Origin of the sequence: Sulfuricaulis sp., from assembly GCF_041499725.1 — a bacterium.
Classification (GTDB): Bacteria; Pseudomonadota; Gammaproteobacteria; order Acidiferrobacterales; family Sulfurifustaceae; genus Sulfuricaulis.
Map to the genome: position 1 here is coordinate 57,672 of NZ_JBGQKW010000001.1, position 57,671 is coordinate 115,342.

Consider the following 57,671-nt stretch of genomic DNA (forward strand, 5'->3'; position numbering starts at 1 on the left):
AGTCGATTGTCGATAGCAAGAGCGATCCGCCAACATCCTTAGTTGCCGATAGCACCGGCTGATTCCAGGGTGATAGCCACTTACTTCCAGGGTAACGGTTGAATAGGGTCAAAGCTGGAATTGATTATCCGCGGGTTCTCAAATCTTTCCGGATATTGTAGTGTTTCGATCAGTTCCGTCATATGCACGCCCAATTCAGGCGATAATCGACAGGGCCTCCCCTCCCGAATCGCTTCTGCCATCTCGGCGGGCCCACGCAGAAAATCTACTGGTTTATTGCCCTTTGAACTGCGGAAGCTGGGCTTGCGCGCATAGGGATACTTTCTTTCGAACTTGAATGCGGTAATAGAAAAGGGTAAATGAAGCAGTTCCTCTATCCGCACCAACAAGTGTTTCGCGCGGCTGGCGATACCGGCAACCATTCTGTTAGGCGGCGTTTTTTTTATATAAACCGGTGATGCATCATTTCTGACATACTTGGTATAAAGCGTGCCTCTCTCTCCGATAATGACAATAGACTTATCCAAGGGCGCAACAATGCTGCAGGTGACCCGCGCCACCACGTCATTGTCATATTCGATACAGCCGACCGTAAAGTCAGGCCCCATCGAATCAACGATAACGCCTTTGTCGCGGATTCGGATTGAAGAATAAGACTGCACCCTTCTTGCCGGACCAAAAAAAGCCGCTAACCAGGACAATACATAGGCGGCGTGTTCGTAGGTGCAGCCTATTTCGAATTCATCCTTCGCCGGCCATGGCGCGCCTGAGGCACTTTTCCAACGGGTCGGGTCAAAGCGATGTATCATGCCATCATCGAAGCTGGCGTAGACCAGTCGAACGGGACCGACTGCATCTTCACGGAGGGCCTTCCACATCGTTTGGGCAGTCTCACCAAGCATGCTGCAGGGTGCGGTGGCCAGATAACGCTTTCTCTCCTTGGCCAGCTCCACCAACTCCGCTGCCTTGACAGACTCCATAGCCAACGGTTTCTCCGAATAGACATGCTTATCGGCCTCAAGGCAGGCTCTGGTGAGATCGTAATGTGCACGAGGGTTGGTGAGATTAAGCACCAGCTCCACCGCGGCATCACTCAATAAATCGTCCAGGTCTTTATATGCCTTTATATTGTAATACCGTGAAAATTTATCCAGCCGTTGCAGATTGTTGTCATACACTCCAACGATATTTATATTCCGGTAGTCTCCCAATGTCGCCATATAAAAATCCGCGACATAACCACAACCCACAATGGCCATCTTCACGGGCTGATTTGCGCGGTTATGATCTGATCGTTGAGAATCTGACATTTCAGGAAAACCTGCTTGCCGGAACCCACCCCAGCAAACGCTTAGCCTTTTCATTGGAATACCGGAATGGCTTGAACCGTGCTGCAAAGCCCTGTCGCAGGAACGCCTCGGGCAACCTGCCCTCCTCCCCTCCGGCGAGCCGAAACAACACCCTCAGCGAGCCCGCCATTGCCGCCAAGAGACGCCACGGCACGGGAATTCTCCACGATGGCAGCGTCCCCCTGCGCCGCAGGCCCGCGAGATATTCCCGCTGGCTCGGAAGATTGTCGTCGACAAGCTGGATGATCTCCCCGTCGGGAACATCCCGTTCGCAGGCATTGAGGATCGCCCTGGCCAGCCCCGCGACTTCCACCGTCGGCACATTTCCGCCATGATACGCAACGAGGCACAATGGACCCTTGATGACGCCGGCACGTGCGTTGATTAACTGTTCGCTATCGTATACGAGTCCGGGACGCAGAACGGCGCAGCGGGTTCCATGCTCGTCGGCGAACGCGGCAAAGAGCTTCTCCTGTTCCAGCTTCATTTTGGTGTAGGTTCCTATTCCGCTGCCATCGGAAATCTTGACATTCTCGTCGATCACCGCCATGGCCGGTATATGTGCATAGTCCAGCACGGCGATGCTGCTGATGCCGACCAGCCGCGAAATTCCAGCCTGTTTCATGGCATCGAGCAGATGGCGCGTGGCGATGACGGTCGAGCGGTACTGTTCATCGGCGCTGCCGGAAAGGCTGGCGGCCAGATGAATCACAGCGTCAATCCCCAACCTTTCCAGCTTCGATGCCTTCATGTCGCCTAGGTCGCATTGAAGCCATTCAAAGGACGACGTTTGATCCGTCTCGCTCGCTGGCCTGGATCGGGTTAGCGCGATTACGTCATGCCTCCGTGCGATTGCTTCCCGCACGACATAACCACCTATGAATCCGGATGCGCCAGTCACCAATATCTTCATTGCATCAGACCTGTCACTTCAGAAAATCTTTCATCTGGGTAAAGGCGCTAGTTATCAAATGACGTCATTTATATACAGAATGAACGATCGGGGGACCAGCCCAATATTGGAGCCAATCACAACATGCGGTCATCGCTCTCCCTCTTAGGAATATCAAAACAGAATAGCCGGCGGTAAAACTCGCCTGGTTCATCTTTGCTCCCGTATGTTTAGTCCAGTCCTCTACCCTATTGAGATATCAGGGCTTGTGCCATGTTTCTCTGATTCTACTTGTATTCAATCAGGCGTGCCGTCTTCCCGACCCTCCTGTTATAAAGGAACTTCACTTGCCCCATCGCCTCCGGAAACTTGCCCAGCACCAGAAATAGTGCACGCCACCAGTTTTCCCGCACGCCTCTTGTACCACGCAAAGCAAGGCGGACAATCTGCAGCGGATAGATTAGCAGCATCACCATGCCCAACGGCCCCAGCCAGATAACTAGGCCGACTGTTAATACGGGTATGCCTAGACCCCAGAACCAGGCGCTCCGTGATTCCCGGACACAATGCCGCTCCGGCGGCGCACCGTGTAGATGCACCCCCTCGGCAAAGGCATAGCCACCACGCAGCGCTCGTTTCCACCACTGCCCTAAGCGTGTCATGGCGGTATCATGTAACGCCATTTCAGCATCGAGCCGCCAGACCTTCCATCCAACTGCACGCAGGCGGACACACAATTCCGGTTCCTCTCCAGCAATCAGATCCGCGCGATAACCGCTTGCATTCTTGAATGCTCCAGCCCTCACCATGGCTATTCCACCACAGGCCTTTGACGCCCCTGCCGGTCTATCCCACTCAATATCGCAAAGCATGTTATAGATCGATCGTTCCGGATACCGTTCCCTGAGTCGGCCACACAACATTGCGACGTCATCATGCTCATCCAGAAATGCAGCTGCCGTTTCTAGCCAATCGCCTGCTATCTCACAATCCCCATCCACAAACTGGACATAGGCCAAGCTGGGCGCAAGTGCGAGCAACTTTTTGAACCCTTCATTTCGTGCTCGTGCTGCGGTAAAAGGCTTACTTAAATCCAGCTCAACAATCCCTAACCCCTTATCCAGCACCATGGCAACTGATCCATCTGTCGAACCGGAATCGACATAGACCACCCGATTCGCGTTCTTCTTGACAGATTCCAGGCACTTTCGCAGACGCTCCCCCTCATTGCGACCAATAATGACTACACCGATTCTCATGGTTGTTGCCCGGCACGTGGAATACTCCACACCCGGCCCGTCAGGATCGCCCGCAGATCACCCCAGAGCAGATCGAACATGAACCACTTCGGGTCATGTGCACGGACGCCCAGATGCAGTAGGCATCGCAACAGATACGTCGCGCGGCCCACCGCCCAGAGTGTGTCGGCCAGAACCAGCCCCGCAACACCGTAGTGCTTCACGAAAAACCGGCGTCGTGAATCGTACCAGTAACTGGCGCGTCGTTTGGTCGCAGTACGAATGCCGGTGGCGGCACCCTCAAGGTGCATCACCTGCGACTGGGGAACGTACCAGACCTCCCAGCCGGCCTGTTTGGCGCGCCAGCAGAAATCGGCTTCCTCGAAGTAAAGGAAATAGCCATCGTCCATCGGCCCCATCTGTTCAATGACCTCGCGGCGCATGATCAGACTCGCACCGGAAACCCAGTCGCACTGATGTGCCTCGGTGCCGGGAGAAGCCCAAACGACGTATCGGTGCAGCAGGCGGCTCAGCAAGCCCAGGCGGGCGCCGGCGTCCAGCTCGCTCAAGGGGGAGTGAATACGATGCGCCGAGCATTCAAATCCGCCATCCGCGTTCTCCAGCAGACTGCCGGCAATGCCGGCACGAGAATGGCCGTCCATAAATCCGACGAGCGCCTTGATCGCCCCCTTCCGCACGATGGTGTCTGGATTCAGGAGCATCACATAATCGACATGATCTGCGGATGCGAGAGCCGTTCGAATCCCGGCGTTGTTGCCATAGGCGAAACCACCATTGCGATCGAGGGGCATCACGCTCGCCCAGCCCGACCAACCATTGCGCTCAATGGCAGAGAACAGCTTATCCCTTGAACCGTCGCCCGAATCGTTGTCGACCACCACGACGCGGCCGCCTCCCAGATCTGCTACTTGCGTGGAAAGTGAGCGCAGAGAGTCGATGGTTAACTCTGCGGTACGGTAGTTTACGATGACGATCCAGGTACTGCCCATATTTATTGCATCTACAACATTCAATATATTAGCTATTTCAGATTAGCATCGATTATTTTATCAAGCATACGGCTTATACGCCTGCATTGTCCTTCAAGCCCAAACCGCACAGTTAATGCTACGCCGGTACTCATGACATCGAGTGTCCATACTGTGCTCATGAACCAAGACTTAAGGTCAAACGAGGCCATGCCAGTACAACCATCAAGACCGAAGCCGCGAGGAAAGTCAGATCAAGGCCGGGTTGCCATAATCCATTGCGGGACATCACAAACGCATTCACAGGGTACATTATCCAATAGGACGCGGCTAAGCCGATCACCAAGCCCATACTCTCTCCATAATGATATCCAATAAACATCCCAGCAAATTGGAAAATAATATGGATGGCAGTCAGCAGCGTTTGAGTAGCAACCTTGCCTATCGCCAGCAAAACACCGGTGTACGATCCCCACACACAACCGGCGAGCGAGCCCGCAGCAAGCAATTCGAGTATGGGGCCTGATCCATGATAACGCTCATCGTATAGTATCCCCATAAGCTGGCCGCCAAAAAAGACGAATAAAACCGCCACACTCCAGCTGGGAAGAATGAATGTCAGTCGAGCCTTATGCAGGGCGGCCATGAGTTTTTTTGGATTGGTGCGATAAACTTCCGAATAGGCAGGAAAAAATACAGTTCCCATCACCTTCAGCATGGCATTCCAGAGCAGGAGATTCATCATGCTCGCCAATGTAAATAAAGCCAGTTGGCGCATGTCAAGCAAGGCGCCGATCGCCAGACGTGAGCCTTCTGTAGACAAAAAAGTAAGAGCAGAACTTAACAGGATCCAACGCCCAAATCCTACCAGATGGTCAACCGCGTCGCGATCCCAGGCAAATTGATTTCTTATACCATGAAGCAACAGATGGCTAGCAAACATATTCAGGCAAGCGCCGATAAGACTACCCCAGACGAGCGCCCAAACTGATTGCTGAAGCCAGGCAAGATAAACGGTACAAAGCAGTCCAAGCACATAAGTGCCGATTTCAATTTGCGTCACTCGCGCCGCCTCCAGATTACGTTGCGCCGTGAACAATTTAGTTGAGTTGAAACCGCCGATGACTGCAGTCAAGCCAACAACGGGAAGCATGTATGCGAGCAGTGGCTCACCATACAATCCGGCTATGGGCAATGCCAGAACACAAAGACCGCCCCACATCAGAAAGCCTCGCACAATCTGGATGGTCCAGGTCGTGTTCAGAAAAGCTGGGTCATTTCCTCGGGCCTTCTGGACGATAGAGGGACCAATTCCCACATCGGTAAGCATATTCACGCCATAGATAATTATCTGAACAATTGCCATCAACCCAAATGCCTCGGGAAACAGCAAACGCGTAAGAATGAGATTTCCTCCCAGTCGCAGCGCCTGGGTTACGCCGTACCCGGCCAGGGTCCAGGAACCGGCCTGAAGAACGCGCTGCCTAAGGGTGGGTGAATTTACTGATGACATTGACATTTGCAAACCACATGATCGCGGCAGTTTAAAAAACCTGTTACTCTTGCACAATTAATGATTCGTGTGTTTCCTTAGCAAGGAATGCAATGAACGGCTACTCAAATCGACACCAATCCGTAACAAACCAGGCATGCCAGAACATCTCCGAACATTAATCGTTATTCTTGTCCTCGCAACGATGGTCTTTGCATTTGCACACCGGCCCGCTTGTACCATTTCAAAAACTGGCGATTATACACGAAGGCGAAATCTTTGGTTCGCTTTTACGCTTGCCGCCTTCCTGGCGCACAACTTCTGGGTGTACACACTTATCGCCATACCGTTGCTGATCTACGCCAACCTGCGCGAAACCAATCCACCCGCGCTGTTTTTTTTCATCTTGTTCGCTCTGCCTATGGCCACCGTCTCTATTCCTGGGATGGGCCTGATCAACTATTTCTTCGAACTTTCTCACGCCAGGATACTGGAATTGCTCATCCTGCTTCCCGCATTTTTTGTTCTGACCCGGCAACGCGGCGCCCTCGCCTTCGGCCGTACGTGGCCAGACATAGTGCTGGCTGTTTATCTATTACTCACCACTCTGCTCTACGTGCGTGACGCCAGCGTAACGGCCACCTTGCGTGGAGCCTTCTACCTGTTCATTGATATCTTCCTCCCTTATTTTGTCATCAGCCGCTCGCTGAAAGATCTGCAAGCCTTTCGCGATGCCCTGCTGAGCCTTGTGCTGGCGATCATGGTGGTTGCTCTGATCGCAATTTTCGAGGCCTCCCGGCACTGGTTGCTCTATTATCCTTTGCTTGGCGTGCTTGGACTGGGAGGAATGCTGAATTATCTGGAACGGACCGGAATGCTCAGGGCTGTCGTCACAGCAGGTCACTCCATCGCTCTGGGTTACCTAATGGTCGTAGGGATGGGGCTTTACTTGTTCTTGCAACGATCCATCCAAAAAAAACTCGTCCGCCGACTCGGCATAGCGTTGCTGGCGGCCGGTTTGATTGCCCCGTTATCACGCGGACCTTGGGTAGGCGCTGCCGTGCTAATGGCTGTCTTCATTGCCACCGGCCGTTACGCGCTTCCCCGCCTGATGGGCCTGTTGGCGGTGGCAGCGCTGGTTTTTTCCTTGGCTGCCGTGCTGCCGGGCGGCGAGAAGGTGATCAATTTATTACCCTTTATCGGAACGACGGAAAAAGGAAGTATCGACTACCGACAGCAGCTGATCACCAACTCAATGATCGTGATTGAGCGCAACCCCTGGTTCGGCTCGGTCAATTATCTCGAGGCGCCTGAGATGGAGGCCATGCGTCAGGGCCAGGGCATTATCGACATTGTCAATTCTTACATCCAGATAGCCTTGGAAACGGGATTCGTGGGTCTTGGGCTGTTTGTCAGTTTCTTCGCTTTGATACTCCTGGGTATTTACCGTGCCATGCGCTCGATTCGGGACAAAAATAGCGAGGAACGCCTGCTTGGCCGGGCATTGTTGGCCACTCTTCTCGCCATCCTGGTAATCATATTTACGGTGAGTAACATTGCGATCATTCCAATCGTGTACTGGTCCGTTGCCGGATTAGGGGTGGCATATGCAGAGATGGCACGAAAGCAAAAAAGGGAGGCAAGTTCAGGGCACGCTCATTCCTTAAAGAATTCTGGCTTCCCAAAGCGCGCGCCCAAAACCCAGTCATAAACTTCCCTTATTTGCCTGGCCTTGGCCGCCCAGGTAAATAAGCTATGCACACGTTCTCTGGCGGCAGACATCATAGGCGCGAGAGCCTGCCGATCACCTGCCAACATTTTCAATTTGCCGCTTAAGGAAGACACTATCTTTTCACGCCGCTCCATTGGCAGTTTGTATCCGGTATCGGAAGTTACCAGCTCAGCCGGGCCAGCGTAGTCAACGACTACGGGAACAAGGCCTAAAGCCATGGCTTCCAGCACGACACCCCCGCCAAATTCCCGAATGCTGGGAAAAGCAAAAACCTGCGAACGACACATGACTTCCTGAAGCTCTGAGTGCGCTACCCAACCATGCAGAGTAACTGCCGAGCCCAACCCTTCCTTTTTTATCGTCTCTTGCAAAATTGGCATCAACGGTCCGTCTCCAACAATGTCAAGGTGCAATCGTTTTTCCCGAAGGAGAGGTGCTGCAGCTTCCAGCAACATATCCGGCCCCTTGTAAGGAACCAGTCGACCGACAAAACAGGCATGTAATATGTTTGCATCTCCAGGACTGGCCATGCGAAAGAATTTTGTTGGGTCAATAGCATTCTCCGGCATATAAACACATTTCTCATGATACTTGGCAGGTACTTGTGCCAGCGTATCTTTGGATCCAATCAGTAGCGCGGATGCCGATTGCAAGGTACTGCCATGCCCGGGGAGAAGCTTGTAAGCGCCACGAACGTAAGACAACCACTCCTTTTCTTGGCGCCTTGCGGAATCAAACCCTTTAGGCCAAGGCACGCCCCCGTTTAATGGCCCAAGAACAAAAGGAATATTCGCTCGCCGGCACTTTCTGGCAATCGTGCTGGGAGTCGTTGGGCTGAGTGGCGTAATGCGATGAACAAGATCGAATTTACCGGAGCGGATGGCTTCGCCGAATCGTTTCCAAACCAAGGCCTCGAAGTAGTAGTACGAAATCACGCTGATGGCCGTGGTGGTAGTCCAGCCTTTTCCAGCGCCGCCGCGTAGAAGATTAGAGATACGCCATAAAGGTCTGGCAATCGCCTCGGAATCGATCGCGGTAAAATCATCGCCTTCAATCAAGCCAGCGCCTAGAATAGCCTGCCGGTTGCGGATATGAGTCACGATATGGACATCGGCTACTTCTCTAAGCGCATTAGCCAGTGACCAACCCACCAGCGGGACGCTCACCCAATCTGGATTGGCGGCTTCAGCAATGATCAATACACGAGGTCGGGACATCACTTTTTGAAGACTCCTTAGTCAGTTGTTAGCGCCGGCAGGCCTCGAGCCTTCCTTCTGATATCGCAGGTCATCTTTCAGTGGCTGGGTTGCGCCCTTTCCTGTAATTGACGCCATCAAACACATAGAGGAAGGTGGACGCTGGCGGTAGGCCCCGCTCATCGGCGCCGGTTTCGGCATTCAGACGGAAACGTCGGCCCAAGTTTGACGACGGTATGTCAAGCTTCTGGATTTTAACGTTATCGCTCAGCAGATTGTTCGCATCCGGGGCGCCTGTCATCCGGTAGAGCGTGACGGATCTCGCCTCGCTGAATGGAAGCTCGACGCTGACCGGGGTGTAACCATCGTCGCTACCGACGGGGTAATCCGGGACTTTGCGCGAGATCAAAAAAAGGCTGTAACGCTTTGCATTGCGTGTCGCGTAGACCGCTACCAGGGGTGCGTCCTTGATGGTTTGCCGGCGACTGAATGCCTTGAGATCCGCGCTCGGGACGTTCAAGGTTTCGGTGCGCAGCATATCGCCACTGGCTTCTTTGTTGAACAGTGCCAGCAGCTTCCACGATGGGTAGGCCTGCCCGCCGTGATACCACTTTGCGTGCGACTTCCACAGCATGCCGCTGTCAAACGTGAAGAAATTCTGTATGGCGAAGCCCCGGTAAGTCCGGGCCAGGAATGAATCCAGCGTTGCTGTGCCGGCCGCCAAGCTTTTCATGACCTGCTCCTGAGTACGCTCCTGCTCTTCGGTAACGCGGGCGTTGTTGAGCCCATTCAGCGCGTAGCCCGGGCCCGCTTCGTAGGTGCCAAGCCGCAACTTGCCCGCGCCTTTGGCTTTAAGGTCGAGCAGTTCTTTCGCATAGAGGTCCGCCACCGGAATGGCCGACTGGTTGACCTGGGCCAGGGTGTTGAACAGGCTGGCGGCATCGAGCTTGGGCGGGCCCTCCGCCTCGTCCCAGCCGCCGTTGTAGGCCGCAATGGTGAGAAAGTCCGACGCAGGGGAAACCGAAGCCGCATCGTGGCTGTAGCCCATGTTGCCCGCCCAACCTCCCAGCATGAAGACGAATTTGCGGTCGAGGTTAGCTGGCCGCCAATAAGGACTGCTCCGCATGATCGAGCGCACGTATTCCTGAAACAGGCCGTAGACCTGCCCGGGGCTGTAGCTCTTCTTCGACGCGGCGTCGGTCATGGGATTGAAAGTCCACGGTGTGAAGAGGCCGTTCCAGGTCTCGTTGCTCAATTCGAAATAGATCCTTTCGAACTCCTCAACCCAAGGTTTGGTCTGCCCCTGGCTGTAGCGCTTGTAGGCCCAGGGCTTGCTGGCGCGGGTATCGACTTTCGGGTCGTAAGGGGCGGCCATATACTCGATGAAGGCCAACCACTCATGGGGGTTCATGTGGAACTCAATTTGCAGCCAGGGCTGTACGCCGACTGTCCGCATCATCTTCAGGGTCTGAGGCAGTGTGTTTAATTTCCCCGTTCCGCTAATTACGCCACCGCTGTTGGTGAGCTGCTCTATGTCATAGGTGTGGATGCCGGTCTTGATCAGGCCGTGGGTGCGCAGGGCGGAAATGCCGGAGGACTTGATGGCCTCATATTCACGCGGGAGCAGGTCCAGAAAGGTCGTGTCTGCGCGGTAGACACGAAAATTGTCGACATAAAAGATAGCCGGGCCTGTAAATTCCAGCGCCATCGTGTTGGCGCGGGATCCACCCTGAATCACAGTGGGCGTGAAATGGGTGATGTATTTTTTCCATCCTGGACCGACGTCGAAGACAACAGGCTTGATTCTTTGCGGCGCGGTATCGTAAAAACCGGTCAATTTGAACTGTACTGTGCCGCTGCCCTCCTGGCGTAACCAGACCTCGACCGTATAGGTATCCTTCTCCAGTACGTCATACCAGAACTGGTCGGTGCCGCTGTGGTTGTAGATCGCTAGCGATTCCTTGGTGCCCGCCGCGAGTTGTAGCTTGAGGCAGGTTTCGCCAGGCTCCTCCACCGGCGTATTGGCGGCGTGCGGAACGAGCGACCATATTTTGCCGGGGTTTTCGTCGGGAAAGGTGTGTAGCAGCCCCGGCAGCAAATTGTTGTATTCAGATTCCGCTCCCCAGACGCGGTTGGATAGATCTCGATTGCGCGAAGGCGAATAGATTTTCTTGCTAATGATGACCATGTCACCAGCCTTGACGTTCTGGGCCGCCGATGCGGGCACGCCGGCCAGCTGGAGGTAATATCCGCTGTGATGGTTCGGTGGATAGTCGGAACGATAGACGACATAGCCGGCCAGATCAGGAGAAGCGACAGGTTCCCATTCCAGCGTCAATATTCCGTCGCTGCCTAGTTTGCCTCTGAGGCCATTCGGCGCGGATGGCGGCTTCGGACGGGAGAAAAGTGCTTTGACGGGATTGAAGGCGACAAGTGCATTTTGTGTCGTAGGAGCTTTGTCCAGCCTTTCTGGACTGTCAATTTCGAATGCCGGGGCAGTTGGAGACAAATTACCGTACTTGTCGATTGTGCGTATGGTGAAGTAATATTTGGCATGTGGCCGGTTCCAATTCTCCCAGCGAAAAAAGAAACGGGTTGTGCCGGGCGAGATGATCTGGCTGTTATCAACAGCACGGAACCATCCGCTGGCGTGCGAGCCACCGCTCATGACCCGGTCTTCACGCACCATTCTGAAACGACCGTTCTCGATGCGGTAAATATGCACCATGGCCTGATCAAGGAATCCCTCGCGCAAGCTGTCCCAATACGATATGGCGGCGGGATCGGCAACGATGCGGTTAGGCGAATCCTCGAGTGCGATGAGCTTGTCGCGGAAGACGATGGGTTCGAAGCCAGCCCCCACGTTCGTCAGCGAGTTGCCGAAACCGCCAATGGTGGCAGTGAACGGAAGCACGTTCGCGTTAACGACGTCGGTTGTTACCCTGAAGACGGCGGGCTTCCTGATGGCGTCGTCAGGCTGCACTTGGGCGGCGCCCGCGAGAAACATCGCGAATGCGAGTATTTGAGTCCGCCAACCTGCCGCTTTGCGTCCAAGCTTATATTTCGGCATAAAGGGTCTTTTACCCAGTTTTCCCACCTAACCAAAGTACAAATGAAGCAATCAATTTGCCTCATGCCGCGCAGGGCTTGGCGAATAAGAATAAATTGCGTGCAACCACGACTTATCCTTATTCGTTATGTAGTAAACACCATCAGAATACCAGAAAAGCTGGCGTCTGCTTGAAGCATAGACAGGCACAAATGAGAAATAGAGTATGCCAAATTTAAGACAATCATTAACAGCTGCTGTTACAAGACGTTACCCTTTTTTTAGTGGATGTGGATCGCTCGCTAATTCCAGATTTGTCAAACTCATGAGTGGCACTCAAGGCGGCAAGGCTTGGTGCCGAGTACCTGGTGGTGAGGTCCTTGCAGACCTCAATGACCATGTCGGAAGATCGGCGTTTTATGTTGGTGATTTAGATAGGAAAATCACCTGGGTATGCAAGAAAATTGTTCGCGATGGCGATACCGTACTTGACATAGGCGCCAATATTGGGATGGTAACTGTTTTGCTATCGGACTTGGTTGGGAAAAATGGGAATGTTCATAGCTTCGAGCCAAACCCATCGTTGTATGACGGATTAAAACAAACCATTAGTCGTAACAAAATTACTAATGTCACCCTCCATCCTATCGCCTTAGGTTCCAAGCAGGATACGCTGGAGTTAACTGTTCCAAATCAAAATAAAGGCGCTGCATCTTTGGTCCGGAATAAAGGATGGGCGAATTGTGACGTTGTCAACGTGCAGGTCGCTCCACTCGATGAAATATGTAAAAATGAGGGAATCAGCTCAATACGTCTCATCAAAATTGATGTTGAGGGCTTCGAAACTGAAGTGTTACGGGGTGCGCGACAATTGCTGTCCGCCACGCAACCCGATGCCATCCTTTTTGAGCTAAATGAGCGAACTGAACATCAAATTAAAGAAGAACCGCTCATCAGGCTGCTACATGATTGTGGGTATGATTTTTTTATCATTCCGAAATGTATTTTTCGCATGAAATTACATGTATTGAATGCCATATCTCAAGAAACGTCCTTAGGGCAAGACTTTTTAGCCGCGCCAAGAGGTCAGAAGTTCGAGGAAATTGCTCGGTTGGTAAAAGCAATTGTCTAACAATCACATCTCAAAGGGACGGGGTTAATCAACAGCCCCATATGCTACCTGTAGGATAGGCTCCAAGGATTGTATCTCGAAGGTCTTCACGTTCGGGATTTCCCCTTTGACCGCTTTCCAGAAGGTCCTCGGTTTTGTGACGGCCGTCGATGCCAGGGAGCGTCTTGCCAGCGGTCCCTTGGCGGGACAAATCGTGCGGACGTCCACCCCAAGAAGCTTCTCGTATTTCTTGAGCGTCGTCTTATCGTGCACCAGTAACAAGACCTTCCGCCCCAGATGCCGCCATAATATGAGGGAGCCGATCGCTGTTTCGAGTTCATTCCCATTACCGTGGAACTTCTTGATGACTTTATCAATAAGCTTTACCAGTTGCTCGTCTGTCATCGGGTATCCTTTCATTCAATTGATCGTTCAGCGGCGTGAGCATGACTCATGCCTATCGGAAGAGGGGTCATATATCAACCCCTGCATTAACGGTTCCTTAATAAGGTGTTGTAAATCAGTTCAATTGTCAGGTATCGTGTGAGGCCATGTATCCGTAGGCCCCCGTGTTACTCAAACTGGGGCGTTTGGTCTGAATCTTTTCGGCTCAGAACGAATGGCTGGCGGCGACCCATACCAGCCGATCACGCAGACCGCTCAAGCACTGCCGAAGCGGACATTCGCAGATCGCTGCGCGGACGATCTGATTTCCCGCCTCACTTTCTGTGCAGTTCAAGTCGCCCGGTAGTGGTACAGTTTGAAAGTGGCTCGTTTCCTGCGCCAGCCAAACAGACCAAGCAGGCGGCGCAGAATGGTCTGAAGGTGGTTTTGTACCTGAAGGATAAAGAGATTTACTATAGATATTGTGGGGACGGGCACAGACCCGTGCCCATGAGGCCCCGAAGAGGTGGTGCTAATGCGATGGATTATCCAATTGTTGCGAGCGGTAACATCGCGTTACCCGCTAAACACCCCACGCGCTTCGATACTGCGCCTGCTGCCGGAAATTCCAGAAGGCTTCGGTGAATTTGTCGGCAAAAATGGCATTCGCTACAAGCGATATTCGGTCGATGCCGATGAAGTTAGTCGCAGCCTGTTCTGGTTCGGCGATTTCGACCCTTGGGTCAATATAGCGCTTAAGAAGTTTTCTAGGCCTGGGTCTGTCGCCATTGATATCGGCGCCAATATTGGCGCGACCGCGCTTGTGTTAGCCCACGCCGTAGGTCCGACGGGTCGCGTGATATGCTTTGAGCCAATGCCGCCAACTTTAGAATGCTTGCGCCAAAACATTGCAATCAATGGACTCTCTTGGGTACAGGTCGAACCCGTTGCGCTGTCCGATGCGGATGGCAATCTTTCCATGGAATTACCAACCGGACATCCGGGCATGGCTCGCGTGTCTGCAGATGGGCATTTTAGCGTACCGACAATCACCTTTGATAAATGGCTCGGTCAGCACCCCAATCTTGACATATCGGTTTGCAAGATCGACGTGGAAGGTCACGAGCGTGAGGTTTTCGCCGGAATGAAACAAACGCTTTCAAAGAGATTGATACCGGCTTTCGTGTTTGAGCGACATGGCAGCACGGTGACGGATTCTGACCCGATATTACAAATGCTCACAACCTATGGATATCGAGTGCTGCGCCTTGAGAAATCATTTCGCCGCGTCGAATATACACCGATCCGTGAGCCGCGACGGGCAAGACCGACAGTTGATTTTGTGGCGGTCCTGTAATTAGCCGACGTTTCTCGTATCCTGCTCAGGTTTTCGCTTTCGCTTTAGCCGCCATTCGCGCCTCGCATTCTTTTTCTGTTTCGCGGACTAGCACAGAACCCATCAGCTCCGGGTTGATATGGCCATTCCAGGGCGGCACAACGCGCACGGCCGGCTCGTCTGCAGCGCCGGCCGCAAGCGCCAGGGCGTCGGCGGACGGCAGTAGAAATTTGCTGAGTCACTCACACGCACTGGCATGTCCTTTTTTAGCATCCGCCATGGCACGCTGGACGATCGCGCGCCAAGCAGCCGGTGAAACTTCTCTCCGCAACGCGACCAGGTAATCGTCTTCGGTCACGCGTGGTAAGCGCCCCGGGTCACCAGGGTTGCCAGAAATAAATCGCCCGCGTTCGTCACGCATCCGTTTCCCGGCCGTCTAAACGGGCAATCTGACATGCCCCCACATCAAGCCGCCTTGTTTCCGTGACCGTCTCCGGCTTCGCGCGCCCGCGCTCATCCTTGGCGAGCAGCCCGTGGCGCTTGACATCGGTAAATATTCGGAACTGTGGGTTGGCTTGTGTTTCAGTAAGTCACCACGTGATGTGAAAATCCTACAGAGCCGCACCGATGGGTCGAAAGCACTTGTCCACAAGATATCCCATACACTGACGTGCTGAGTGTCTGCCATTAGGGTAATGCAACCGACCGCTCATGGGAAAGGCGATCGGCCGGTTCTGGCCGTAAGGAGCCAGTTACCAGATTTGTCTGAACCGGCAAGCCAATTAGGGCAGGAAAATCGACTCTTTCCAGTGCCCAGATTCATCATTGCGGGCACGCCAACCCATTCAGGGTTGGTCGCCTTGGCGATGATCAATATATTGACACTCTTTCATTTCCCTCATCTCGCTGCCAGAAGATCGGCAATTGCCCGCGCGCTACGCTGATGGCCGAACGACTCAACGATCTTGAAACGTGATGCCTGACCCAACCGGACAGCAAATAAAGGGTCCCCGATCACACGCATGATAGCCACAGCGATGGCGTTTGCATCTCCTGGCTCAACGAGGATGCCGTCTGCACCATTTTCTATAAGTTCAGGTACGCCTCCCCCGTCGGTTGCGACCACTGGCACGCTCATAGCCATCGCTTCCATAAGCGCGACGCCCAGCGGCTCGGCCAAACTAGCCAGAACAAACACATGCGCCTGTTCTAGGTGCTCACTCACAATTTCCTCAGGAACCGCGCCGAGAAAAGCTACTCGTTCTGATACACCCGACTCAGCCGTCAGCGCGACCAACTTCCGCCTATAGCCGGTACCACCCACATCGTCTTCTCCAGCAATTGTTAATCGAACATTTACCCCCTGGTCAACAAGCAGCTTAATCGCTGAGATAAGGAAAGGAAATCCCTTGCTTGGGTTCAAACGACCACAGCTGAATACGCACAACTCGCCTTCCCCAGCGTACGGACGATAAGGAGCATGTCTGTTGAACTGAACCACGTCTACTCCCATAGGCGCTATTACCAGCCTCGACGGCAAAAACCCAACCAGTGTTCTAGTTACTTCGTCGTATAACTTGCGCGTGATGACAATGCAGAATCGCGCACGTGACCATTTCTGACGTTGATTTGGGCCATAGACGCTGAGTGGATTATGAAGTGTTAGGCTATACGTAGGGCCATGTAGCGCATTTGCTAACATGGCTATGTTCGCCGCATCCGCGCAGGAATGAACGTGCACATGTCGCCATCCCTGGCGCTGACTAACCCATACGAGCTTAGCCGCAAATGGGATGAGCAGCGTCAAACGCACTTTCCCTGCTAGCGTTGCATCTTGGACGCTGGTTATGATCTTGGCGCAGTTTATCCATGCACATACGCCAGCCCTGATCATGATGATAAACGCACGCAGAAAATCAAAAAATGAGAATGGAAAGAGATAAGTCGTTTCCGTCTGCGCGTCTTTCGCCCACGTAGGCGATACGACGCCAAGAGGCGGTCTTCGCGTCGATATTAGGCTTGTCTCGACGCCGAGCTCCTTCAAAGCCTTACGCTCGCGCCAAAAGAAGTTGTGCGTTTGCCCGGGAAACTCGGGCACTAGGTAGCCAATCTTGGTCCGGGATGCTGATCCGTAATTTGATTGGTGGCAACTGCTAACCCGATCAACGCTGTCCTCGCACATATTGTCATCCACCCGCTTTAATTCGGGACATAATCGCTTATATTGGGATTCAGCGTCTTCACGAAATTAATTAAGCGGTTGTCCGCATCCGCAAAACTCTCACCGGGCGCAAGCGGCGTTGTAATTCGTACGAGCGCGGCATCCGTTCTATTACGGGTCAACGCATCCCAGAACACAAACCACTTCAAAAGATACTCGTTGCTAATGCCGCGGTCATGCATCTGAAACCAGTAGTAAACCAGTTGCTTGTTTTCACCCAGTTGAATTTCAGCCCGATTGACCTGAAGCGGTTGCGAACCTGTCTCGACACCATCTACGATCCGCTGAGTAAGGGTCTTCATTTCCCACCCCCCGCCCGGCAGGCAGGCACGCGGCGAATGAATAGAGGCGCCCTTGCTTTGCGAGGCATAATAGGCGACATACAGGTTCACTGCCTGCTGCCGGTTATTAACATAATTCGCTAACAAGTAGTCTCCCAGATTGAGCGCGTCGACGAGAATCCTGTCCAAGGGCTGCGCTTTCCCATTCCAATCACTGAGAGTCATCGGAAAGTCTGAAAATTCTTTCCGAGTGATTTTTACGTCATCCCGTTTCGCAGGCAGGATGAAGAACGTTATTGCGACTATTGCCACGACAACGGCAGCCGCCCAATAAGCACGGCCCAATAGACGATAGCGGAGCTGCGCATCCTTGGGGGTAGGTTGGGGGAAATCCAGTCCGAACACCTGCCGCAAAGGACGGCTTTCCTTGCCAAGCCGGGCCAGCCCCCACATCTCCAAAACCAGAATCCCGGTACAGGCCATAAATACCGCCCAACCTTCAAAGTCGTGCAAAAAGCCTTCCGCCATGGATGATCCGAAATATTCGACGAGCACACCGATTATGCCGATGCGGAAACTATTCATGAAAATCGTGATGGGGATACTTGACAGGAAAACAACCATTTTCTTCCACAAGGCGGCTTTGTAAATATAGGCGCATACAAAACCAAGCGTCATCAACGGAAAAAGATAACGCAACCCATTACATGCCTCGACAACCTGCAATTTGTAGGTGCCAAGGTCAATAACATTACCTTCCAAATAAACGCTAATACTGAATAAACGGATTATCCATACGCCTATGCTTGAAGAAATCAACTGCAAGGACCGGGAAACGTCCTGAACGATGACATCCGGAAAGGGGATCATGAAAAACAGAATCAAAATCGGTGCCCAAATCTCTTTGAACCCACGCCACCCCATATAGGCGAAAACCAGACCAGCAAGCGTAATTACAAAACCATATTGCAAAATAACCGTGATGGCGCTGATATTGCCTATCGATATAATGCCGGCACCAGCAAGCGTGATAACCATCCCCACCCAAGATCCGCCAAAGGATATACGTCCCAGCACATCCTTCTTTTGCCAGATCAGAAATGCGGTGATGAAAGGGATCATCACGCCATGACTGTATTCCTCACGCGCGAACCAATACTGCACCATCCGGTTGAGTCCATGCTCGTAGAGCGCGAGCACAAACAACCCCGCCAGCACGGAAAATGAAAACCAGAATAAAGACGATTCTTTCCAGAACAGTTCTTTTGCGGGGTCTGCAGCAGGACTAGTCGCGGTCAATCTTTGGCCTTGGAGATCATGCATGAGTATATTTTCCACCTGACATCAGGGCAGGGCAAGTCATTGTGCACCAACCCTTGCTAAACTGTAAGGTCTTCCTCCCCATTGAAATAGCTCGCGCTCACCACGCTTCAGGCAGACGTTCATTATCGCGAATGTCCAGTGAACATTCGCGATAACTTCGCCACACCTCCCTCAGCGGGAGGGCCATAGCGTGCTACACGCGTCTTGATTCATTCGGGAGGTTGTATTCTGAAATATTAACCGTCTTGCGATCCCGCCAGAAAAGCATGGCGGCCGCCAAAAATCCGCCAGCACGTCCCATATACTTGCGCTGCGTTCCGGAACAAAGAACTGGTGATATTTATCAGTGATCCCGTAAGCCGTCACAAGAACAGTCAGGAGAATCACCCTGTTCCAATTCCTGATCTGCGGGTCCATGAACGACCGTGCAAGGAACACGCACAATATAGCGTAAAAGACGGCGTGCAAAAGCAGATCAGCCCCCGAGAAGAATGAAACGGCTGGAAGTGACGACTGAGAAGACAGGAAGAAAATCAGCAGCATCCAGCTTCCAGCCAGCAAACAGTAGCCACTGGAATGAGACATCGTTCTAGACCGTTGTAATACTTTCAGACTCATTCATACATAATATAAGCGACTCCTCCCATGCCGGTACTATCAGGCCACACATGCGTTGCAGCTTTTCAGTCGACAATTTCGAATTCAACGGTCGTTTGGCCGGCGTGGGGTATTCGGTCGTGGAAATAGGCTTCAACTCCGGCATGGCGTGAGATGCATGGCCGGACACGGCTTCAAGGATTTTCCTGGCGAAGCCATACCAAGATGTATGTCCGCCACAAACCACGTGATACAGGCCGCTGATGTCTGCAATCGAGGGGGGTCGGCTAACGGATGAATAGTGCTGCGACAGCATTTGAGACGTGACTTCGGCCAGCATGCGGCACCATGTAGGGGCACCGACCTGGTCGTCAACAATCTTCAATTCGCTTCTTTCGCGCGCAAGCCTGCGAATCGTCAAAAGAAAATTCCTGCCGCGGGCGCCATAGACCCAGCTTGTTCTTAATATTAGATGTGGCACCCCCGTTGCCTGGATGGCCCGCTCGCCAGCCAGCTTGGTCTGGCCATAGACATTCAGAGGATTCGGCGCATCGTCTTCGATGTAGGGAAGTTTTTTAGTGCCGTCAAAGACATAATCCGTGGAATAATAAATGATAGCCGCGTTCAGCCGCTTGGCTTCTTCCGCCATGATACCCGGCGCCACGCCATTAATGGCCATGGCCAGATTGGGTTCGGATTCCGCCTTGTCCACCGCGGTGTAGGCGCCAGCATTGACGATAAGATGAGGCCGGACCTCCCTGATCATCCTCCTGACTGAATCCGGATCGGCCAGATCCATCTCCTGGTGACCGACGGCGACAACATCGCCCAGTGGTGCGAGCGTGCGCTGCAGTTCCCATCCAACCTGCCCATTTTTGCCGGTGAGAAGGATCTTTCTCACTCAAATACCTCTGCCTCATTGATTGTTACGCCTGCAATATCCTTTGCGGAAAGTTGCGGATCTCCCTGAATCGGCCAGGTTATTCCAAGGCTGCCATCATTCCAAATGATCGTACGCTCAAATTGAGGCGCCCAATAATCGGTGGTCTTGTACAGAACCTCGGCATATTCAGATAACACGAGAAAGCCGTGCGCGAATCCCAGCGGAACCCATGCCATGCGCCTGTTTTGCGCCGACAGATTGAAACCAACCCATTTACCGAACGTCGGCGAACTCCGGCGGATGTCTACCGCCACATCAAATACTTCGCCCACAAGCACCCTGATCAACTTACCCTGCGGTTGTCTGATTTGGTAATGCAGGCCGCGCAATACATTCCTGACCGAGCGCGAGTGATTATCCTGCACAAAATCTCCCACAATGCCTGCCACCTGCATAAGCTTTTTATTGAAGCTCTCGTAAAAAAAACCGCGCGCATCAGCGAAAACTTTGGGTTCCACGATAAGCACGCCAGAAATGTTTGTCTGAATTACATTCATTAGAAGACCTGCTCCTGCAACACCCCAAGCAGATACTGGCCATAACCATTCTTGCTCATGCGGCCAGCCAGTTTTTCCAGTTGTTCAGCCGTTATGTAGCCCATGCGATAGGCAATCTCTTCCGGACAGGCTATCTTGAGCCCCTGTCGTTTCTCGATGGTCCCGATAAAGAGAGAAGCCTCAAGAAGGGATTCATGCGTGCCTGTATCCAACCAGGCTATGCCTCGCCCCATCACCATGACATCCAGCCGGCCTTGCTCGAGGTAAATTCTATTTACATCGGTAATTTCCAATTCTCCCCGGAGGGAGGGCCGCAGAGATTTGGCCATGCTCACTACTTGATTGTCATAAAAATACAAACCGGTCACCGCATAGCGGGATTTAGGCCTCTTGGGCTTTTCTTCGATGGACAGCGCCTTCTTTGACGGGTCGAATTCCACAACGCCGTAGCGTTCTGGATCGTGAACGGGATAAGCAAAGACGGTCGCGCCCGCCTGTTTGCTTCTGGCCTTCTGCAGGTCAACGGTCAATTCATGGCCGTAAAAAATATTATCGCCCAGTATCAGCGCGCACGCGTCATTGCCAATAAACTTCTCGCCGATAATGAAAGCCTGTGCGATGCCTTCTGGATTTGGCTGTATCGCATAGGAAATGCTCAGCCCCCATTCGTTGCCATCCCTCAGCAATTGTTCGAATCGGGGAATATCTTGCGGGGTCGAGATGACAAGTAAATCTTTGATCCCCGCCAGCATCAGCGTGGTCAGGGGATAGTAAATCATCGGCTTGTCATAGATCGGCAGCAGCTGCTTGGAAACCACGTGGGTCACCGGGTACAGCCGCGTTCCAGATCCTCCCGCCAGAATGATGCCTTTCATGACGTTCCTCGGTCACTGTAATTGATGTCCAGCCATTTCTGATATTCCCCGCTGGCAACATTCTTCACCCATTCCATGTTGTCAAGATACCATTGCACTGTTTTACGGATTCCCGTCTCAAATCTTTCCGCCGGTTTCCATCCCAGTTCACGCTCGATCTTGCGCGCATCGATGGCGTAACGCCGGTCATGTCCCGGACGATCTTTGATGAACGTGATGAGTGAAGCGTATGGAGTCACGCCGGAAGATGGCTTCAACTCATCGAGTATGGCGCAAATAGCGCGCACGACTTCGATGTTCGTTCTTTCACTGCAACCACCGATATTGTAGACCACTCCGGCTTTCCCTTTTGACAGAATAAGGCGAAGCGCGTTGCAATGATCGCCTACATACAGCCAGTCACGCACGTTGAGACCGTCGCCGTATACCGGCAACGGTTTCCTGTTCAGGGCATTCAGCACAATCAGGGGAATTAGTTTCTCTGGAAACTGATAAGGACCATAATTGTTCGAACAATTGGATGTCAGCGTGGGTAGGCCATAGGTGTGATAAAAAGCACGGACCAAATGATCCGATGCCGCCTTGGAAGCGGAGTATGGGCTGTTCGGTGCATAGGACGTGGTTTCGGTAAATGGGGGATCGTTGGGTCCGAGCGAACCGTATACCTCATCCGTCGAAATGTGCAAAAACCGGAATGCGGCCTTGTCCTCGCCATCAAGGCCTTCCCAATAAGCACGGGCCGCGGATAGCAATTGGAAAGTACCGTTTATATTGGTTTGGATGAAATCCCGGGGTCCGTGGATTGAACGGTCAACATGGCTTTCCGCCGCAAAGTTTATAATGGCGTAAGGCTTATAATGGTTCAGCAGTTTTTCCACCAACGCCAGATCGTTAATATCCCCTTTTACAAATGTATGTCGTGGGTCATTTTTCAGGCTGGACAGATTCCTGAGATTCCCGGCATAGGTGAGCTTGTCCAGATTAATCACCGGTGAATCGTGGTTCGCAATCCAGTCCAATATGAAATTGGACCCGATAAATCCTGCCCCACCGGTTACCAGTATCGGTTTCTTGCTCATTTTCTAACTACTTGTATAAATGTTTAACCAGACCGCCTGTGCATACTTGACGTTCTCGTGCCGGGAATTGTGGTTGAATTGCGGGCTGCGTCAGGGACTTACCATGCTCCCTAGGTTACGAAACGCCCTGAAATTATCTATTTTAATATTACTTATTATTCAATGTGTTATGCTGAGCAGCACATAGCCTGTTAGCGTCTTGCAACTTCATCTCATTTCAAAGTTTTGCCAAGGAGTAAAACTTGACTAATAAAGAACAGCTAAGCATATTAACATCTTTGCAGGTACTTAACCTCAAAAATACCTTAACCGTCAACGATAAAACTAGGTAAACCTGTGGGTGGTGCGCACGTTCAATCGGGCGTGACTTTACATATTACGTAGCCCACGCTCAATCAATGTACTGGAGGATGGTAAATGTCAACAACTACGATGCCTAAAATGGAAGCGAATCTTGAGCAGTCAATCAATCAGTACCTCGACAAGGTCCTGCCCAAGAAACTGGAAGAAATCGAAGCCAATAAAACGCCGAGCATGGCCATCATCGCCACCAAAGGCACGCTGGACTGGGCTTACCCCCCGTTCATCCTCGCCTCCACCGGCTCGGCGCTCGGCTGGGATGTTTCGATTTTCTTCACCTTCTACGGCCTGCTGCTCCTGAAGAAGGACATCGATGCAGAAGTCAGCCCGCTCGGTAATCCGGCCATGCCCATGAAAATGCCGTTTGGTCCGAAATGGTTCCAGAATTTTGTCTGGCCGATGCCGAATGTAGTCATGGCTGGCATCCCCGGATTCGAAAAAATGGCCACGGTACTGATGAAGAAAACTTTCAAGAACAAGGGCGTTGCAACAATAGGTGAGTTGCGCGACCTCTGTCTGGAAGCCGGCGTCAAGATGGTTGCCTGCCAGATGACCGTCGATGTCTTCGGGTTCAGCAAGGATGATTTTATTCCTGAGGTCAAGGATTACGTCGGCGCTACTTACTTCCTGCCCGTCGCGGCACAATCCAACGTCTGCCTGTTTATCTAAGGAAATTCTGAACAAGCATCCTCGCGTGGCGGAATCCATGAATCACCCGGAATTCTGGATTCCCCTTTCTCGGGAACGACGATAGGCTCAGTAGCTTCTTAATCCTTGGCCGGCACCTGTAAATCCACCGCGGTTTCGCTGCGGTGGTTTTTTTTGCGCTGTGCTTCACGCTGATGCCAAACCCAAGCCGTTTCAATAATTGTTTGCAAATCTTCATAACGCGGCTTCCAGCCCAACTCGCCGCGGATTTTTCCTGAATCGGCGACAAGCACAGCCGGATCCCCCGCCCTCCTGCCGGAAGCAACCGTGGGAATGGAGTGACCCGTCACCCGGCGGGCTGTTTCAATCACCTCGCGCACGGAATATCCCTTGCTGTTGCCTAGATTGTAGATCGCATTATTTCCGCCCGACGTCAGTCTTTGCAGCGCCAGCAAGTGCGCCCGTGTCAGATCGCTGACATGAACATAATCCCGCAAGCAAGTGCCATCAGAAGTCGGATAATCCGTCCCGAATACCTGAATGCCCTCCCTTTCGCCCAAGGCAGCCTGCAAAACGAGCGGAATAAGGTGCGTCTCCGGACCGTGTCGCTCGCCCAAATCTCCGGACACATCCGCGCCAGCAGCGTTAAAATAACGAAGCGAAACGTATTGCAAATCACCTGCACGCGCGCAGTCCGCCAGCAACTGCTCTACCGCGAGCTTTGACTCCCCGTACGGATTAGTCGGTCTGCACGGGTGCTCCTCGGTAATAGGCAGGCTCTCAGGTTCTCCATAGACGGCGGCGGTGGAAGAAAATATGAAGCGGCGTACCGCATGGCGGATCATTGCCTCCAGTAGCTCAATGGTGCGAGATATATTATTCCGGTAATAAGCCAGTGGGCTCTCAACCGATTCGCCAACCAGCGAATACGCCGCAAAATGCATGACAGCGTCGATTTTGTATTCTGAAAAGACACGGTCAAGCAAGGTGGAATCGCCCAGGTCTCCTTCGACAAAAACGCCACCGGGTACAAGATCGCGATGACCGCGCGAGAGATTATCCAGGACCACAACATTTTTATCTGCGCGAACCAGGTCTTTGACCATGTGCGACCCGATATAGCCTGCACCGCCGACAACAAGAATAGTTTCACCGGCCATGATGAGGTATCACGCTAGCATCGTATGGGTGTGTAGCCTGGATGGAATGAAGCGGAATCCAGGTTTTCTCGAAAGACTCCGGATTCCGGCGCTTCGCGCCTTCATCCAGGCTACAGAGTGAAGGAACATGGAAAGCACAACGCCTGGCATATGGAAAGTTATTTCCGGGACATGGTGCTAGAGGTATGCGAAGCGACTGCAGGGGCCATCAGCCCCGGCCGATCAACGAAGTAAGTTTAAGGCTCAACTTCCGGCCAAGGTCTGAAATAGCACCGCCTGTGCCGGCCGAGGAACTGTCATTGAACAGGACCGGTATCTTGCATTTACTCTGCACCTGATCTATCAACCGGTCCAGATCGTACGATCTGCGGGCAACTCCCTCGTCCAGATCCATCAGCAGTACATCCACGTTCTCCCGGTCCAGTTGTTCGATGAGTTCTTCATCGACGGCCACGGCCACCACCACCTGCAGTCCGGACCGCTCGAGCAACATTTTGAGATAATTTCGTTGCCGTTCCGAATCGGAGGCGATGGCAACACGCAGCTTTCGCCCAGAACCTCCGGAAACGGCACGACCCTTTTTGCCGACAGGCTGGTCCGGCGTCTGATTGTGCGCCTTGTCGATAGTCACGGGCACCTGCTGCCGCAGAGGCAGTATCCGGCTTTGCTGCTTGTCGCGAGCAACGTCTTCGATGAGTTGCGCGCCGATGCGAGACACCTGTTCGGCATAGCCATACACGAGTGCCGTGTCGCACAGCAGGTTGACCAACCGGGGTATACCGCCGCTGTAGCGGAACACCGCCTCGCAGGCCTCGTCATCGAACATATCGGGGTTTCCACCGGCGATACGCAACCGGTGCCGGATGTACTCGCGCGTCTCTTCGGAATTGAGCGATGTGAGGTTGTAGTCAACGGCGATGCGCTGCGCGAACTGCTCCAGGCGCGGATCTCGCAGGTTGTCACGCAACCCTGGCTGGCCCGCAAGTATCACCTGCAACACCAGATCCTTATCGCTATTGACATTAGAGAGCATGCGCAGTTCTTCCAGCGCTTGTGGGCTCATGTTCTGGGCCTCGTCTATGATCAGAATCGAGCGACGATTGGCCGCATACTGCTTTATCAGGAAATCCATGAAGGTCTTGTACATTTCAACCTTGTCCTTGCTGCTGCACTCAAGGTTAAATGCCATCAATATCCATTGAAGCAGTTCGCCGAACGAGGGATGCGTGTTGCTGATCAGCCCTACCACCATGTCGCGCTCCATCTGGTTGAGGAGCTGGCGGATCAGCGTGGTCTTACCGGTGCCGATATCGCCCGTGATAACGCTGAAGCTGGCCTGATTCATCAGACCGTATTCCAGTAGCGTCAGCGCCATCTGGTGTTTCTTGCTGAGATAAAGAAACTCCGGATCAGGCAAGAGAGAGAATGGCTTGCTCCGGAGTCCGTAAAAGGCTTCGTACATAAACTAGCTATTTCTCCTCCGCAAACGGTTGAATCCACTCATCGCCGCTGTGCGAAATAATTGTGCGGCATCCCGCAGGTGGGCAGACCACATCCAGGATGTGTCTCCTTCCTGCTGGACATTGGTCCAGGATTTATTTAAGACCGTGCCGATCAGATTGGTCCCCTGCAACAGGCCAATAGCCCGTTTCACGTCTTCTGCCTGGGTTTTCCCGTCCTCTATGACAAGCAGGGCAGCATCGACATAAGGAGAGAACGCCAGCGTATCCGCTACACCCAGTAATGGCGGCAGATCGAATAAAATGATGCGCGAGGGGTATCGCGTTTTCAGTTCTTCCACGAGCCGCGCCATTTTTGGTGAATTTAACATCTCCGCGGAATTGGCAAGCGGCTTACCGCCCGGCAATATCACCAGACCTGGAATTTCCTCCGGATGGATCAACAACTCGGACAGAGGTTTATCCGCCGTAAGGTAATCGCTCAATCCACTTTCAGCTTCAATCCCAAAATAGCTATGCACGCTGGGATGACGCAAATCCGCGTCAACCAGCAGAACTGTATAGTTAACTTCCATGGCAAGACTGATGGCGAGGTTAATAGCTGTCAGTGTCTTGCCTTCATTAAGGCCAGGACTTGTGACCGCAAGAGAATTCCAGCCTTTTTCGCGTAAACGCTGAAACACCTGTGTGCGCAGCATCTTGTATGCGTTGGTAAATTCGTTTTGCTCAAATCCGGAAATAATCCGTCGTTCCTGCAAAATACTCTTAGCCGTATTCACTGTACGAGTGTGCGTATATCTCACCGGCGCGGAAATATCAGCGCTGCCTGAACGGGGCGGTGACGCAGATGTTCCTCCCGATGTTTGACGTTCTAATCGCGCTTTTTCAAGCGCCTGTTTGATTCGTTCCATAAATATGGCTGGCCAATAATGAATTTTAGATTGAGTCAATAAGGATATTGGTTGATAACGATGACCATGCTAACCACCGATAACGGTATCTACTTTGCGCAGACCTTTGAACCACAGAACGTCCAGCGGGGTCCAGAAGAAATGAACCAGCAGCACAAGCAACACGAAGCCGCTTGCAACAAAAGCGATAATGATTTTCCTGGTGTTTCCGGCTTTCGCCAGATCTTCGCCGGTTGGCAAATACGGTATCACCGACAATGGCGGATACTCCAGTACACTTATTACGCCACGCACGCCACGTATCGAACTATCCATGCTTTCCGCCACAGTAGCAAACCCCAAGCTACTGCCAATGGATAACAAGAATCCTACAATGATAATTGCTGGACGATTTGGCTTAAGGGGTTTTTCCGGAAGCTGCGGTGGATCGATTAGCGAAAAACGTTCACCCTTGCGCTCTTTCTCAAGCTCTTGTCCCACCTGAGCAACATTTTGTTTCGCTGTCAGTTCCTGGTACCGCAACACAGAATTCTCATAATCCCTGTTCAGTACCAGGTATTTACGTTCAACATCCGGTGTCTGTTGCAATCGTTTTTCGTAGTCAGTGAGCTTTGTTTTTAGTTGCTCACGCTGGACTTTAAGGGACTGAACCTCGCTCTTGATTCCTGCAAGCTGGGCCTGCAGGGTCAGATAGGCGGGGTTATCGGGATTATTCTTGGCAGCTTCCGATTCGGGTGTAGGTGTAGGTTTATGTTTAAGACCTTCCTCCTGGGCCGCTACGGCCTTTGTCAGGCGAATGACATCCGGATGTTCTGCCGAATATTTTTCCCGAGCTGCTGCCAGCTCCGTGCGCAGCGCGGCAAGTTCCTTGGCTTGTTCCGTGGTCGAATTGACGGAACCGGTCTCTTTTTCCAAGCCTTCGATTTGACGACGCAAACGGACCACATCGGGATGGTCGGGCGAATATTTGGAAGTCGCACTAATATATTGCGAGCGTAACGTTTTCAATTGTGTTACAGGATCCAATATCTGTTGGCCACTCTCGCCCATCGTGGGAGTCAACGGATTCATCTGTCCCAACTGGCCTTCAAGATAAAACTTGCGGTCATCCATCGAACGTAATTGATTATCTACATCACGTAATTCGGTTTCCGTGCGTTCCCTCAACTGCGTGTTCAGCCCAGCGAGTTGCGGTAGGCGGTCCGCATTTTTTTCCTTGAAAGCAGCAAGCTGCGTTTCAAGCTCGGTAATGTGCTCTCTGAGCTTGTCCGCTTCCGTAGTGAGAAAGGTGTACGTTTCTGACGCCTTTTCCGCGCGATTTTTCAGGTTTTCATTGAGATAAAGCGTGGTCAGCTCACTAGCAACCTTTTGGGCCATTTCAGCGCCTTCACCATCAAACGACAAGGTAAAAGCAACCGTTGCCGCTGTCGGTCGGCCACTACGCGGATCGATGACATCCGCATTAATCATCAGGACATTAACGTCCTTGCGCATGCGTTCCAGAATTTCCTCGGTCGTTTCCTGCTTACGCTTGCCGTGATAAAGATCATACTTCTCGATGATCTGCATGAGATTGGCGCGCGTCATAACACGCTGATTGATCGTCTGAATACGCTGGGTAGCGTAGCTCGTGATTGTCGAACGAATAAGATCGGACGGGACTTCCTGTTCTTCAATTAATATTGTGGCCATCGAACGATAGACCGGCGGCCATGCCAAAGCGGCAATTATGCTGATGGCAAAAAATACTGTTGCTATGGACAGAATCGAAGTTCGCCTCCGGCGAAAGGCGTCAATGTAATCACTCAATTCTTTAGTATGTTCTTCCATCATTTTAATTAGTTGCCATTTGAAGTTAAAAAAATTGCACTAAAGCTATGTTTTACTTGACCCCATATTACACACTGATTTTCACTCAGGCGCATAACTAAACTATAGTATTTCTATTAACATTTTGTTTTTCATCGTGAAATAGACGTTTTCAGCGGTCGATATATCAATGTCAGATACACGGCATTTCCCGTTGCCGCTTTGTCTTCAGATTCACGTTTCACGCGTGAATAACCATAACTCATATTCAAACTCCATTCTTGTGACCACGCCCAATTGACGCCGGTTTCAGCATGATAATAAACATTATTATTGTTGGAAATATTGCTTTGATCATTGCTGATTTTGAGTGAATTCAAATTGATAAAGGCGGACAAACGGGAGGTTATTTCCCTATTCAACCCAAAGTCGAATGAATCCTGTAAGACCACTGAACCTGATCCGCTGGGAACAAGCGAGCGGCTCAAGGAAGCACTCATTCTTGTAAGTTCATATTTCTTCTCAAGACTCCCGCTGAACACGGAACTCGTTACCTGGCTGCGAGCATCCGATGTCACGCCGGTTTGTATAAGAACGACACCGAAAGGTGTTGAAAATCGCGTATAAACAGGCTGCCCGCCCTGAATCAATGTTTCTGTCCTGCGCGCGCCAGCCTGTAATGTGCCCTTCATGCTTTCAGAAAAATTCTGGGTAATTCCTACCTGAAAGGAGCGGGTGGTAGAATCATTGCCGGTGGCGGGAACATGAAATGATGAATAACTTCCTGTCACAAAAACCTGGCTGTTCTCGGACAACTGGTTGGATAACGTCGTGCTAGCAGTACTATAGCGATAATCGTATAAACCCACGCTCTGACCATTTACATATGATGTGTCGTTCAATTGATACATCAATTGAAGCTTTATATTTTCTGTCAGCATTCGCGTCCATGAGGGGCTAAAGCCATGCGATTCCCTGATAGTCTGAGTCTGTACCGCACCCGTGTCGGCGCTCGTCTGCTGGCCAGCTAATGGCGTGTCACGCGTGCTATTAGCATCCAACTGCCATGTATTGCGTTCTGAGTGATATGCCGATGAGAGGCTGAACGCATTGTCATTCCGGTCTAGCCCGCTATCGCCGGAATAACGTATGCGCGAGGCTTCTGCACTCCCGGTTACCTGCCATGCCTGCGTGTGCATCCCCAGGTCCAGCCTGGGGGTGATAACGTTACCATTTACGCTGTCATGCGGTTGCGTAGTCAGATTGATGTTATCGTTGTATATGAGGCCAAAAAGCGCTGATGGTTCTACCGTCCACTCGGCTGCCCCGCACACCAACGGCATGGATAGCGTTGCAGACAGACAAGCCGCCATGAAAACATAGACACCAAAATGATGACGAACAGGCATGCAGATGGACTAAATGAGGGTAATTACGGCTGATATGTAGGGTATTATGTACTTGCGCAGGAAAATCGAACCAACTCGCTCATATCCAAACAGGTAATCACTGGCATTTCTATTTCTGCACGTACAACAAGATCAATTTACGGTAATTGAAACGAATCCCTTCAGTCACACCGCCAGTTATCCCGTAGGCTGTGGGGAGTTTACTTGAAACTTAAAGTAAAATCTTGATATTGTGAAAGCGTCTAAATTGGTGCAATGCCGATAATTCCTGGATTTCCTATGATATACACATAGTTACAGAAGTTATAACTTATCCAGAAGTCGCCGTACCGGTCCAAAAGTCCGCCGATGAATTGAGCTAATCCCTTGTATCTCCAATGCATGCAAATGTGCAACCGTAGGATAGCCCTTGTGCTTTGAAAATCCATAGCCCGGGAAACGGCTGTCCAGTACGCACATCTCGGCATCGCGTGCGACCTTGGCCAAAATCGAGGCTGCTGAGATGGCCGGGACCGAGGCATCCCCCCGAATCACGGTGTGTACGGGACAACCAAGGTCAGGCGCCTGATTGCCGTCCACCAGTACCAGCTCTGGAGGCAGAGAAAGCGCCTCAACAGCACGTTTCATGGCGAGCAGACTGGCCCGCAATATATTGAGCCGGTCGATTTCTTCCACTTCCGCCCTGCCCAATGCCCAGCAAAGCGCACGTTCTCGTATCAGGTGAGCAAGTTCTTCGCGTCGGGTGGCGCTCAACACCTTGGAATCAGCCAAGCCCTCGATAGGTTTTGTCTCGTCGAGAATCACAGCCGCGGCAACCACAGGCCCCGCGAGCGGTCCTCGGCCCACCTCATCCACGCCGGCAATTAGCTTGTGTACAAAAAGTGCCAATTCCATGTAAGTGATCGGCGTGTCAGATGGTTTTCGAATGCTTTCGGGCTTTCAACAAATTAATCGCGGCGTCTGCCGCGCGCCTGTTCGCCTTGCGGCGCAGAGTATGGTGGATATCAGCCAACGCTTTCCGGACGGATTTGGCTTTGTCAGGATGCGAAATATACAGTTCGACAGCTTTTCCCAATGTCTCGGGTACAGCCTTACTCTGCATGAACTCCGGGACCAGCGCCCGTCCCGCCAGAATGTTCGGCAGGGCATACAAATTCACATGCAAAAACGGCCTGATCAATAAATAGGAAAGCCAGGACATTTTGTAGGTAACTACCATCGGCTTCTTGAGTAAGGCGGCTTCGAGCGTGGCGGTCCCGGAAGCGAGCAGCACAATGTCCGACGCCGCCATGGCTTCGCGCGAATGATGCGTCACGATGGTCAGGGGCAGAAACCAGGCACCGTGGCGGTACAAGGCGCGCTCGAAAACTTCCCGCGTCTCGGCACTCACGAATGGGGCGACAAAACACATGTCCGGATGCCGCCTGTGCAGCCACAGGGCGGTCTTAACGAACAGATCGGCGTGGCGCCTGAGTTCGCTGAGACGGCTTCCTGGCAATAAGGCTACTACCTTGCCCTTTGGCGGCAAGTGAAGCTGCCGGCGAAGAGCACCGACATCGTATTTTTCCTCAATCTGATCGGCCAGGGGATGACCCACGAAGCTGACCGGTACGTGATGCCGGCGATAAAAACTGGCCTCGAACGGGAACAGCGTCAGCATGTGATCCACGGCGCGTTTGATCCGGTGTATGCGGTATCTGCGCCAGGCCCAGACCGTGGGACTGACATAATGCATCGTGAGGATGCCGGCGGACTTGAGCTTCTCCTCCAGCACGAGATTGAAGTCCGGAACATCGATGCCAATGAAAAGATCCGGTGGGTTTTTCAGAAAATGATCGGCCAGCTTGTTCCGCAGGCCGTTGATTTCCGGATATTTTCCGACGGCCTCAAGGCCGATGATGGAAAGCTGCTCCATAGGGAAAAGGCTGCGGCAACCCAGCGCCATCATCTGTGCGCCGCCGATGCCTTCGAATGAAACGCCGGGCATTCGCTCCCGCAAGGCGCGAATCAGGCCGGCGCCGAGCATGTCGCCAGACGCCTCCCCCGCTACGATGCCGATTCGGATTCGGGATTTTATCGCCACGGACTAGCGTATGATGCCGCGTTCTGAATGCTTGATAAAATTCAGGAAATGCATGGCTTCGGTGCAGTCCTTGGTCATGGGTTCAAGCTGTTCGATGGCCTCGTTCAGCCTGAGACCGGACTTGTATAGGATTTTATAGGCCTTCCTCAAAATTTCGATCGAGTCGCTTGAGAATTTTCGGCGTTTCAGACCACGCACATTGAGTCCATGAGGCACGGCTGTATTGCCGGCGACCAGCAGATAGGGCGGGATGTCCTTGAACGTCACGGTTCCGATACCCGTCATGCAATGTGCGCCCACACGGCAAAACTGATGAATCAGCGAGAATCCACCAAATATGACATTGTCTTCCACCGTGACATGTCCCGCCAGGCTGGTGCCGTTAGCAAAAATGGTGCGGTTGCCTACGTGACAGTCATGTGCCACATGGCAGTAGGCCATGATGAAATTGTCGTCGCCCAGATGGGTTACCCCGCCGCTCGTGGCGGTGGCGCGGTTCAGCGTGCAGTACTCGCGGATAACGTTCCGGTCGCCAATTTCTAGACGGGTAGGTTCGCCCTGGTAACCCAGATGCTGCGGTGCTTCTCCAAGAGAGGAAAACTGGTATATCTTATTGTCTTTTCCGATGCGGGTAAGTCCATTGATGACCACGTGCGGACCGATCCAGGTTTCGTCACCGATCTCCACACCCGGACCGATGACGCTGAAGGGGCCGATATGAACGTTTTTCCCGATTTTCGCGCCCGGATCGACGATGGCCTGGGGATGGATCACTCAAATTCCCTTGTAAGTGCACATCAGTTCGGCAGTGCAGCAAAGCTCTTCACCCACGTAGGCCTCGCCCTCGAACATCCAGATACCCTTCATTTTTCGCTTTACCGCGACCTTGAACGTCAGCTGATCACCTGGCTCCACCGGGCGCTTGAAACGGGCCCTGTCGATGCCGACAAAGTAATAAACCGAACCGTCACCGGGCAAGGTGTCCATGCTCTTCATCGAAAGGATGGCACAAGCCTGGGCCATGGCTTCCACGATCAGTACGCCGGGCATGACGGGGTGGTGCGGGAAGTGTCCCTGAAAAAAAGGCTCATTGATCGTGACGTTCTTGAGGGCCGTCAGCGACTCATCCCGGGTGTAGTCCAGAACCCGATCGACCAGCAGAAAAGGATAGCGATGCGGCAGGTATTTGAGGACTTCGTGAATGTCCAGCGAATTCAATTTTTTTGCTCCTCGAAATGCTGTTGCAATCTTTCTTCCAGTTTGGCCAACCGCTGCACAATCTCGTCCAGATGATGCAACCTAGCAGCGTTGCGGCGCCATTTTTCCACCGGCTCGGCCTTGAGGCTGGAGGAATAAACGCCTGGCTGCGTGATCGAACTCGTCACCAGCGAACCGGCGGTGACATGCACGTCGTCGACAATCTCCAGATGCCCGGTGACGCCCGCCTGTCCACCCAGGGTGCAGCGCTTGCCGATGATCGTGCTGCCCGCAATCCCCACGCAGGCGGCGATGGCGGTGTTCTCGCCGATGCGCACATTGTGCGCAATCTGGATCTGATTATCCAGCTTCACGCCATCGCCGATGACCGTATCGTTCAGCGCGCCACGGTCAACCGTCGTGTTGGCGCCTACCTCAACCTTGTCGCCGATAACCACGCGGCCGAGCTGCGGCACCTTTTGCCATTGCTCGCCATCTTTGGCAAAACCAAAGCCGTCGCTTCCTATCACAGCGCCCGGGTGGAACAGACAATCATTGCCCGCCACACAGCGTTCGCCAATCACCACGTGCGCCACCAGCCTTGTCTTTGAGCCTATCATGGCGTGGGCGCCCACATAACATCCCGCACCGATATACACACCCTCTCCAATCATCGCGTCAGCCTCGACCACCGCATGCGGCCCGATCCACGCCGTCGCCGCCACCTTCGCGGCGGTGCTGACGACCGCCGTTGGATGCACGCCCGGCCTGAATCCTGGCGTCGGATGCAGCAAGTCCGCCACCTGCGCGAAACAGAGATGGGGATTGGCGACGATCAACGCGGATCCTGAATAGTGTGCCACGTCGGTTTCCGCCAGAATGACGGCTCCGGCTTTGGTGCCGGCAAGCTGAGACAGGTATTTTCGATCACTGATATAGGCGATATCGCGGGGACCGGCCGTCTGCAAGCTGGCAACGCCCTCGATGACGACATCCGCATCGCCCCGCACCTTCCCCTGAAAACGCCGCGCCAGCTCTGCCAGGTTAACGGTCATCTGCGCTTATTTTTTTCCCAGCTTCTTGAGGATCTTGTCGGTAACATCCACTTTCGGCCCGGCGTAAACCGCGCTTTCGAGTATCAGATCGTAATTTTCCTGCTTGGCGATTTCTGCAATCGTCTTTTGCACGATTTTCTGAAGTGCCGCCAATTCCTCGTTGCGTCGCAAGTTGTAATCTTCCCGGAATTCCTGGGTCGCCCGGCGCAAGTCACGCTTGAGTGTCGCGATCTCGAATTCCTTGGAGCGATGCTCGTTTTCCTTGAGCACCAGCGCATTCTTTTCCAGGTCTTGTTCCAGCTGCTTGAGCCGGTTCTGCATCTCGACGATCTGTTTGTCGCGTGGGGCAAATTCGGCTTCCAGCTTCTTAAGGGCGGCTTCGCCCTGCGGTGCCTCCTCGATAACCTTGACGGCATTGACATAACCGATCTTGAAATCGGCAGCGTTCGCCAACCCAGCCATGACAACGAAGCCAAGGGCAAACACTAATGACTTGAATACGAGAGTTCTGCTTCCCAAAAATGCCTCCTGATACTTATCGCAATGGCACGCCCAACGTGAACTGGAATGACTCGGTGTGGTCGCCCGGCTTGTCATTCAGAGGAATCGCGTAGCTGAAACTAAGCGGTCCGACCGGAGAATACCAATTAAACGCCAAACCGGAGGAATAGCGCAACTGATTCTGATCCACCGGCTGTACACCCGGACCGTAGACCATGCCGCCATCGGCAAAAACGCTCAGACGCATGGATTTGTTGTCGACGGACGAGCCGGGCAGCGGGAACAGAAGTTCCATGTTGACCAATACACGGCGGTTACCGCCGATAGGATCGTTTGGCGGCAAGCTATCCTTGGGCCCCAATGAACGCGATTTGTAGCCTCGGACCGTGCCACTGCCGCCGGCGAAGAAGTTCTTGTAAAAAGGCAATCCATCCATACCGCCATAACCATTGCCATAACCCAGCTCCGTCTTGGCCTTAAAGGTGTAGGTCTGGCTGAGCGGCCAATACCGCCCGATCGAGTAGGTGAGCTTGTAATATTCGATGTCAGAGCCAGGAATCGATATTTCGGCGGCAAAACGTTGCAAGGTTCCCGAGGTTGGCAAAAGCAGACTGTCGAGGGTGTCATGCGACCAGCCGAGCGTGATCTTCGGGGTGGTGTTCGAGGCACCATTCTGGGCGACAAAATCCTGGGCGACCTGGGCGCTGCTGGTGTTGGTATGCAGATCGATTTTCTCGATGTCAGCGCCAACATCGATCTTGTTGTCCTCGCTCAAGGGAATGCCGAAAAATACGCCCACGCCCTGGGTGTCGATGATATACGCCGCCGTATTCGCGGCGCTGGCATCGACCTTGCTGGAAAAAACGTTAAAACCGCGACTGATACCGTCCTGGGTATAGTACGGATTGACATAACGGATATTGAAGTTGGTCGTGGACCGCGAGTTGTCGAAGCTGAAACCGAGTTCCTTGCCGCTGCCGAACAGGTTGCTTTGCGTGATACTGGCGTTCAACAACAAGCCATCGGTGTCCGAATAACCGACACCCAGCAGCAGATTGCCGGTGGGACGTTCCTTGACGCTGACGTTGACGTCCACCTGATCGGCCACGCCCGGCACCGCCGGTGTCTCTACGTTGACGTCGTCGAAGAAACCAAGCCGCTGCAGACGCACGCGTGAACGCTGGATTTTCTCGGCGTTATACCACCCGCCTTCCATCTGGCGCATCTCACGGCGCAATACTTCATCGCGCGTGGCCACGTTGCCCGAGAAATTGACCCTGCGCACGTAGACACGCCGGCCCGGGTCCACAAAAAAGGTGAAGGATACCTGAGATTTATCCTTGTCCACGTCGGGGATCGCGTTGACGTTGGCGAAGGCATAGCCATCGTTGGCGAGACGGTCGGACATCTTCTTGGTGGATTCGGTGACCTCCTTGCGCGAGAAGACGTTGCCGGCCTTGATGCTGACCAGATCGCTCAAATCCTTTTCCGGCACCACGAAGGTACCGGCAAGCTTGAAGCCGGTGACGGTGTACTTCTTGCCCTCGGTGATATTGACCGTGATGTAAATCTTCTCCTTGTCCGGCGAGATCGAAACCTGCGTGGAGTCGATATTGAACTCCAGGAATCCCTGATCCTGGTAGAAATTGCGCAGCCGTTCCAAGTCGCCGGCAAGCTTCTGCTTGGAATATTTGTCACGGCTCGAGAAAAAGGCGTACCAGGACTTTGGGCCCAGGGTGAATAGTTTCAGCAGTTGTTTATCGGAAAAAAGATGATTGCCGACGAGGTTCATTTCACGAATGCGCGCCACTTCGCCTTCCGCCACTTCGATGTTGATGTCCACGCGATTGCGCTCCAACGGCGTCACCGTGGGACGAATGGTGACGGCGTAAAAACCGCGCGCGAAATACTGCTGCCGCAATTCCTGTTCGACGCGGTCAAGAAGCGATTTGTTGAACACCCGGCCTTCGGCAAGCCCGATTTCCTTCAGGCCTTTCTTGAGGTCCTCTTCGGACATCTCCTTGGTGCCGGCGATCTTGATGCCGGCAATCGACGGCCGTTCAATGACGTTTACGATCAGCACATTCTTGTCGTGATCGAGACGCACGTCGCGGAAAAAACCCGTCTTGAACAGGACGCGCACGGCTTCCTGGGATTTCTGCTCGGTCAGCGTATCGCCCACCTTGACCGGCAGATAATTGAAGACGGTACCCGCCGCGATACGTTGCAGGCCATCCACACGGATGTCCTTCACCACAAATGGCTCCATGGCCAGACCGACAGGCGCGCGCAAGAGGCATAAGAGCAGTGCCGCTGTTATTTTTTTCATTCGAAGCGATTTATCAGGTTGGCGTGCGGCAATCCGCTCATCGGAAAATTCGGGTCAAATCGTTATAAAAAGCCAGCATCATGAGGCCACCCAGCAAGGCCACTCCGACCTGCTGCCCCAGCATCATTGTCCGTTCCGAAAGCGGACTGCCTTTGATGAATTCGATAATGTAATACATCAGGTGACCGCCATCGAGTACCGGGATCGGCAATAAATTCAGCGCCCCGAGACTAATGCTGATGACGGCCAGAAACAGCACAAACTGCTCCACGCCCGCCTTGGCGGAGTAGCCAGCGTACTGGGCAATCGTGATGGGACCGCTGATATTGCGCGCCGATACCTCGAGCTTCAGCATGCGGTATAACATCTCGAACGTAAGCACCGACATCGACCAGGTATTACGCGCGCCCTCGGCCAGCGCCTCGACGACACCGAAGCGCACCTTGACGCGCATCGCGTCAGGGATGTCCGTGAACTGGGGGCGGATGTTGATACGCCCGATCGTCTGCCCGCCCTGTTCCACGGAATCCGGGGTGACTTCAAAATCGTGTCGCACGCCTTCCCTTTCCACCGTGACGTGGACTGCCTTGCCCGGGCTCTTGCTGATCACCTCCACCAGCTGTTCCCACGATGGCACCGGATCGCCATTGACCTCCACCAGACGGTCGCCGATTTTCATCCCGGCGCGCGCGGCCGGACCCGGTTCCATGGCGCCAATCACCGGCAAAGGTTCGGGCAGAAAACCGATCAATCCGATACCCCGTTCCAGCAGCGATGCGTTGACTTCCTGTACCGGGAGGTTCGATAAATCCAGTTGCAGCGATTCGACCTTTCCCTGCGCGTCACGCACTTCAACATTCACGCGCGCGCGGTCGAGCGCGCGTTGAAACAGATATAACCGGTGCTGATCCCAGCTTTGCACTTCCTTGCCGTCAATACTCAGAATCACGTCACCGGCGTGGAATCCGGCTTGCTGGGCAATCGAACTTTCCATCACCTTGCCGACGACCGGCTTGATGCCATCCACCCCGATCATATACACCGCCCAATAGGCCAGGATGGCGAACAGAAAATTGAACAGCGGGCCGGCCACCACGACCGCCATGCGTATCCACACTTTCTGGCGATTGAACGCACGATGCAGTTCCTGGGGCGGAACCTCGCCCTCGGTTTCATCCAGCATCTTCACGTAGCCGCCAAGCGGAAATGCCCCGATAGCAAGCTCCATGCGGTCCTCGCCCACGCGCCGGGACCACAGTGGTTTTCCGAAACCGATGGAAAAACGCAGTACCTTCACGCCCAGTCGCCGGGCGACCCAAAAATGACCGAACTCATGCACCGCGATCAGGACGCCCAGCGCCACCACAAACGCGCCGATGTAATAAAGCATATCCGTCATGTCACTCCCTGTTCCACGCGCGATTCCCGGCCGGAAATGAAACGGCTGGCCGTTTCGCGGGCGCGCATGTCGTCCGCGAGCACCGCGCCCAACTGGGTATCTCGGCTCGCTGGCAGGAGTGAAAGCGTATGTTCGATCACGCGCGGTATATCGGTAAATCCGATACGCCGGTCGAGAAACGCCTGAACCGCCACTTCGTTGGACGCATTCAGAATCACCGGCATGGTTCCACCGGCGCGCGCGGCATCATAGGCCAGTTGCAGGCATGGGAAACGCTTGAGGTCGGGAGATTCGAAGTCCAGACGTGCCAGCTCAAAGAGGTTGAGGCTTTTTACACCGGATTCGATGCGCTCCGGCCAGGCCAACGCATGCGCGATCGGTGTACGCATGTCCGGGTTGCCAAGTTGCGCCAGCACCGAACCATCCACGTACTCGACCAGCGAATGAATCACGCTTTGCGGATGAATCACGATTTCGACCTGGTCAGGTGTCATGCCGAAAAGCCAGCACGCCTCGATCAGCTCCAGGCCCTTGTTCATCAGCGTGGCTGAATCCACGGAAATCTTGCGCCCCATGACCCAGTTCGGATGCGCGCAAGCCTGTTCCGGCGTGACGGAAACCAGCGCTTCCGCCGACGCCGTGCGAAAAGGTCCGCCGGAGCAAGTGAGAAAAATGCGTCGCACGCCTGCGGGTACGTCACCGGTGCGGTATCCGGCCGGCATGCACTGGAAAATGGCGTTGTGCTCGCTGTCCACCGGCAGCAGTTCCGCGCCGCTGGCATGCGCCTCTTCAATAAAAACGCGCCCGGACATCACCAACGGTTCCTTGTTCGCGAGCAACACCCGTTTCCCCGCTCGTACCGCCGCCAGTGTCGGCAACAATCCGGCGGCACCGACAATCGCCGCCACCACGATGTGCGCGCGCGGATGCGTGGCCACGGTATTCAGTCCCTCCGTCCCCGACAATACCTCGACCGCAAGCCCTGCCCGCTGGATTTTATCCTTGAGGCGGGTGGCAGCGTGGGTATCGAGCATGACGGCCTTCTGCGGAAGAAACTGCCGGCACTGTTCGAAAAGACGTTCTACCTGCGTGTTCGCCGTCAGCGCCAGGATACGGAAGCGTCCGGGATGCCGCGTAAGCACATCGAGCGTATTGACGCCGATGGAACCGGTGGATCCCAAAATCGTCACGCCGCGCATGCCCCGATCCGCCCGTTCATCAAGGGATTTTTTTGTGTCGCTGATCATGTATTTAAGACTTCAACAAAATCATTCCACCCAATACAAATATCGGCGCGGCGGCGCTCAGGGCATCAATGCGATCCAGCATACCCCCATGCCCTGGCAGCAGTGACCCGCTGTCCTTGATTCCGGCGACGCGCTTGAGTTTGCTCTCCGTCAGATCGCCCACCACTGAAAACAACACTGTTATCACGGTCAGCCCGATCCATCTTACAAGCTGCTCCGAGTCGAATTTCCATAGCATTGTCCCACAAAGCCAGGCCAGCAGCACGGCGCCCATGACCCCGCCGGCGACACCTTCCACCGTTTTTCCGGGGCTGATGTGCGGTGCCAATTTGGTTTTACCCAACAATGAGCCGGTGAAATAGGCCGCCGTATCGGCCGTCCAGACCAGCACAAACAGAAACAACAAAGCGCGTGGCCGTTCCTCATCCACCGCCATCAAATAAACCGACGCGACCCAGAGAGGAACGAGCACCAGGAAACCACCGGCCATTCGACCGGCAAATGCCGCGAACATTCCTTTACGGGCATCCCGGCGACTGATGAGTTCGACCAGCGCCCACAGCCACCACAGGGAGGCGGCCGCGAAAAAGGAGATGATCAAGGATATCTGCGACAGGACTCCGTACAGACCCGCCGCACCGAGCAGCAGGATAAAAAAAACATAAGTCGCCTTGGACAAATGCCGCTGCAATCCGGACAATCCTGCCCATTCCCAGGCGGCCATCGCGATAATGATCCCGAACAAGACGGATATCCACGATAGCGGCAGATAAAATAGCGCGGCGACCAGGAACGGAACGAGAACAGCGGCGGTCAAGATCCGCTGTTTAAGCATGGCGCGCGGTTTCGATCTGCTCGCCTGTCAGACCGAAACGGCGCTGGCGTCCGGCATAGGAGACAAGCGCCTGCTCGAATTGCGCGCGATCGAAATCCGGCCACAGGATCGGAGTGAAATACATCTCGGTATAAGCCAGCTGCCACAGCAGGAAGTTGCTGATGCGCTGCTCGCCGCCGGTGCGGATGAACAGGTCCGGCTCGGGAACGCCGGCCAAGCTGAGAAAAGGCTCGAGACTTTTTTCCGTAATCGTGTCCGGGTCAAGCTCGCCGCGAGCGGCACGGCGGGCGAGTTCGGCGCAGGCCTGCGCGATGTCCCAGCGCCCACCATAATTGGCGGCAATGGTCAGCGTCAGTGCCGTGTTCTTCTGCGTCAGCGTTTCGGACTGCCGGATGCGCGAGGTAATTTTTTCGCCGAAGCGTTCAGTGTCGCCAATGACACGGAAGCGGACATTGTTCTTGTGCAGCTTCCGGATTTCATTATCGAGCGCGCTCAGAAAAAGTTCCTTGAGCAACTGGACTTCCTGCACCGGGCGGCGCCAGTTCTCGCTGCTGAAGGCAAACAGGGTGAGGTACTTCACACCCTTCTCGGCGCACGCCGTCACCATGTCGCGCACGCGCTCGACACCCTTGCGGTGACCGGCGACACGCGGCAGTCCGCGGCCCTTGGCCCAACGGCCATTGCCATCCATGATGACGGCCACATGCACCGGAACAGCGGATTGTCCTGCCAGAACCGTAGCCGTATCTGAGTTGCCAGTTTTATCCATATAAATTAATTTTCACCGCCAAGGACGCCAAGAACACAAAAAATAACCAAATATTGACTCTCATATACTTGGCGTTCATGGCGGTTTAAAAACATTTTAAAATATTGTGACATCACCTGTCCGGCTCACACCTGCATGACGTCCTTTTCCTTGGCGGCGACGAGCTTGTCCACTTCGGTGATAAAACGATCAGTGAATTTTTGCACCGCCTCTTCCGAGCGTTTATCGTCGTCCTCCGTGATCAGTTTCTTTTTCAGCGCATCCTTCAGATGCTGGTTGGCATCGCGGCGGACATTGCGGATCGCCACCTTGGCGTTCTCGCCTTCGGCGCGCACGTGCTTGGAAAGCTCCTTGCGCCGTTCCTCGGTGAGTGACGGCAACGGCACGCGGATCACGCCGCCGGCCGACATCGGATTGAGCCCCAGATCGGATTCGCGGATCGCCTTTTCGATGGCCGCCGCCTGGCTCTTATCGAAGGGCGTCACCGTGAGGGTGCGCGCGTCCGATGCCGAAACGTTGGCAACCTGGTTGAGCGGCGCCTTGTTCCCGTAGTAATCGATGCGCACGGTTTCGAGCAAACCGGGGTGAGCCCGGCCGGTGCGGATCTTGCCCAGATCATTCTTGAGCGTGTCCACCGACTTCGCCATCCGCGTTTCCGCGTCCTTCTTGATTTTGTCCACCGACTCCGCCATGGCTAGCCTCCTTTTCCGTCCTCAGGTTCGTAAACGCGGCATCCCTGCCGCACTGCTCACGAGTGTGCCGATATTTTCCCCCAGGCAGACCCGCATCAGGTTCCCGGGCTTGTGTATGCTAAACACGCGTACCGTCAGGTTCTGGTCGCGACACATCACGATGGAAGCGGCGTCCATCACGCCCAGCCGCTTCTCCAGCACCTCGTCGTAGCTGATCGTCTCATAACGCTTGGCGTCGGCGTGCTTCACCGGATCGCGGTCATAGACGCCATCGACTTTCGTCGCTTTGAGCACCACGTCCGCGCCGATTTCGGCCCCGCGCAAGGTCGCCGCGGTGTCAGTGGTGAAAAACGGATTGCCGGTGCCGGCGGCGAAGATGACGACGCGCCCCTGCTCGAGATGTCGGATCGCGCGCCGACGGACGTAGGGTTCAACGACCTGATCGACGCGCAGCGCCGATTGCACGCGCACCGGCACGTCCTGTTTCTCCAGGGCGTCCTGCAACGCCAGCGAGTTCATGACAGTGGCGAGCATGCCCATGTAATCGGCGGAGGCCCGGTCCATGCCCTGGGCGGACGGCGCGATGCCGCGAAAAATGTTGCCGCCCCCGATCACAATGGCGAGCTGCACGCCGATAGCGGCCACCGATTTGATCTCGGCGGCGATGCGCGCGAGCACATCGCGGTTGATGCCGTAGGCATCGGCACCCATCAGCGCCTCGCCGGAAAGCTTGAGCAAAACGCGGCGGTAGGCGGGAACCCCGGATGCGCTCTCCAAGGCTCAGCCTCCTTTGACTGTTGCCATGACTTCGGCGGCGAAGTCACCCGATTTCTTTTCCATCCCTTCGCCGACTTCGTAGCGGCTAAAACGGATGACGCTGGCGCCTTTCGACTTGAGCAGCTTTTCGACGGTTGTGTCCGGGTCCTTCACGAAAGGCTGCCCCAGCAAAGAGATCTCGTTGAGATACTTGTTCACCCGGCCCATGACCATTTTTTCGATGATCTCGGGCGGTTTGCCGCTGGTCTTCGCCTGCTCGGCAAAGATTTCCTTTTCCTTGGCGATCGCCGCGGCCGGCACCTGGTCTTTGGAAACGCACTCGGGGCGGCTCGCCGCGATGTGCATGGCGATATCCCTGGCGAGGCTTTCATCGCCGCCTTCCACTTCCACCAGCACGCCGATCTTGCGGCCGTGGATATAGCTGCCGAGATGGCCCTTGGTCGCGGTCATGCGCTCGAAGCGACGGATGTTGATGTTCTCGCCGAGTTTCATCACCAGGCCTTCGCGCGATTGACCGACGGTTTGCGTGGCGCCGTCCGTGAACGGCAACTGGTACAGCGCATCGACATTGGCGGGCTGCTTGCCGGCCGCGCGGGCCGCGGCCGCGGTGGCGAACGCCGCGAAATCATCGCCCTTGGCGACAAAATCGGTCTCGCAGTTTACCTCGACCATGGCAGCCGTCTTGCGGTCCGGAGCCACGTAAATACCGATCGAACCCTCGGCCGCGATGCGACCGGATTTCTTCTCCACCTTGGCACCGGCACGCTTGCGCAGCAAATCGGTGGCGGCTTCCATATCGCCGCTGGTTTCGGTCAGTGCCACCTTGCATTCCATCATGCCGAGCCCGGTGCGCTCGCGCAGTTCTTTCACTTGTTGTGCGGAAATGCTCATCACGTAATCCCCATTCAGCTGCACGACGGTTTTACCGCCACCATAAAATCAAGGGGGCTATGCCCCCTTGATGTTCTCGCTTTTATTCGCCGCCGCCCTGATCGGACGCCTCTTTCTTCCCTCGCTCGCCGCTTTTCGGCTTGGCGCGGATCGTGCGCTTGGGCTTGTCGGCCGGCTTCACGGCGTCGGCGATCACGACAGCCGCTTCGGGGTCGGCGGTCGCTTCATCGTGCGCCGCCATCGGTTTCTTTTTGGCGATCACCTTGATCTTCGCGGGCTCTTCCTTGACCTCGATGAACTCGTCATCGCCCGAAACGATCGTTGCCTGACGCTGTTCCTGCCCGGCGAGGATGGCGTCCGCCGCCGAATGCGCGTAGAGCTGGATCGCGCGGATGGCGTCGTCATTGCCCGGAATGACGTAGTCCACGCCATCGGGCTTGCAATTGGAATCCACCACGCCGACGACCGGAATGTTCAGCTTGTTGGCTTCGGATACCGCGATATATTCGTGGCCGACGTCGATGACAAAAATCGCATCCGGAAGGCCGGACATCTCCTTGATACCACCGAGGCTCTTCTCGAGCTTGACGCGCTCGCGGTCGAGCGTCAGCAGTTCCTTCTTGGAAAGCTTCTTGCTGCTCGTATCGTCCGCCAGAACCGACTCGAGCATCTTCAGCCGCTCGATCGATTTTTTGACCGTGCGGTAATTGGTCAGCATCCCGCCCAACCAGCGGTGATTCACGTACGGACTGCCGCAACGCGCGGCGGCCTCGCTGACGATATCCGTCGCCTGACGCTTGGTGCCGACGAACAGGACTGTGCCGCCGTTGGCGATAAGCTTGGTCAGATAAGCCATCGCCTCGTTGAACAGCGGCAGGGTTTTTTCCAGGTTGATGATGTGGATACGGTTGCGCTCACCGAAAATATAGGGGCGCATTTTGGGGTGCCAGTACCGCGTTTGGTGGCCGAAATGCACGCCGGCCTCCAGCATCTGGCGCATGGATATATTGCTCATGATTTCTCCTTCGGGTTTTTCCGCCGCGGACCCCATGTATCAATCCAGCCGCTTTTAAAGTGGCCGGACACCCGGATGCATGTGCCGGTGCCGCGTGTGGGTTTAGGTTGAACTACATAACTGCGGGCGGCTTTATACCATAGCGCGGGGATTACGACAATGTTTTCATGGGTTTGGACAAAAAACATGCGTGAAAGGGCTTTTTAAAATGACTCTATTCCCTGACAATACGGCGGAAGCCATTATCCCAGCCATGCCCGTCACCATCAAAACCCCCGAGGAAGTCGAAAAGATGCGTATCGCCGGCCGGCTGGCCGCCGAGGTGCTGCGCATGATCCGGCCGCACGTCCAGCCGGGCGTCACCACCGGCGAACTCGACCGGATCTGCCACGATTACATCGTCAACGTGCAGCAGGCCATTCCGGCGCCGCTCAACTACAAGGGCTTCCCCCGCTCCATCTGCACCTCGGTGAACCATCAGGTATGCCATGGCATTCCGGGCGACAAGAAGCTCAAAAAAGGCGACATCGTCAACATCGACATCACCGTCATCAAGGACGGCTATCACGGCGACACCAGCAAAATGTTTTATCTCGGCGAACCGTCCATACAGGCGAAACGGCTGGTGCAGATCACGCACGAATGCATGCTCAAGGGCATAGCCATGGTTCGGCCGGGAACACGGCTCGGCGACATCGGCCACGCGATCCAGCAACACGCCGAGACACACGGCTTTTCAGTCGTGCGCGAATACTGCGGTCACGGGATTGGACGCGAATTCCACGAAGACCCGCAGGTGCTGCACTACGGCCAGCCGGGAACCGGGATGGAGCTTGCGCCCGGCATGACCTTCACCATCGAGCCCATGATCAACGCCGGCAAGAGAGAAGTGAAACTGCTTCCCGACAACTGGACGGTGGTCACGCGCGATCATTCGCTCTCCGCGCAGTGGGAACACACCGTGTTGGTGACGAACAAGGGTCACGAGGTTCTCACGCTCGTTCCCGGCGACGACCCATGAACTTTTCCGAACCATCCGCGAGGCACTGATCTCCACCGTGCCCATCGCCAAGGACAGTCTGTTCAACGGCCAGGAATTCGACCAATCACTGGCCGGCGCCAATAATCCTCTGCCACTGTTTCGCGCCGCGCTGCAGGCCGGACGCGAAACCCTCAGACAACGGTTCTACGACAACAGCGGAGCCGCCGCGCTCGTTACCGCCCACGCCTGGCTGATCGACCAGCTCATGACGCGCGCCTGGCGCAGGCACCTGTCACTGCTGCCGGCCGGAATTCCGGTCGCCCTGGTGGCCGTGGGCGGTTACGGTCGCGGCGAACTGCATCCCGCGTCCGACATCGACGTCATGATACTTCTCGACAAGAACGATCCCGCCAAAACACGCTCCTTTATCGAAGCGCTCGTGCGCTTTTTCTGGGACATGGGCCTCGAGGTCGGGCACAGCGTGCGCACCCTCAAGGACTGCGTACGCGAAGCAAAAAACGATCTGACGGTGGTCACGAACCTCATGGAGGCGCGTTGGCTCGACGGCGACGAGAAACTTTTCGAGAAAATGCGCCGGGTAACCCATGCCTCCAAGATCTGGTCGAGCCGCAAATTCTTCGCCGCCAAACGGCAGGAACAGATTGCGCGCCATCATCATTTCCACGACACCGCTTACAACCTGGAACCGCACATCAAGGACGGTCCCGGTGGACTGCGCGACATCCAGATGATCTCGTGGGTCACGCAGCGGCAATTCGATACCTCCTCGCTGCACGACTTGGTGGGACACGGCTACCTGAGCGAGGAGGAATACCGTACGCTCATTCGCGAGCGCAATTTCCTGTGGCACGTGCGCGCCGGGCTGCATTACCTGGCCGGGCGGCGCGAAGACCGGTTGTTGTTCGATCACCAGCGGGCGCTGGCCATGGAATTCGGCTATACCGACCGGCCCGGCTTCCTCGCCGTCGAGCAGTTCATGAAACGCTATTACCGCACGATCAAGGAGCTCTCGCTGCTGAGCGAAATCCTGTTGCAGCACTTCGACGAGGTCATTCTGGCGCGCGGCCACACGAAAACCAAACCGATCAACCGCCGTTTCCAGTCGCATTACGGATTCGTCGAGGTCACGCACCCGCGGGTGTTCGAGCGCGCACCCTTCGCCATGCTGGAGATATTCCTGATCCTGCAGCAACATCCGGCACTCAAGGGTGTGCGTGCCGGAACGATTCGGCTGATTCGCGCCAACCTGCAACGCATCGACAGCTCGTTTCGCAAGGATCTTGCCTGCCGCAGCCTGTTCATGGAAATCATGCGTCAGCCGCGCGGCATCACCCACGAGCTGCGGCGCATGAATGCCTACGGCGTGCTCGGCGCCTACCTCCCGGCCTTCGGGCGCGTCGTCGGACAGATGCAGCATGACCTGTTCCACGTCTACACGGTCGATGCACATTCGCTCATGGTCGTGCGCAATCTGCGACGCTTCACCGTGCCGGAATTCCGCGGCGAGTTTCCGCTCGCCAGCGAGATCATCCAGAAGCTCGTCAAGCCCGAACGCCTGTATCTCGGCGGTCTGTTCCACGACATCGCCAAAGGACGCGGCGGAGACCATTCACAACTGGGCGAAAAAGAGGCCGAGGCTTTCTGCCGCCTGCACAACCTGAGCGAGTACGACACCCGCTTCATCTGCTGGCTGGTGCGCCACCATCTCGTGATGTCGAGCACCGCCCAGCGCGAGGACATCTCCGACCCCGACGTTGTGATGCATTTTGTGCAACTGGTCGGCGATCAGGAACATCTCGACAACCTGTATCTGCTCACGGTGGCGGACATGCGCGGCACCAGCCCCGCCGTGTGGAACGCCTGGAAAGGACGACTGCTGTCGCAGCTCTACAGCGCCACCACGCGGCTGCTGCGTCGCGGCATCGCCCAGCCGATCGATCTGCAGGAGCACATCGCCGATCTGCGCCGGTCAGCGCTGGAAAAGCTGGGCCCGGCCGGACTTTCCGAGGTACAGGTCAACCGTTTCTGGCAGGACCTGGACGGAGAATATTTCCTGCCCTACGACGCCGAGAGTCTAGCGTGGCACGCGCAGGTTATTGCCGGGGCGCATGCCACCGATTTGCCGATCGTGGCCACGCGTTACACACCCGAGCTCGGCGGCAGCGAGTTCCTGATCTACACACCGGACCGCGATGACCTGTTCGTCGTCATGACCGCGGGTTTCGACCGCCTCAATCTATCCATCATGGACGCGCGCATTCACACGTTGCACAACGGTTTCGCGCTGGATACCTTCGTGGTACTGGACCACTCCGATCAGCCGGTGAGCGACCCGCGCGCGCTCGCACAATTGCAGAAGACGATGCGCGACCAGATACTGAACCCTCAACCGGGGCGCGATCCGCAATCGGCCAGCCTGCCACGCCAATTGAAGCACTTCCCGATCGAGACGCGCGTGGTCTTCGGACCTTCGCCGAAGGGACAACTGACCATCATGGAAGTCACGGCGCAGGATCGTCCGGGATTGCTGTATCAGGTGGCGCTGGCTCTAAAGCAGTGCCGCGTGAACCTGGTGGCGGCCAAGGTCGCCACCTACGGCGAGCGCGCCGAGGACATTTTCTTCGTCAACAGCCGCGATCGTCACCAGCTGCTCGATTCCGAACAAGCCAAATGTCTGGAGTCAGAAATTGTCCGGCGTCTTGGACCCACGCCTTCGAAGACCAGCACACAATCCGTCGAGTTCTGACCCGGCGCACCGGGAACAAAATCAGGGATTCTTTATATATCGTCGTTCCGGTCGTGGATCTGGACCCGCGAGCCGGACAATTTCCCGCGCGTAAACGTATTTTTATGGTTTTTTAACACTCCCACACTGAATCTCCACGAGATTTCCATCCGACTTTCCCTATAGTTCGCGCCGTGGTCTTTCCTGAGCGGAGGTTCGTGTTATGGATTTCGTTTACGTGGCGATCATCGTCGGTTTCTTCGTGCTCACCATCGGGCTGGTCTACGCCTTCGATCGGCTGTTGAGGAGGGGCGCATGACCTGGACCTATCTGCTGAGCCTGATCCTGGCGGTCGCCGTCTTCGTCTATTTAGTCGTCGCGCTATTCTTCCCGGAGAAATTCTGATGACTGCTAACGGCTATTTGCAGCTCGCGCTGTATCTGGGCGTGTTGCTGCTGTTGGTGAAACCACTCGGCGCCTACATGGCCAACGTGTACGAGGGCCGTGTGGCGTTCCTGAATCGCTTCGGCGCACCGTTCGAGAACCTGCTGTACCGGCTGTGCGGCGTGAAACCGACGCAAGAAATGCGCTGGACACAGTACGCGCTGGCCATGCTCGTGTTCAACCTGCTCGGCGCGCTCGCAGTCTACGCGCTGCAGCGGCTGCAGGCCTACCTGCCGCTGAACCCGCAGGCGTTGCCCGCCGTAACGGAGGATTCTTCCTTCAACACGGCCGTGAGCTTCGCCACCAACACCAATTGGCAGGGTTACGGCGGCGAGACCACCATGAGCTATCTCACCCAAATGCTGGCGCTCACGATGCAGAACTTCGTCTCCGCGGCGACCGGCATGGCGGTACTCGTCGCGCTGATCCGCGGGTTTGCGCGGAAAACCGCCGACACTATCGGCAATTTCTGGGTCGATCTCACGCGCAGTACCTTATATATCCTTCTACCGCTGTCGCTCATTCTGGCGCTGGTGCTTGTCGGCCAGGGCATGGTGCAAACCTTCTCGGCCTACAAAACGGTGCCGCTGGTGGAATCGGTGGAGTACGACAACCCGAAGCTCGACGCCGCCGGCCAGCCGGTCAAGGATGAAAAGGGAAATCCTGTCACCGAAAAGGCGACGCAGAAGGAACAGGTGATCGCGGTCGGCCCGGCGGCCTCGCAGATCGCCATCAAGCAACTCGGCACCAACGGTGGCGGCTTCTTCAATGTGAACTCGGCCCATCCGTTGGAAAATCCGACGCCGCTTTCGAATTTCCTCGAGGTCCTGGCCATTCTTCTGATCCCCGCAGCGCTGACCTACACCTTCGGCCGCATGGTCGGCGACACGCGCCAGGGCTGGGCGGTGCTGGCCGCGATGACCGTGATTTTCGTCGCCATGCTCGCACTCTGCGTCGGCTCGGAGCAATCCGGCATTCCGGCGTTGTCGAAACTGGGCGTCGATCAGACCGCGAGCAGCCTGCAGGCCGGAGGCAACATGGAGGGCAAGGAGACGCGCTTCGGTATCGTGAATTCCGCGCTCTGGGCCACCGCGACCACCGTCGCCTCGAACGGCTCGGTGAACGCGATGCACGACTCGTTCACGCCGCTCGGCGGACTCGTGCCGATGTGGAATATGCAGCTGGGCGAGGTGGTCTTTGGCGGCGTCGGCTCGGGCCTTTACGGCATGCTGATCTTCGCCATCGTCGCGGTGTTCGTGGCCGGGCTGATGATCGGCCGCACGCCGGAATACCTCGGCAAGAAGATCCAGGCCTTCGAGATGAAGATGGCGGCGGTGGCGCTGTTGCTCGTGCCGCTCGTGATTCTCGTGGGCACGGCGATCGCGGTCATGGTCGATCCCGGCAAAGCCGGCGTGGCCAACCCCGGAGCGCACGGCTTTTCGGAGATTCTCTACGCCTTCTCGTCCGCGGCCAACAACAACGGCAGCGCGTTCGCGGGGCTCTCGGCGAACACGCCGTTTTACAACAGCGCGCTTGGGCTCGCCATGCTGCTCGGTCGCTACTGGCTGGCGGTGCCGGTGCTCGCCATCGCCGGGGCGCTCGCGGCCAAGAAAAAGATTCCGGTAAGCGCCGGCACGCTCCCCACCCACACACCGCTCTTCGTCGGGTTGCTGGTTGGCGTCGTCGTGATCGTCGGCGCGCTCGCCTTCTTCCCGGTGCTGGCGCTCGGTCCGATCGTCGAGCACCTGGTCATGATCGGCGTTCACTAGGCTACGCCTCAGCGAAATCTTTAAGGAGACATACAGATGACTACACAAGTTAAGGCGATGCCCGCACTGCGCCGGTCCCTGGTCACCGGAGATATCTTCCGGCAGGCCTTGGTCGACGCCTGCCTCAAGCTGCTGCCTCAGCACCAGTGGAAGAATCCGGTGATGTTCGTCGTGTACCTCGGCAGCATCCTCACGACCATTCTGTATTTCCAGGCCCTGGGCGGTCACGGCGAGGCGCCGGCCGGTTTCATCCTGGCCATCACGTTCTGGCTGTGGTTCACCGTGCTATTCGCCAACTTCGCCGAGGCCATCGCCGAAGGCCGCAGCAAGGCGCAGGCCGCGGCATTGCGCGCCGTTAAGCGCGACGTCGTTGCCAAGAAACTCGCCAAACCGAAGCACGGCACCGCGTTTACCCAAGTCAGCTCTGCGCAACTGCGCAAGGGCGACATCTTTCTGGTCGAGGCCGGAGATATCATCCCCGCAGACGGCGAGGTCATCGAAGGAGTCGCCTCGGTCAATGAAGCGGCGATCACGGGCGAGTCCGCGCCAGTGATCCGTGAGGCGGGCGGAGATTTCTCCTCGGTCACCGGCGGTACCCAAGTGCTGTCCGACTGGCTGGTAGTACGGGTGACCGTCGATCCGGGCGAGACCTTTCTCGACCGTATGATCGCGATGGTCGAAAGCGCGCGGCGCCAGAAAACGCCGAACGAGATCGCCCTCCTCATCCTGCTGGTGGGCTTTACCCTTATTTTCCTGAAAACCACCGCCACCCTGCTGCCGTTCTCACTCTACAGCGTCGAGGTCGCCAAGGTCGGGACGCCAGTCACCATCACCGTGCTAGTCGCGCTGCTGGTGTGCCTGATTCCGACGACGATCGGCGGCCTGCTCTCGGCGATCGGCCTCGCCGGCATCGGACGCATGCTGCGCGCGAATGTCATCGCGACCTCGGGTCGCGCGGTCGAAGCGGCCGGTGACGTGGACGTACTGCTGCTCGACAAGACCGGCACAATCACGCTGGGTAACCGCCAGGCGACCAATTTCCTGCCGGCGCATGGTGTCACCGAACACGACCTGGGAGACGCCGCGCAACTTTCCTCGCTCGCGGATGAGACGCCCGAAGGACGCAGCATCGTGGTGCTCGCCAAACAGAAGTTCGGGTTGCGCGAGCGGGACGTCCACGGGCTCGGCGCAACCTTTATTCACTTCAGTGCCAAGACCCGCATGAGCGGCGTCGACCTGGAGGGACATCAGATCCGCAAGGGCGCGGCCGATGCCATCCGTGCCTGGGTGGATTCCCAAGGCGGACGCTTCCCGTCAGAGGTCAACACGCTGGTCGACGAAGTGGCGCGCCGCGGCAGCACGCCGCTCGTGGTGGCGAAGGATACCAAGGTGCTCGGTGTCATCGAGCTGAAGGACATCGTCAAGGGCGGAATCAAGGAGCGCTTCGCACAATTGCGCCGCATGGGCATCAAGACGGTGATGATCACCGGCGACAACAAACTCACCGCCGCCGCCATCGCCGCCGAGGCGGGCGTGGATGATTTTCTGGCGGAGGCGACGCCCGAGGCGAAGCTCAAGCTGATCCGCGAGTATCAAACGCAGGGGCGGCTCGTGGCAATGACCGGCGACGGCACCAACGACGCCCCGGCGCTGGCGCAGTCGGACGTCGCAGTGGCGATGAACACCGGCACCCAGGCCGCCAAGGAGGCCGGGAACATGGTCGACCTCGACTCCAATCCCACGAAACTGATCGAAGTCGTGGAAACCGGTAAGCAGCTGCTCATGACGCGCGGTTCGCTAACGACGTTTTCGATCGCCAATGACGTCTCCAAATACTTTGCCATCATCCCGGCGGCGTTCGCGACGACCTACCCGCAGCTCGACGCCCTTAACATCATGCATCTCGCCACGCCGGCAAGCGCGATTCTCTCGGCGGTGATTTTCAACGCGCTCATCATCATCGCGCTGATCCCGCTCGCGCTCAAAGGCGTGCGCTACCGGCCGGTCGGCGCCGCCCGGCTGCTGCGCGACAACCTTCTGATCTATGGTCTCGGCGGTATCATCGCGCCCTTCATCGGCATCAAACTAATCGATATGGTCCTCGTCGGGCTGAGCCTGGCGTAACAAGGGCGAACCGGGGTTTTATTGGAGAACTTATCATGTTGAATCACCTGAAATCTGGTCTTACGATGTTGGTCTACCTGACCGTCATCACCGGCGTTGTCTATCCGCTGGTGGTAACAGTCGCCTCCCAAACACTGTTTTCGCATCAAGCCAACGGCAGTCTGGTCATGCGCGACAGCAAGCCGGTTGGCTCCGAGCTCATCGGGCAGTCTTTCAGCAGCCCGAAATATTTCTGGAGCCGGCCGTCGGCGACCGGGCCGTATCCTTATAACGCGGGCTCCTCCAGCGGCTCCAACCAGGGGCCGACCAACCCGGCGCTCACCGATGCCGTCACGGCGCGGATCAAGGCCCTGCGCGACGCCGACCCCGACAATACCGCACCAGTGCCTGCCGACCTCGTCACAGCGTCAGCTAGCGGTCTTGACCCAGACATCAGCCCGGCGGCGGCGTATTATCAGGCGAACCGGATTGCGCGCACGCGTCGCCTCGATGCTGACCGCGTGCACGTGCTAATCGCAGAACACACGCGGGACCGCCAGTTCGGGATTCTCGGCGAACCGCGGGTAAACGTGCTTAAACTCAACCTGGCACTTGATCAACTTCGCTGAGTTTCCGATGATCGAAGATCGTCCCAATCCCGATCAACTGCTCGAACGCGTACAGCGCGAAGAACAGAAAGCGCGCCGTGGCAAACTCAAGTTGTTCTTCGGCGCCTGCGCCGGCGTCGGCAAGACCTTCGCCATGCTGTCCGCCGCCCACATGCTCAAGCAGCAGGCCATGGACGTGGTGGTCGGGCTCGTCGAGACCCATGGGCGTAGCGATACGGCGGAAATGCTTGAGGGCCTGGAGATCCTGCCGCCGAAGAAAATCGAATACCGCGGCAAACAACTCACCGAATTCGATCTCGACGCCGCGCTGGCGCGCAGGCCTGCGGTGCTTATCGTCGACGAACTGGCCCATACCAACGTCGCGGGCAGCCGTCACGCCAAGCGCTGGCAGGACGTGCAGGAGTTGCTCGATGCCGGCATCGACGTCCTCACCACGGTCAACGTCCAGCATCTGGAAAGTCTGAACGACATCGTCGGGCAGATCACGGGAATACGGGTGTGGGAGACGATTCCCGACACCGTCTTCGATCACGCCGACGAAGTGACCGTCGTCGACCTGCCGGCCGATGAATTGTTGCAGCGCCTCAAGGAAGGCAAGGTCTACATCCCGGACCAGGCCGAGCAGGCAATCCAGAACTTCTTCCGCAAGGGCAATCTGATCGCGTTGCGCGAGCTTGCGCTGCGCCGCACTGCGGATCGGGTCGACGCCCAGATGCGCGAGTACCGCGAGGACAAGTCGATTCGCGGCATGTGGCAGGCGAAGGAACGCCTGCTGGTCTGCGTGGGGCCCGGGCCCGATGCCGAGAAGTTGATCCGGAGCGCCGCGCGGCTGGCTGGAAATCTTCACGCCGATTGGATCGCGGCCTATGTCGAAACACCGCGTCTTCAGCGACTGCCCAAAGAGACCCGCGACCGGATTCTGAAGATTCTGCGTCTTGCCCAGGAGTTGGGGGCGGAGACGACTACCATGACGGGTGAGGACGCCGCCTCGACTCTGTTCAGCTATGCCCGCAGCCGCAACGTCTCAAAACTCGTCGTCGGCAAGACGTCACGCCCAGGGTGGCGCCGCCGCTTTTCCATTCCATTGGCCGAAGAGCTGTCACTGATGGCCAGCGACATCGATGTCTACGTCGTCGGCCATGAGCCGGCAGGCAGGGCCACGCCCACTGAGGAGACAGTCGATTTTCGCAGCTCCGCGTTGAGCGAGAAGCGCCAGTCGCGGAGATGGGGTTACCTCGTCGCTGTAGCGATCTGCGCGCTCGGTACCGCCGTCGCGACACCCCTCGCGAACTACCTCGAACTCACCAATATCATCATGCTTTATCTGCTGAGCGTGATGCTCATCGCGTTCCAGTTCGGCCGCGGGCCGGCGATCCTGAGTTCCGTGCTCTCCGTGGCCGCGTTCGATTTCTTTTTCGTTCCGCCGCGATTCTCCTTTGCCGTTTCTGATACTCAATATCTTCTTACGTTCGCGGTGATGTTGGCGGTAGCGCTGGTAATCAGCCAACTAACGGCGAACATGCGCTACCAGGCGCGCGTCGCGACGCTGCGTGAGCGACGTGCCAAGGCGCTCTACGAAATGGCGCGCGAGCTGGGTGCCGCGCTGCAGCCGGAGCAAATCCTGGAGATCGCCAACCGGCATCTGCAAGGCGTCTTTCTGGCGGAAACGGCCATCCTGCTTCCGGACCTGTCGGAGAAGATCGCGCTGCCTCAGCCCCGGGAGAGCGAGCCGCCACACGGCATGGCGTTGGATACGGCGATCGCGCAATGGGTCTTCGATCATCAGCAACCAGCCGGATTAGGAACCAACACGCTGTCCGGCAGCTCCACCTACTATATCCCGCTGAAGGCACCGATCCGTCCGCGCGGCGTGTTGGCGTTGGCACCGAGCAATCCGCGCTTGATCTTCGTGCCCGAGCAGCACCGTCTCCTGGAGACATTTGCATCGCAAATTGCCCTGGCGCTGGAACGCGTGCACTTCGTGGACGTCGCGCAGGGCGCGCTCCTGAAGATCGAGTCGGAACGCTTGCGCAATTCACTCCTGACCGCCATCTCGCACGATCTGCGCACGCCGCTGACCGCGCTAGTGGGGCTAGCGAGCACCTTGGAAGCCGACACCCATCTGTCGGAACACAGCCGCCACGAGCTCGCCGAAGCCATGCACGAACAAGCCGTGCGCATGAGCGACCTGGTCAACAATCTCCTCGACATGGCCCGGCTCCAGTCCGGCGACGTGCAGCTTAACCGCCAATGGCATGTCCTGGAGGAGATCGTCGGCAGCGCACTTCGATCCCTGCGACATGCCATCGCGAACCACGACATCAAGGTGTCGCTGGAGACCTCGCTCCCACTGATCTACGTGGACAGCGTGTTGATCGAGCGGGTGCTGTGCAACCTGATCGAAAACGCGACGAAATACACGCCGCCGGGCAGCCAGATCCGCATCGGCGCCGAAACCCTGGATCGCGAGCTCTGGGTCACGGTCACCGATAACGGTCCGGGCCTGCCCCCGGACATCATCGAGACCGTCTTCGACAAATTCACGCGCGGGCAGAAGGAGTCGGCCACACCGGGCGTGGGACTCGGGCTCGCCATCTGCAAGGCGATTGTGCAGGCGCACCGGGGTAGAATCTGGGCCGAAAATACCGACGAGAGCGGCGCCCGCTTCACGTTCACCTTGCCGTTGCTCGACGCCCCTCCGGTTCAGGAGCCCGACGAGACCGTCGAAGAAACCGCTGACAGGACGACGCACGGACAATGACTCCGCATCAGCCCGTCGCCATCATCGCCGAGGATGAAAAGCAGATCCGGCGATTCCTCCGCACCTCGCTGGAAGCGGAGGGCTTCATTGTCCATGAGGCGGAGACCGGCAAACAGGCGTTGGTCGAGGCGGCCACCCGCAAGCCCGATATCCTGATTCTCGATCTGGGCCTGCCCGACATGGACGGCGTCAACGTCATTCGCGACATCCGTTCCTGGACGGCTCTCCCCATCGTCGTGCTCTCCGCCAGAACCCAGGAATCCGACAAGATCGACGCGTTGGATGCCGGCGCTGATGACTATCTGACCAAACCCTTCGGTGTCGGCGAGCTGATGGCACGCGTCCGCGTGGTGCTGCGCCGGCGCGCGACGGTCGACGCCGACGGAAAGGAAAACCGCGAGTTCCGCTTCGGCGACGTTCGGGTCGATCTTATCAACCGGCAAATTTACCGCGCGGAACAGCAGATTCACCTGACAGCCATCGAGTATCGCCTGCTGACGGTGCTGATCCGAAACGCCGGCAAGGTACATACGCACCGTCAATTGCTCAAAGAGGTTTGGGGACCGTCGCATGTCGAAGACAGTCATTATCTGCGGACCTACATGGCGCACCTTCGGCAAAAGCTCGAATCGGACCCGGCTCAGCCACGGCACTTGATCACCGAGACCGGCGTCGGATACCGGCTCGTGGAGTGATCATCTTGCATCAGGATGCAGAGAGCTGAACGTCCCCGCTTCCCTTTTCCGCAGGGTCAGGAAAGTCCACGCCACCTGCGTTCGTCATCCACCCAGATAGGCGTGTCGGACTTTCGGGTTCTTGAGCAGCGCCTCGGCGGAATCGGTGAGAATAATTTTACCGCTTTCCATGACATAGCCGCGATGACTGATCCCGAGCGCAAGCTTGGCATTCTGCTCCACCAGCAACAACGTCACGCCTTCCTCGGCAATACGCTTGATGGTGTGAAAAATCTTCTGTACCAGCATGGGCGCGAGCCCCATGCTCGGCTCGTCGAGCAGCAGCAAGCGCGGACGGCACATGAGCGCCCTGCCGATCGCCAGCATCTGTTGTTCGCCGCCCGAAAGCGTTCCGGCCTGTTGAACGCGGCG

47 protein-coding genes and 1 pseudogene (1 of these 48 only partly in view) are annotated in these 57,671 nt (G+C 55.7%); 12 read left to right on the top strand and 36 right to left on the bottom strand.

Going from position 1 to position 57,671, the window contains the following annotated elements:
- Nucleotides 1–80: 80 nt before the first annotated feature.
- The 5 genes from ACC569_RS00255 to ACC569_RS00275 form a co-directional block, all read right to left on the bottom strand.
- Nucleotides 81–1,259: a Gfo/Idh/MocA family protein gene (locus ACC569_RS00255; protein ID WP_372521523.1), complete on the bottom strand. Its 1,179-nt coding sequence runs from the start codon at nucleotides 1,257–1,259 to the stop codon at nucleotides 81–83.
- Nucleotides 1,260–1,311: 52 nt separating this feature from the next.
- Nucleotides 1,312–2,262 (bottom strand): NAD-dependent epimerase/dehydratase family protein, encoded by a 951-nt coding sequence (locus tag ACC569_RS00260; RefSeq protein ID WP_372521472.1) that lies wholly within the window; start codon nucleotides 2,260–2,262, stop codon nucleotides 1,312–1,314.
- Between the two features lie 266 nt (nucleotides 2,263–2,528).
- The gene (locus tag ACC569_RS00265) at nucleotides 2,529–3,500 is read right to left on the bottom strand and encodes a glycosyltransferase family 2 protein (RefSeq protein WP_372521473.1); all 972 of its coding nucleotides are present in this window, start codon (nucleotides 3,498–3,500) and stop codon (nucleotides 2,529–2,531) included.
- Entirely contained in the window at nucleotides 3,497–4,489 is a 993-nt protein-coding gene (locus tag ACC569_RS00270) for a glycosyltransferase family 2 protein (protein ID WP_372521474.1), read from the bottom strand. The genes ACC569_RS00265 and ACC569_RS00270 overlap by 4 nt, the downstream gene beginning before the upstream one ends.
- Before the next feature lie 157 nt (nucleotides 4,490–4,646).
- Nucleotides 4,647–5,981, bottom strand: coding sequence for an oligosaccharide flippase family protein (locus tag ACC569_RS00275; RefSeq protein ID WP_372521475.1), 1,335 nt, complete (start codon nucleotides 5,979–5,981; stop codon nucleotides 4,647–4,649).
- A 136-nt stretch (nucleotides 5,982–6,117) separates the two neighbouring features.
- Here ACC569_RS00275 and ACC569_RS00280 point away from each other — a divergent pair, with 136 nt between their 5' ends.
- Nucleotides 6,118–7,671 (top strand): O-antigen ligase family protein, encoded by a 1,554-nt coding sequence (locus ACC569_RS00280; protein WP_372521476.1) that lies wholly within the window; start codon nucleotides 6,118–6,120, stop codon nucleotides 7,669–7,671.
- Here the strand turns inward: ACC569_RS00280 and ACC569_RS00285 are convergent.
- Nucleotides 7,617–8,909 carry a glycosyltransferase family 4 protein gene (locus ACC569_RS00285; RefSeq protein ID WP_372521477.1) on the bottom strand — a complete coding sequence of 431 codons (1,293 nt, stop codon included), beginning with the start codon at nucleotides 8,907–8,909 and terminating at the stop codon, nucleotides 7,617–7,619. The two genes, ACC569_RS00280 and ACC569_RS00285, sit on opposite strands and share 55 nt — an antisense overlap.
- A gap of 70 nt (nucleotides 8,910–8,979) precedes the next feature.
- Nucleotides 8,980–11,958: a hypothetical protein gene (locus tag ACC569_RS00290; RefSeq protein ID WP_372521478.1), complete on the bottom strand. Its 2,979-nt coding sequence runs from the start codon at nucleotides 11,956–11,958 to the stop codon at nucleotides 8,980–8,982.
- Between the two features lie 205 nt (nucleotides 11,959–12,163).
- On the opposite strand from ACC569_RS00290, the gene ACC569_RS00295 reads away from it, so the two are divergent.
- Nucleotides 12,164–13,069, top strand: a complete 906-nt coding sequence (locus ACC569_RS00295; protein WP_372521479.1) for an FkbM family methyltransferase — start codon at nucleotides 12,164–12,166, stop codon at nucleotides 13,067–13,069.
- Between the two features lie 24 nt (nucleotides 13,070–13,093).
- Here ACC569_RS00295 and ACC569_RS00300 read toward each other — a convergent pair whose 3' ends face one another.
- The gene (locus tag ACC569_RS00300) at nucleotides 13,094–13,453 is read right to left on the bottom strand and encodes a hypothetical protein (protein ID WP_372521480.1); all 360 of its coding nucleotides are present in this window, start codon (nucleotides 13,451–13,453) and stop codon (nucleotides 13,094–13,096) included.
- 514 nt (nucleotides 13,454–13,967) lie between these two features.
- Between ACC569_RS00300 and ACC569_RS00305 the strand changes: the two genes are divergently transcribed.
- On the top strand, nucleotides 13,968–14,789 hold the full coding sequence (locus ACC569_RS00305; protein ID WP_372521481.1) for an FkbM family methyltransferase: 822 nt from the start codon (nucleotides 13,968–13,970) through the stop codon (nucleotides 14,787–14,789).
- Nucleotides 14,790–15,666: 877 nt separating this feature from the next.
- Here the strand turns inward: ACC569_RS00305 and epsE are convergent.
- The 7 genes from epsE to rfbB all read right to left on the bottom strand — a co-directional run bounded on the left by epsE (nucleotide 15,667) and on the right by rfbB (nucleotide 22,584).
- Entirely contained in the window at nucleotides 15,667–16,866 is a 1,200-nt protein-coding gene (epsE, locus tag ACC569_RS00310) for an exopolysaccharide biosynthesis GT4 family glycosyltransferase EpsE (RefSeq protein WP_372521482.1), read from the bottom strand.
- A gap of 101 nt (nucleotides 16,867–16,967) precedes the next feature.
- Entirely contained in the window at nucleotides 16,968–18,593 is a 1,626-nt protein-coding gene (gene xrtD / locus ACC569_RS00315; protein ID WP_372521483.1) for a VPLPA-CTERM-specific exosortase XrtD, read from the bottom strand.
- 171 nt (nucleotides 18,594–18,764) lie between these two features.
- Nucleotides 18,765–19,211 carry a VanZ family protein gene (locus ACC569_RS00320; protein WP_372521484.1) on the bottom strand — a complete coding sequence of 149 codons (447 nt, stop codon included), beginning with the start codon at nucleotides 19,209–19,211 and terminating at the stop codon, nucleotides 18,765–18,767.
- Nucleotides 19,183–20,091, bottom strand: a complete 909-nt coding sequence (gene rfbD, locus ACC569_RS00325) for a dTDP-4-dehydrorhamnose reductase (protein WP_372521485.1) — start codon at nucleotides 20,089–20,091, stop codon at nucleotides 19,183–19,185. The genes ACC569_RS00320 and rfbD overlap by 29 nt, the downstream gene beginning before the upstream one ends.
- Nucleotides 20,088–20,630, bottom strand: coding sequence for a dTDP-4-dehydrorhamnose 3,5-epimerase (gene rfbC, locus ACC569_RS00330; RefSeq protein ID WP_372521486.1), 543 nt, complete (start codon nucleotides 20,628–20,630; stop codon nucleotides 20,088–20,090). The genes rfbD and rfbC overlap by 4 nt, the downstream gene beginning before the upstream one ends.
- Complete coding sequence (rfbA, locus tag ACC569_RS00335; RefSeq protein ID WP_372521487.1) at nucleotides 20,630–21,505, bottom strand: glucose-1-phosphate thymidylyltransferase RfbA; 876 nt, start codon at nucleotides 21,503–21,505, stop codon at nucleotides 20,630–20,632. Before rfbA ends, rfbC begins: the two co-directional genes overlap by 1 nt.
- Nucleotides 21,502–22,584 carry a dTDP-glucose 4,6-dehydratase gene (rfbB, locus tag ACC569_RS00340; RefSeq protein WP_372521488.1) on the bottom strand — a complete coding sequence of 361 codons (1,083 nt, stop codon included), beginning with the start codon at nucleotides 22,582–22,584 and terminating at the stop codon, nucleotides 21,502–21,504. The genes rfbA and rfbB overlap by 4 nt, the downstream gene beginning before the upstream one ends.
- A gap of 417 nt (nucleotides 22,585–23,001) precedes the next feature.
- Here rfbB and ACC569_RS00345 point away from each other — a divergent pair, with 417 nt between their 5' ends.
- Nucleotides 23,002–23,613, top strand: coding sequence for a DsrE/DsrF/DrsH-like family protein (locus ACC569_RS00345; RefSeq protein WP_372521489.1), 612 nt, complete (start codon nucleotides 23,002–23,004; stop codon nucleotides 23,611–23,613).
- Nucleotides 23,614–23,711: 98 nt separating this feature from the next.
- Here ACC569_RS00345 and galE read toward each other — a convergent pair whose 3' ends face one another.
- From galE to rpsB, 20 genes and pseudogenes are all read right to left on the bottom strand, one after another.
- Complete coding sequence (galE, locus tag ACC569_RS00350; protein ID WP_372521490.1) at nucleotides 23,712–24,752, bottom strand: UDP-glucose 4-epimerase GalE; 1,041 nt, start codon at nucleotides 24,750–24,752, stop codon at nucleotides 23,712–23,714.
- 208 nt (nucleotides 24,753–24,960) lie between these two features.
- Nucleotides 24,961–26,214: an AAA family ATPase gene (locus ACC569_RS00355; RefSeq protein WP_372521491.1), complete on the bottom strand. Its 1,254-nt coding sequence runs from the start codon at nucleotides 26,212–26,214 to the stop codon at nucleotides 24,961–24,963.
- Between the two features lie 3 nt (nucleotides 26,215–26,217).
- Complete coding sequence (locus ACC569_RS00360; RefSeq protein ID WP_372521492.1) at nucleotides 26,218–27,123, bottom strand: CpsD/CapB family tyrosine-protein kinase; 906 nt, start codon at nucleotides 27,121–27,123, stop codon at nucleotides 26,218–26,220.
- A gap of 69 nt (nucleotides 27,124–27,192) precedes the next feature.
- A complete protein-coding gene (locus ACC569_RS00365) occupies nucleotides 27,193–28,956 on the bottom strand; it encodes a GumC family protein (protein WP_372521493.1) in 1,764 nt (587 codons plus the stop codon).
- Nucleotides 28,957–29,084: 128 nt separating this feature from the next.
- Nucleotides 29,085–30,341 carry a surface lipoprotein assembly modifier gene (locus tag ACC569_RS00370; protein WP_372521494.1) on the bottom strand — a complete coding sequence of 419 codons (1,257 nt, stop codon included), beginning with the start codon at nucleotides 30,339–30,341 and terminating at the stop codon, nucleotides 29,085–29,087.
- 303 nt (nucleotides 30,342–30,644) lie between these two features.
- Nucleotides 30,645–31,235 (bottom strand): ribonuclease HII, encoded by a 591-nt coding sequence (gene rnhB, locus ACC569_RS00375; RefSeq protein WP_372521495.1) that lies wholly within the window; start codon nucleotides 31,233–31,235, stop codon nucleotides 30,645–30,647.
- A gap of 16 nt (nucleotides 31,236–31,251) precedes the next feature.
- Entirely contained in the window at nucleotides 31,252–32,424 is a 1,173-nt protein-coding gene (gene lpxB, locus ACC569_RS00380) for a lipid-A-disaccharide synthase (protein WP_372521496.1), read from the bottom strand.
- A gap of 3 nt (nucleotides 32,425–32,427) precedes the next feature.
- Nucleotides 32,428–33,198: an acyl-ACP--UDP-N-acetylglucosamine O-acyltransferase gene (gene lpxA, locus ACC569_RS00385; protein ID WP_372521497.1), complete on the bottom strand. Its 771-nt coding sequence runs from the start codon at nucleotides 33,196–33,198 to the stop codon at nucleotides 32,428–32,430.
- On the bottom strand, nucleotides 33,199–33,642 hold the full coding sequence (gene fabZ, locus ACC569_RS00390) for a 3-hydroxyacyl-ACP dehydratase FabZ (RefSeq protein ID WP_372521498.1): 444 nt from the start codon (nucleotides 33,640–33,642) through the stop codon (nucleotides 33,199–33,201).
- Nucleotides 33,639–34,676 (bottom strand): UDP-3-O-(3-hydroxymyristoyl)glucosamine N-acyltransferase, encoded by a 1,038-nt coding sequence (gene lpxD / locus ACC569_RS00395; RefSeq protein WP_372521499.1) that lies wholly within the window; start codon nucleotides 34,674–34,676, stop codon nucleotides 33,639–33,641. Before lpxD ends, fabZ begins: the two co-directional genes overlap by 4 nt.
- A gap of 6 nt (nucleotides 34,677–34,682) precedes the next feature.
- Nucleotides 34,683–35,195 carry an OmpH family outer membrane protein gene (locus ACC569_RS00400; protein WP_372521500.1) on the bottom strand — a complete coding sequence of 171 codons (513 nt, stop codon included), beginning with the start codon at nucleotides 35,193–35,195 and terminating at the stop codon, nucleotides 34,683–34,685.
- 16 nt (nucleotides 35,196–35,211) lie between these two features.
- Nucleotides 35,212–37,506 (bottom strand): outer membrane protein assembly factor BamA, encoded by a 2,295-nt coding sequence (gene bamA, locus ACC569_RS00405; protein ID WP_372521501.1) that lies wholly within the window; start codon nucleotides 37,504–37,506, stop codon nucleotides 35,212–35,214.
- Between the two features lie 37 nt (nucleotides 37,507–37,543).
- Nucleotides 37,544–38,905 carry an RIP metalloprotease RseP gene (gene rseP / locus ACC569_RS00410; protein ID WP_372521502.1) on the bottom strand — a complete coding sequence of 454 codons (1,362 nt, stop codon included), beginning with the start codon at nucleotides 38,903–38,905 and terminating at the stop codon, nucleotides 37,544–37,546.
- Nucleotides 38,902–40,104 carry a 1-deoxy-D-xylulose-5-phosphate reductoisomerase gene (ispC, locus tag ACC569_RS00415; protein WP_372521524.1) on the bottom strand — a complete coding sequence of 401 codons (1,203 nt, stop codon included), beginning with the start codon at nucleotides 40,102–40,104 and terminating at the stop codon, nucleotides 38,902–38,904. Before ispC ends, rseP begins: the two co-directional genes overlap by 4 nt.
- A 52-nt stretch (nucleotides 40,105–40,156) precedes the next feature.
- Complete coding sequence (locus tag ACC569_RS00420; protein WP_372521504.1) at nucleotides 40,157–40,987, bottom strand: phosphatidate cytidylyltransferase; 831 nt, start codon at nucleotides 40,985–40,987, stop codon at nucleotides 40,157–40,159.
- Nucleotides 40,980–41,756: a polyprenyl diphosphate synthase gene (gene uppS, locus ACC569_RS00425; RefSeq protein WP_372521505.1), complete on the bottom strand. Its 777-nt coding sequence runs from the start codon at nucleotides 41,754–41,756 to the stop codon at nucleotides 40,980–40,982. Before uppS ends, ACC569_RS00420 begins: the two co-directional genes overlap by 8 nt.
- A 125-nt stretch (nucleotides 41,757–41,881) precedes the next feature.
- Nucleotides 41,882–42,448 carry a ribosome recycling factor gene (gene frr / locus ACC569_RS00430; RefSeq protein ID WP_372521507.1) on the bottom strand — a complete coding sequence of 189 codons (567 nt, stop codon included), beginning with the start codon at nucleotides 42,446–42,448 and terminating at the stop codon, nucleotides 41,882–41,884.
- 21 nt (nucleotides 42,449–42,469) lie between these two features.
- Nucleotides 42,470–43,225 (bottom strand): UMP kinase, encoded by a 756-nt coding sequence (pyrH, locus tag ACC569_RS00435; RefSeq protein WP_372521508.1) that lies wholly within the window; start codon nucleotides 43,223–43,225, stop codon nucleotides 42,470–42,472.
- A 3-nt stretch (nucleotides 43,226–43,228) separates the two neighbouring features.
- On the bottom strand, nucleotides 43,229–44,116 hold the full coding sequence (gene tsf, locus ACC569_RS00440) for a translation elongation factor Ts (protein WP_372521509.1): 888 nt from the start codon (nucleotides 44,114–44,116) through the stop codon (nucleotides 43,229–43,231).
- A 289-nt stretch (nucleotides 44,117–44,405) separates the two neighbouring features.
- Nucleotides 44,406–45,131: pseudogene (gene rpsB / locus ACC569_RS00445) on the bottom strand (30S ribosomal protein S2); the annotation flags it as partial.
- A gap of 208 nt (nucleotides 45,132–45,339) precedes the next feature.
- Here rpsB and map point away from each other — a divergent pair.
- The 8 genes from map (at nucleotide 45,340) to kdpE (ending at nucleotide 57,260) form a co-directional block, all read left to right on the top strand.
- Nucleotides 45,340–46,152 carry a type I methionyl aminopeptidase gene (map, locus tag ACC569_RS00450; protein ID WP_372521510.1) on the top strand — a complete coding sequence of 271 codons (813 nt, stop codon included), beginning with the start codon at nucleotides 45,340–45,342 and terminating at the stop codon, nucleotides 46,150–46,152.
- 37 nt (nucleotides 46,153–46,189) lie between these two features.
- Nucleotides 46,190–48,880, top strand: a complete 2,691-nt coding sequence (gene glnD, locus ACC569_RS00455) for a [protein-PII] uridylyltransferase (RefSeq protein WP_372521511.1) — start codon at nucleotides 46,190–46,192, stop codon at nucleotides 48,878–48,880.
- 294 nt (nucleotides 48,881–49,174) lie between these two features.
- Complete coding sequence (kdpF, locus tag ACC569_RS00460; protein ID WP_372521512.1) at nucleotides 49,175–49,264, top strand: K(+)-transporting ATPase subunit F; 90 nt, start codon at nucleotides 49,175–49,177, stop codon at nucleotides 49,262–49,264.
- The gene (gene kdpA / locus ACC569_RS00465) at nucleotides 49,264–51,072 is read left to right on the top strand and encodes a potassium-transporting ATPase subunit KdpA (RefSeq protein ID WP_372521513.1); all 1,809 of its coding nucleotides are present in this window, start codon (nucleotides 49,264–49,266) and stop codon (nucleotides 51,070–51,072) included. Before kdpF ends, kdpA begins: the two co-directional genes overlap by 1 nt.
- Nucleotides 51,073–51,129: 57 nt before the next feature.
- Nucleotides 51,130–53,196: a potassium-transporting ATPase subunit KdpB gene (gene kdpB, locus ACC569_RS00470; protein WP_372521525.1), complete on the top strand. Its 2,067-nt coding sequence runs from the start codon at nucleotides 51,130–51,132 to the stop codon at nucleotides 53,194–53,196.
- A gap of 35 nt (nucleotides 53,197–53,231) precedes the next feature.
- A complete protein-coding gene (gene kdpC / locus ACC569_RS00475; RefSeq protein ID WP_372521514.1) occupies nucleotides 53,232–53,804 on the top strand; it encodes a potassium-transporting ATPase subunit KdpC in 573 nt (190 codons plus the stop codon).
- Nucleotides 53,805–53,811: 7 nt separating this feature from the next.
- A complete protein-coding gene (kdpD, locus tag ACC569_RS00480; RefSeq protein ID WP_372521515.1) occupies nucleotides 53,812–56,565 on the top strand; it encodes a two-component system sensor histidine kinase KdpD in 2,754 nt (917 codons plus the stop codon).
- Nucleotides 56,562–57,260, top strand: a complete 699-nt coding sequence (gene kdpE, locus ACC569_RS00485) for a two-component system response regulator KdpE (RefSeq protein WP_372521516.1) — start codon at nucleotides 56,562–56,564, stop codon at nucleotides 57,258–57,260. Before kdpD ends, kdpE begins: the two co-directional genes overlap by 4 nt.
- 84 nt (nucleotides 57,261–57,344) lie before the next feature.
- On the opposite strand, the gene ACC569_RS00490 is transcribed toward kdpE, so the two are convergent.
- On the bottom strand, nucleotides 57,345–57,671 hold the 3' end of the coding sequence (locus tag ACC569_RS00490) for an ABC transporter ATP-binding protein (RefSeq protein WP_372521517.1). It continues 396 nt past the right edge of the window; 327 of the gene's 723 nt are visible here — the last part of the coding sequence; its start codon lies beyond the right edge, outside the window — the gene reads right to left on this strand; its stop codon occupies nucleotides 57,345–57,347.

What these genes read in the sequence shown, in the direction of transcription:
- rfbB (WP_372521488.1), bottom strand. Translation starts at nt 22,584, where the DNA reads ATGAGCAAGAAACCGATACTGGTAACCGGTGGGGCAGGATTTATCGGG.
- ACC569_RS00295 (WP_372521479.1), top strand. Translation starts at nt 12,164, where the DNA reads ATGCCAAATTTAAGACAATCATTAACAGCTGCTGTTACAAGACGTTAC.
- lpxD (WP_372521499.1), bottom strand. Translation starts at nt 34,676, where the DNA reads ATGACCGTTAACCTGGCAGAGCTGGCGCGGCGTTTTCAGGGGAAGGTG.
- ACC569_RS00255 (WP_372521523.1), bottom strand. Translation starts at nt 1,259, where the DNA reads ATGGCCATTGTGGGTTGTGGTTATGTCGCGGATTTTTATATGGCGACA.
- tsf (WP_372521509.1), bottom strand. Translation starts at nt 44,116, where the DNA reads ATGAGCATTTCCGCACAACAAGTGAAAGAACTGCGCGAGCGCACCGGG.
- ACC569_RS00420 (WP_372521504.1), bottom strand. Translation starts at nt 40,987, where the DNA reads ATGCTTAAACAGCGGATCTTGACCGCCGCTGTTCTCGTTCCGTTCCTG.
- kdpF (WP_372521512.1), top strand. Translation starts at nt 49,175, where the DNA reads ATGACCTGGACCTATCTGCTGAGCCTGATCCTGGCGGTCGCCGTCTTC.
- kdpA (WP_372521513.1), top strand. Translation starts at nt 49,264, where the DNA reads ATGACTGCTAACGGCTATTTGCAGCTCGCGCTGTATCTGGGCGTGTTG.
- ACC569_RS00365 (WP_372521493.1), bottom strand. Translation starts at nt 28,956, where the DNA reads ATGATGGAAGAACATACTAAAGAATTGAGTGATTACATTGACGCCTTT.
- frr (WP_372521507.1), bottom strand. Translation starts at nt 42,448, where the DNA reads ATGGCGGAGTCGGTGGACAAAATCAAGAAGGACGCGGAAACGCGGATG.
- kdpE (WP_372521516.1), top strand. Translation starts at nt 56,562, where the DNA reads ATGACTCCGCATCAGCCCGTCGCCATCATCGCCGAGGATGAAAAGCAG.
- kdpB (WP_372521525.1), top strand. Translation starts at nt 51,130, where the DNA reads ATGCCCGCACTGCGCCGGTCCCTGGTCACCGGAGATATCTTCCGGCAG.
- ispC (WP_372521524.1), bottom strand. Translation starts at nt 40,104, where the DNA reads ATGCGCGGCGTGACGATTTTGGGATCCACCGGTTCCATCGGCGTCAAT.
- ACC569_RS00300 (WP_372521480.1), bottom strand. Translation starts at nt 13,453, where the DNA reads ATGACAGACGAGCAACTGGTAAAGCTTATTGATAAAGTCATCAAGAAG.
- ACC569_RS00345 (WP_372521489.1), top strand. Translation starts at nt 23,002, where the DNA reads ATGTCAACAACTACGATGCCTAAAATGGAAGCGAATCTTGAGCAGTCA.
- ACC569_RS00305 (WP_372521481.1), top strand. Translation starts at nt 13,968, where the DNA reads ATGCGATGGATTATCCAATTGTTGCGAGCGGTAACATCGCGTTACCCG.
- ACC569_RS00285 (WP_372521477.1), bottom strand. Translation starts at nt 8,909, where the DNA reads ATGTCCCGACCTCGTGTATTGATCATTGCTGAAGCCGCCAATCCAGAT.
- ACC569_RS00265 (WP_372521473.1), bottom strand. Translation starts at nt 3,500, where the DNA reads ATGAGAATCGGTGTAGTCATTATTGGTCGCAATGAGGGGGAGCGTCTG.
- ACC569_RS00370 (WP_372521494.1), bottom strand. Translation starts at nt 30,341, where the DNA reads ATGCCTGTTCGTCATCATTTTGGTGTCTATGTTTTCATGGCGGCTTGT.
- xrtD (WP_372521483.1), bottom strand. Translation starts at nt 18,593, where the DNA reads ATGCATGATCTCCAAGGCCAAAGATTGACCGCGACTAGTCCTGCTGCA.
- galE (WP_372521490.1), bottom strand. Translation starts at nt 24,752, where the DNA reads ATGGCCGGTGAAACTATTCTTGTTGTCGGCGGTGCAGGCTATATCGGG.
- rfbA (WP_372521487.1), bottom strand. Translation starts at nt 21,505, where the DNA reads ATGAAAGGCATCATTCTGGCGGGAGGATCTGGAACGCGGCTGTACCCG.
- bamA (WP_372521501.1), bottom strand. Translation starts at nt 37,506, where the DNA reads ATGAAAAAAATAACAGCGGCACTGCTCTTATGCCTCTTGCGCGCGCCT.
- map (WP_372521510.1), top strand. Translation starts at nt 45,340, where the DNA reads ATGACTCTATTCCCTGACAATACGGCGGAAGCCATTATCCCAGCCATG.
- rnhB (WP_372521495.1), bottom strand. Translation starts at nt 31,235, where the DNA reads ATGGAATTGGCACTTTTTGTACACAAGCTAATTGCCGGCGTGGATGAG.
- ACC569_RS00280 (WP_372521476.1), top strand. Translation starts at nt 6,118, where the DNA reads ATGCCAGAACATCTCCGAACATTAATCGTTATTCTTGTCCTCGCAACG.
- ACC569_RS00275 (WP_372521475.1), bottom strand. Translation starts at nt 5,981, where the DNA reads ATGTCATCAGTAAATTCACCCACCCTTAGGCAGCGCGTTCTTCAGGCC.
- ACC569_RS00320 (WP_372521484.1), bottom strand. Translation starts at nt 19,211, where the DNA reads ATGAGTCTGAAAGTATTACAACGGTCTAGAACGATGTCTCATTCCAGT.
- kdpC (WP_372521514.1), top strand. Translation starts at nt 53,232, where the DNA reads ATGTTGAATCACCTGAAATCTGGTCTTACGATGTTGGTCTACCTGACC.
- ACC569_RS00360 (WP_372521492.1), bottom strand. Translation starts at nt 27,123, where the DNA reads ATGGAACGAATCAAACAGGCGCTTGAAAAAGCGCGATTAGAACGTCAA.
- ACC569_RS00260 (WP_372521472.1), bottom strand. Translation starts at nt 2,262, where the DNA reads ATGAAGATATTGGTGACTGGCGCATCCGGATTCATAGGTGGTTATGTC.
- kdpD (WP_372521515.1), top strand. Translation starts at nt 53,812, where the DNA reads ATGATCGAAGATCGTCCCAATCCCGATCAACTGCTCGAACGCGTACAG.
- rfbC (WP_372521486.1), bottom strand. Translation starts at nt 20,630, where the DNA reads ATGAATGTAATTCAGACAAACATTTCTGGCGTGCTTATCGTGGAACCC.
- uppS (WP_372521505.1), bottom strand. Translation starts at nt 41,756, where the DNA reads ATGGATAAAACTGGCAACTCAGATACGGCTACGGTTCTGGCAGGACAA.
- ACC569_RS00290 (WP_372521478.1), bottom strand. Translation starts at nt 11,958, where the DNA reads ATGCCGAAATATAAGCTTGGACGCAAAGCGGCAGGTTGGCGGACTCAA.
- rseP (WP_372521502.1), bottom strand. Translation starts at nt 38,905, where the DNA reads ATGACGGATATGCTTTATTACATCGGCGCGTTTGTGGTGGCGCTGGGC.
- ACC569_RS00270 (WP_372521474.1), bottom strand. Translation starts at nt 4,489, where the DNA reads ATGGGCAGTACCTGGATCGTCATCGTAAACTACCGTACCGCAGAGTTA.
- ACC569_RS00355 (WP_372521491.1), bottom strand. Translation starts at nt 26,214, where the DNA reads ATGTACGAAGCCTTTTACGGACTCCGGAGCAAGCCATTCTCTCTCTTG.